This is a genomic window from Streptomyces sp. NPDC033136 (assembly GCF_055578235.1).
Genome location: NZ_JBVIPD010000013.1, coordinates 1 through 54,802, shown reverse-complemented (window position 1 = coordinate 54,802; position 54,802 = coordinate 1). Strand labels below are relative to the sequence as shown.

Annotated in this window: 50 protein-coding genes and 7 pseudogenes (1 of these 57 cut by a window edge); 25 read left to right on the top strand and 32 right to left on the bottom strand. The window is 71.1% G+C overall.

Features of this window, described 5'->3' with window-relative positions; all coding sequences use genetic code 11:
- A protein-coding gene (gene sodN / locus ACZ5TL_RS23595; RefSeq protein ID WP_010040396.1) for a superoxide dismutase, Ni crosses the window boundary here: on the bottom strand, positions 1–321 show its 5' portion. 75 nt of this gene lie to the left of the window's left edge; only the first 321 of its 396 coding nucleotides appear in the window; it begins with the start codon at positions 319–321; its stop codon lies off the left edge, out of view.
- A 146-nt stretch (positions 322–467) separates the two neighbouring features.
- Here sodN and sodX point away from each other — a divergent pair.
- Positions 468–719, top strand: a pseudogene (sodX, locus tag ACZ5TL_RS23590) (nickel-type superoxide dismutase maturation protease); the annotation flags it as partial.
- Positions 720–784: 65 nt separating this feature from the next.
- On the opposite strand, the gene ACZ5TL_RS23585 reads toward sodX, so the two are convergent.
- The gene (locus ACZ5TL_RS23585) at positions 785–1,444 is read right to left on the bottom strand and encodes a CGNR zinc finger domain-containing protein (protein ID WP_468592156.1); all 660 of its coding nucleotides are present in this window, start codon (positions 1,442–1,444) and stop codon (positions 785–787) included.
- 89 nt (positions 1,445–1,533) lie between these two features.
- On the opposite strand from ACZ5TL_RS23585, the pseudogene ACZ5TL_RS23580 reads away from it, so the two are divergent.
- Positions 1,534–2,335: pseudogene (locus tag ACZ5TL_RS23580) on the top strand (class I SAM-dependent methyltransferase).
- A gap of 56 nt (positions 2,336–2,391) precedes the next feature.
- Here ACZ5TL_RS23580 and ACZ5TL_RS23575 read toward each other — a convergent pair.
- The 3 genes from ACZ5TL_RS23575 to ACZ5TL_RS23565 are packed head-to-tail and all read right to left on the bottom strand — an operon-like array spanning position 2,392 to position 5,077.
- Positions 2,392–3,153 (bottom strand): amino acid ABC transporter ATP-binding protein, encoded by a 762-nt coding sequence (locus tag ACZ5TL_RS23575; protein WP_468592155.1) that lies wholly within the window; start codon positions 3,151–3,153, stop codon positions 2,392–2,394.
- On the bottom strand, positions 3,150–4,091 hold the full coding sequence (locus tag ACZ5TL_RS23570) for an amino acid ABC transporter permease (RefSeq protein WP_468592154.1): 942 nt from the start codon (positions 4,089–4,091) through the stop codon (positions 3,150–3,152). The genes ACZ5TL_RS23575 and ACZ5TL_RS23570 overlap by 4 nt, the downstream gene beginning before the upstream one ends.
- Before the next feature lie 32 nt (positions 4,092–4,123).
- Positions 4,124–5,077, bottom strand: coding sequence for an ABC transporter substrate-binding protein (locus tag ACZ5TL_RS23565; RefSeq protein ID WP_468592153.1), 954 nt, complete (start codon positions 5,075–5,077; stop codon positions 4,124–4,126).
- A gap of 625 nt (positions 5,078–5,702) precedes the next feature.
- Between ACZ5TL_RS23565 and ACZ5TL_RS23560 the strand changes: the two genes are divergently transcribed.
- From ACZ5TL_RS23560 to ACZ5TL_RS23545, 4 genes are all read left to right on the top strand, one after another.
- Positions 5,703–6,935 (top strand): NAD(P)-dependent malic enzyme, encoded by a 1,233-nt coding sequence (locus ACZ5TL_RS23560; RefSeq protein WP_468592152.1) that lies wholly within the window; start codon positions 5,703–5,705, stop codon positions 6,933–6,935.
- 630 nt (positions 6,936–7,565) lie between these two features.
- Entirely contained in the window at positions 7,566–8,531 is a 966-nt protein-coding gene (locus tag ACZ5TL_RS23555; RefSeq protein ID WP_468592151.1) for a zinc-binding dehydrogenase, read from the top strand.
- Between the two features lie 100 nt (positions 8,532–8,631).
- Complete coding sequence (locus ACZ5TL_RS23550; RefSeq protein WP_468592150.1) at positions 8,632–8,841, top strand: HTH domain-containing protein; 210 nt, start codon at positions 8,632–8,634, stop codon at positions 8,839–8,841.
- Positions 8,841–9,419: a Clp protease N-terminal domain-containing protein gene (locus ACZ5TL_RS23545; RefSeq protein WP_468592148.1), complete on the top strand. Its 579-nt coding sequence runs from the start codon at positions 8,841–8,843 to the stop codon at positions 9,417–9,419. The genes ACZ5TL_RS23550 and ACZ5TL_RS23545 overlap by 1 nt, the downstream gene beginning before the upstream one ends.
- Positions 9,420–9,427: 8 nt before the next feature.
- Here the strand turns inward: ACZ5TL_RS23545 and ACZ5TL_RS23540 are convergent, their stop codons facing one another.
- Together ACZ5TL_RS23540 and ACZ5TL_RS23535 are read right to left on the bottom strand one after the other, a co-directional pair.
- The gene (locus ACZ5TL_RS23540) at positions 9,428–10,486 is read right to left on the bottom strand and encodes a helix-turn-helix transcriptional regulator (protein ID WP_468592147.1); all 1,059 of its coding nucleotides are present in this window, start codon (positions 10,484–10,486) and stop codon (positions 9,428–9,430) included.
- Position 10,487: 1 nt separating this feature from the next.
- Positions 10,488–11,483: a DUF4097 family beta strand repeat-containing protein gene (locus ACZ5TL_RS23535; RefSeq protein WP_468592145.1), complete on the bottom strand. Its 996-nt coding sequence runs from the start codon at positions 11,481–11,483 to the stop codon at positions 10,488–10,490.
- A 250-nt stretch (positions 11,484–11,733) separates the two neighbouring features.
- Here ACZ5TL_RS23535 and ACZ5TL_RS23530 point away from each other — a divergent pair, with 250 nt between their 5' ends.
- Positions 11,734–12,459 carry a hypothetical protein gene (locus ACZ5TL_RS23530; RefSeq protein WP_468592144.1) on the top strand — a complete coding sequence of 242 codons (726 nt, stop codon included), beginning with the start codon at positions 11,734–11,736 and terminating at the stop codon, positions 12,457–12,459.
- A 64-nt stretch (positions 12,460–12,523) separates the two neighbouring features.
- On the opposite strand, the gene ACZ5TL_RS23525 is transcribed toward ACZ5TL_RS23530, so the two are convergent.
- Positions 12,524–12,703: a DUF6104 family protein gene (locus ACZ5TL_RS23525; protein WP_003992906.1), complete on the bottom strand. Its 180-nt coding sequence runs from the start codon at positions 12,701–12,703 to the stop codon at positions 12,524–12,526.
- A gap of 319 nt (positions 12,704–13,022) precedes the next feature.
- Between ACZ5TL_RS23525 and ACZ5TL_RS23520 the strand changes: the two are divergent.
- A pseudogene (locus tag ACZ5TL_RS23520) lies at positions 13,023–13,079 on the top strand (hypothetical protein); the annotation flags it as partial.
- Entirely contained in the window at positions 13,080–13,442 is a 363-nt protein-coding gene (locus tag ACZ5TL_RS23515; protein ID WP_468592303.1) for a tetratricopeptide repeat protein, read from the top strand.
- Between the two features lie 297 nt (positions 13,443–13,739).
- Here the strand turns inward: ACZ5TL_RS23515 and ACZ5TL_RS23510 are convergent, their stop codons facing one another.
- The 4 genes from ACZ5TL_RS23510 to ACZ5TL_RS23495 all read right to left on the bottom strand — a co-directional run bounded on the left by ACZ5TL_RS23510 (position 13,740) and on the right by ACZ5TL_RS23495 (position 20,520).
- A complete protein-coding gene (locus ACZ5TL_RS23510; protein WP_468592142.1) occupies positions 13,740–17,576 on the bottom strand; it encodes a multifunctional oxoglutarate decarboxylase/oxoglutarate dehydrogenase thiamine pyrophosphate-binding subunit/dihydrolipoyllysine-residue succinyltransferase subunit in 3,837 nt (1,278 codons plus the stop codon).
- Between the two features lie 281 nt (positions 17,577–17,857).
- A complete protein-coding gene (locus ACZ5TL_RS23505) occupies positions 17,858–18,970 on the bottom strand; it encodes a sensor histidine kinase (protein ID WP_468592141.1) in 1,113 nt (370 codons plus the stop codon).
- Positions 18,967–19,707, bottom strand: a complete 741-nt coding sequence (locus tag ACZ5TL_RS23500) for a response regulator transcription factor (RefSeq protein ID WP_356436261.1) — start codon at positions 19,705–19,707, stop codon at positions 18,967–18,969. Before ACZ5TL_RS23500 ends, ACZ5TL_RS23505 begins: the two co-directional genes overlap by 4 nt.
- 135 nt (positions 19,708–19,842) lie before the next feature.
- Entirely contained in the window at positions 19,843–20,520 is a 678-nt protein-coding gene (locus tag ACZ5TL_RS23495; RefSeq protein ID WP_468592139.1) for a spermidine synthase family protein, read from the bottom strand.
- Between the two features lie 167 nt (positions 20,521–20,687).
- Between ACZ5TL_RS23495 and ACZ5TL_RS23490 the strand changes: the two are divergent.
- A pseudogene (locus ACZ5TL_RS23490) lies at positions 20,688–20,957 on the top strand (rhomboid-like protein); the annotation flags it as partial.
- Positions 20,958–20,972: 15 nt separating this feature from the next.
- Here ACZ5TL_RS23490 and ACZ5TL_RS23485 read toward each other — a convergent pair.
- Entirely contained in the window at positions 20,973–21,656 is a 684-nt protein-coding gene (locus ACZ5TL_RS23485) for a GNAT family N-acetyltransferase (RefSeq protein WP_468592138.1), read from the bottom strand.
- Between the two features lie 176 nt (positions 21,657–21,832).
- On the opposite strand from ACZ5TL_RS23485, the gene lon reads away from it, so the two are divergent.
- A complete protein-coding gene (gene lon, locus ACZ5TL_RS23480; protein WP_468592137.1) occupies positions 21,833–24,346 on the top strand; it encodes an endopeptidase La in 2,514 nt (837 codons plus the stop codon).
- Positions 24,347–24,520: 174 nt separating this feature from the next.
- Complete coding sequence (locus tag ACZ5TL_RS23475; protein WP_468592302.1) at positions 24,521–25,015, top strand: MarR family winged helix-turn-helix transcriptional regulator; 495 nt, start codon at positions 24,521–24,523, stop codon at positions 25,013–25,015.
- A gap of 66 nt (positions 25,016–25,081) precedes the next feature.
- Here the strand turns inward: ACZ5TL_RS23475 and ACZ5TL_RS23470 are convergent, their stop codons facing one another.
- Positions 25,082–25,867 carry a protein phosphatase 2C domain-containing protein gene (locus ACZ5TL_RS23470; RefSeq protein WP_468592135.1) on the bottom strand — a complete coding sequence of 262 codons (786 nt, stop codon included), beginning with the start codon at positions 25,865–25,867 and terminating at the stop codon, positions 25,082–25,084.
- 356 nt (positions 25,868–26,223) lie between these two features.
- Between ACZ5TL_RS23470 and ACZ5TL_RS23465 the strand changes: the two genes are divergently transcribed.
- The 5 genes from ACZ5TL_RS23465 to ACZ5TL_RS23445 are packed head-to-tail and all read left to right on the top strand — an operon-like array spanning position 26,224 to position 31,973.
- Positions 26,224–29,130, top strand: coding sequence for a sensor histidine kinase (locus ACZ5TL_RS23465; protein WP_468592133.1), 2,907 nt, complete (start codon positions 26,224–26,226; stop codon positions 29,128–29,130).
- A complete protein-coding gene (locus ACZ5TL_RS23460; RefSeq protein WP_468592132.1) occupies positions 29,127–29,651 on the top strand; it encodes a roadblock/LC7 domain-containing protein in 525 nt (174 codons plus the stop codon). Before ACZ5TL_RS23465 ends, ACZ5TL_RS23460 begins: the two co-directional genes overlap by 4 nt.
- Positions 29,648–30,070, top strand: coding sequence for a DUF742 domain-containing protein (locus tag ACZ5TL_RS23455; RefSeq protein WP_468592131.1), 423 nt, complete (start codon positions 29,648–29,650; stop codon positions 30,068–30,070). The genes ACZ5TL_RS23460 and ACZ5TL_RS23455 overlap by 4 nt, the downstream gene beginning before the upstream one ends.
- A complete protein-coding gene (locus tag ACZ5TL_RS23450) occupies positions 30,051–30,698 on the top strand; it encodes a GTP-binding protein (protein WP_468592130.1) in 648 nt (215 codons plus the stop codon). The genes ACZ5TL_RS23455 and ACZ5TL_RS23450 overlap by 20 nt, the downstream gene beginning before the upstream one ends.
- A 12-nt stretch (positions 30,699–30,710) precedes the next feature.
- Positions 30,711–31,973 carry a styrene monooxygenase/indole monooxygenase family protein gene (locus tag ACZ5TL_RS23445; RefSeq protein WP_468592129.1) on the top strand — a complete coding sequence of 421 codons (1,263 nt, stop codon included), beginning with the start codon at positions 30,711–30,713 and terminating at the stop codon, positions 31,971–31,973.
- Here ACZ5TL_RS23445 and ACZ5TL_RS23440 read toward each other — a convergent pair.
- From ACZ5TL_RS23440 to ACZ5TL_RS23390, 11 genes and pseudogenes are all read right to left on the bottom strand, one after another.
- On the bottom strand, positions 31,937–33,115 hold the full coding sequence (locus tag ACZ5TL_RS23440) for a C40 family peptidase (RefSeq protein ID WP_468592128.1): 1,179 nt from the start codon (positions 33,113–33,115) through the stop codon (positions 31,937–31,939). The genes ACZ5TL_RS23445 and ACZ5TL_RS23440 overlap by 37 nt on opposite strands.
- A 207-nt stretch (positions 33,116–33,322) precedes the next feature.
- Positions 33,323–33,592 carry a hypothetical protein gene (locus ACZ5TL_RS23435; RefSeq protein WP_468592127.1) on the bottom strand — a complete coding sequence of 90 codons (270 nt, stop codon included), beginning with the start codon at positions 33,590–33,592 and terminating at the stop codon, positions 33,323–33,325.
- Between the two features lie 10 nt (positions 33,593–33,602).
- Positions 33,603–34,256 (bottom strand): TetR/AcrR family transcriptional regulator, encoded by a 654-nt coding sequence (locus ACZ5TL_RS23430; RefSeq protein ID WP_468592126.1) that lies wholly within the window; start codon positions 34,254–34,256, stop codon positions 33,603–33,605.
- Positions 34,257–34,454: 198 nt separating this feature from the next.
- Positions 34,455–35,393, bottom strand: a complete 939-nt coding sequence (locus ACZ5TL_RS23425) for an AurF N-oxygenase family protein (protein ID WP_468592125.1) — start codon at positions 35,391–35,393, stop codon at positions 34,455–34,457.
- A 229-nt stretch (positions 35,394–35,622) separates the two neighbouring features.
- Positions 35,623–35,811 (bottom strand): annotated as a pseudogene (locus tag ACZ5TL_RS23420) (DUF3291 domain-containing protein); the annotation flags it as partial.
- Positions 35,812–35,930: 119 nt separating this feature from the next.
- Positions 35,931–37,391, bottom strand: a complete 1,461-nt coding sequence (locus ACZ5TL_RS23415; RefSeq protein ID WP_468592123.1) for a penicillin-binding transpeptidase domain-containing protein — start codon at positions 37,389–37,391, stop codon at positions 35,931–35,933.
- The gene (locus ACZ5TL_RS23410) at positions 37,388–38,752 is read right to left on the bottom strand and encodes an FtsW/RodA/SpoVE family cell cycle protein (protein ID WP_468592122.1); all 1,365 of its coding nucleotides are present in this window, start codon (positions 38,750–38,752) and stop codon (positions 37,388–37,390) included. The genes ACZ5TL_RS23415 and ACZ5TL_RS23410 overlap by 4 nt, the downstream gene beginning before the upstream one ends.
- Before the next feature lie 52 nt (positions 38,753–38,804).
- Positions 38,805–39,272, bottom strand: a complete 468-nt coding sequence (locus ACZ5TL_RS23405; protein WP_468592121.1) for an SH3 domain-containing protein — start codon at positions 39,270–39,272, stop codon at positions 38,805–38,807.
- Between the two features lie 114 nt (positions 39,273–39,386).
- On the bottom strand, positions 39,387–40,688 hold the full coding sequence (locus tag ACZ5TL_RS23400; protein WP_468592120.1) for an ATP-binding protein: 1,302 nt from the start codon (positions 40,686–40,688) through the stop codon (positions 39,387–39,389).
- Positions 40,685–41,389: a hypothetical protein gene (locus ACZ5TL_RS23395; RefSeq protein WP_468592301.1), complete on the bottom strand. Its 705-nt coding sequence runs from the start codon at positions 41,387–41,389 to the stop codon at positions 40,685–40,687. The genes ACZ5TL_RS23400 and ACZ5TL_RS23395 overlap by 4 nt, the downstream gene beginning before the upstream one ends.
- Positions 41,390–41,709: 320 nt before the next feature.
- Entirely contained in the window at positions 41,710–42,213 is a 504-nt protein-coding gene (locus tag ACZ5TL_RS23390) for a protein-tyrosine phosphatase family protein (RefSeq protein WP_468592119.1), read from the bottom strand.
- 98 nt (positions 42,214–42,311) lie between these two features.
- Here ACZ5TL_RS23390 and ACZ5TL_RS23385 point away from each other — a divergent pair, with 98 nt between their 5' ends.
- Positions 42,312–43,115: a nuclease-related domain-containing protein gene (locus ACZ5TL_RS23385; RefSeq protein WP_468592118.1), complete on the top strand. Its 804-nt coding sequence runs from the start codon at positions 42,312–42,314 to the stop codon at positions 43,113–43,115.
- A gap of 116 nt (positions 43,116–43,231) precedes the next feature.
- Here ACZ5TL_RS23385 and ligD read toward each other — a convergent pair whose 3' ends face one another.
- Positions 43,232–44,113, bottom strand: coding sequence for a non-homologous end-joining DNA ligase (gene ligD, locus ACZ5TL_RS23380; RefSeq protein WP_468592117.1), 882 nt, complete (start codon positions 44,111–44,113; stop codon positions 43,232–43,234).
- A 63-nt stretch (positions 44,114–44,176) separates the two neighbouring features.
- Between ligD and ku the strand changes: the two genes are divergently transcribed.
- The gene (gene ku, locus ACZ5TL_RS23375; RefSeq protein WP_468592115.1) at positions 44,177–45,205 is read left to right on the top strand and encodes a non-homologous end joining protein Ku; all 1,029 of its coding nucleotides are present in this window, start codon (positions 44,177–44,179) and stop codon (positions 45,203–45,205) included.
- A 183-nt stretch (positions 45,206–45,388) separates the two neighbouring features.
- Here ku and ACZ5TL_RS23370 read toward each other — a convergent pair whose 3' ends face one another.
- The 3 genes from ACZ5TL_RS23370 to ACZ5TL_RS23360 form a co-directional block, all read right to left on the bottom strand.
- Complete coding sequence (locus ACZ5TL_RS23370; protein ID WP_468592114.1) at positions 45,389–45,871, bottom strand: Asp23/Gls24 family envelope stress response protein; 483 nt, start codon at positions 45,869–45,871, stop codon at positions 45,389–45,391.
- A 245-nt stretch (positions 45,872–46,116) separates the two neighbouring features.
- Positions 46,117–46,863, bottom strand: a complete 747-nt coding sequence (locus tag ACZ5TL_RS23365) for a polyamine aminopropyltransferase (RefSeq protein WP_468592112.1) — start codon at positions 46,861–46,863, stop codon at positions 46,117–46,119.
- Between the two features lie 173 nt (positions 46,864–47,036).
- Positions 47,037–47,678: an antibiotic biosynthesis monooxygenase family protein gene (locus ACZ5TL_RS23360; protein ID WP_468592110.1), complete on the bottom strand. Its 642-nt coding sequence runs from the start codon at positions 47,676–47,678 to the stop codon at positions 47,037–47,039.
- A gap of 283 nt (positions 47,679–47,961) precedes the next feature.
- Between ACZ5TL_RS23360 and ACZ5TL_RS23355 the strand changes: the two genes are divergently transcribed.
- From ACZ5TL_RS23355 to ACZ5TL_RS23345, 3 genes are read left to right on the top strand one after another with little or no spacing between them, the layout of a single operon-like run.
- Entirely contained in the window at positions 47,962–48,417 is a 456-nt protein-coding gene (locus ACZ5TL_RS23355; RefSeq protein ID WP_468592109.1) for a MerR family transcriptional regulator, read from the top strand.
- Positions 48,414–49,055 carry a GTP-binding protein gene (locus ACZ5TL_RS23350; RefSeq protein WP_468592108.1) on the top strand — a complete coding sequence of 214 codons (642 nt, stop codon included), beginning with the start codon at positions 48,414–48,416 and terminating at the stop codon, positions 49,053–49,055. The genes ACZ5TL_RS23355 and ACZ5TL_RS23350 overlap by 4 nt, the downstream gene beginning before the upstream one ends.
- On the top strand, positions 48,991–50,016 hold the full coding sequence (locus ACZ5TL_RS23345) for a peptide chain release factor 3 (protein ID WP_468592106.1): 1,026 nt from the start codon (positions 48,991–48,993) through the stop codon (positions 50,014–50,016). Before ACZ5TL_RS23350 ends, ACZ5TL_RS23345 begins: the two co-directional genes overlap by 65 nt.
- Before the next feature lie 438 nt (positions 50,017–50,454).
- On the opposite strand, the gene ACZ5TL_RS23340 is transcribed toward ACZ5TL_RS23345, so the two are convergent.
- Positions 50,455–50,871, bottom strand: a complete 417-nt coding sequence (locus ACZ5TL_RS23340; protein ID WP_468592104.1) for a MerR family transcriptional regulator — start codon at positions 50,869–50,871, stop codon at positions 50,455–50,457.
- Between the two features lie 430 nt (positions 50,872–51,301).
- Here ACZ5TL_RS23340 and ACZ5TL_RS23335 point away from each other — a divergent pair, with 430 nt between their 5' ends.
- Positions 51,302–52,801: a SulP family inorganic anion transporter gene (locus ACZ5TL_RS23335; protein WP_468592102.1), complete on the top strand. Its 1,500-nt coding sequence runs from the start codon at positions 51,302–51,304 to the stop codon at positions 52,799–52,801.
- 113 nt (positions 52,802–52,914) lie between these two features.
- Here ACZ5TL_RS23335 and ACZ5TL_RS23330 read toward each other — a convergent pair whose 3' ends face one another.
- Together ACZ5TL_RS23330 and ACZ5TL_RS23325 are read right to left on the bottom strand one after the other, a co-directional pair.
- Entirely contained in the window at positions 52,915–53,328 is a 414-nt protein-coding gene (locus tag ACZ5TL_RS23330; protein WP_468592100.1) for a DNA-binding protein, read from the bottom strand.
- Positions 53,325–53,588 (bottom strand): CopG family transcriptional regulator, encoded by a 264-nt coding sequence (locus tag ACZ5TL_RS23325; RefSeq protein WP_468592099.1) that lies wholly within the window; start codon positions 53,586–53,588, stop codon positions 53,325–53,327. Before ACZ5TL_RS23325 ends, ACZ5TL_RS23330 begins: the two co-directional genes overlap by 4 nt.
- Before the next feature lie 763 nt (positions 53,589–54,351).
- On the opposite strand from ACZ5TL_RS23325, the pseudogene ACZ5TL_RS23320 reads away from it, so the two are divergent.
- Together ACZ5TL_RS23320 and ACZ5TL_RS23315 are read left to right on the top strand one after the other, a co-directional pair.
- Positions 54,352–54,594 (top strand): annotated as a pseudogene (locus ACZ5TL_RS23320) (IS1380 family transposase); the annotation flags it as partial.
- 48 nt (positions 54,595–54,642) lie between these two features.
- Positions 54,643–54,802: pseudogene (locus ACZ5TL_RS23315) on the top strand (transposase family protein); the annotation flags it as partial.

Sequence of the window (54,802 nt, the reverse complement as noted above, 5' to 3'; positions counted from 1 at the left end):
GTCGGTCGAACCCTTGGCGGCCGAGAGGGCCTTCAGGGTGTCGTTGACCAGCTGGTGCAGCTCCGGGTACTTCTCGAAGTGCGGGGGCTTGAAGTAGTCGCTCCAGAGCACCGAGACGTGGTGCTTCGCGAGTTCGGCGCGCTGCTCCTTGATGGTGGTGGCGCGGGCCTGGAAGTGCGGGTCGTCATTGCCGGCCATCTTCTCCTGGATGGCCTTGACCGACTCCGCCTCGATGCGGGCCTGGGCGGGGTCGTACACACCGCAGGGAAGGTCGCAGTGCGCACTGACCTTGACCTTGGGGGCAAACAGGCGGGAAAGCATGGAGCATTCCTTCCTCGTGATCGTCTTCTCACAGGGGACACTACTCCGTGACGGAGGGGTTTTCGCGAGTGCCCCCATGGGCTTAGGACAAAAGTCCGGGGTGAGACTGAGACTGGCGGAGGAAAGAACCGGGGAGGTGCCGGGTGATGCCGGAGCTGTCGCAGGAGTCCGAGCGCGGGGGGCCCTCCGCGCCCTTCGGGGTGGCCGAGGTGACCGGGCCGTCCATGGTGCCCACGCTGTATCACGGGGACCGGCTCCTGGTGCACTACGGGGCCCGGATCAGGCCCGGTGACGTCATCGTGCTGCGGCATCCGTTCCAGCAGGACCTGCTCGTGGTGAAGCGGGCCGCCCAGCGGCGCGAGAGCGGCTGGTGGGTGCTCGGGGACAACACCTACGCCGGCGGCGACAGCACCGACTACGGCGTCGTGCCCGACGACCTGGTGCTGGGACGCGTCCGGTTCCGCTACCGGCCGCTCAGGCCCGGCCGGCGCTCGCCCTGGGCGCTGCTCGGCTGGGTGCTCTCGGCCGCCAGGCCCGTCTTCTCGGGCACCTCGGGCCGGGCCGCCTCCAGGCGCTTGCGGGCCCGGTAGGCCGCCACGTTGGCGCGGGTCGCGCAGCGGTCGGAGCAGTAGCGCCGGGAGCGGTTGGTGGAGGTGTCCAGGTAGGCGTTGCGGCACGGCGCGGCCTCGCACAGGCCGAGCCGGTCCACTCCGTACTCGGTGAGGTGGAACGCCAGGCCCATCGCCGCGATCGCCGCGTAGCCCGCCGTCGCGTTGGACGGGTGATCCGCCAGGTGCATGTGCCACAGGGGGCGGCCGTCGTCGTCGCGGAAGTCGTGCCCGGAGATCTGCGGGCTCACAGGGAACTCCAGCAGCAGCGAGTTCAGCAGGTCCACGGCGAGCTGCTCGTCACCGCTGTCGGCCGCCTCGAAGACCGCGCGCAGCCGGGCCCGCACCGAGCGGAAGCGGGTCACGTCCGCGTCCGTGGCGCGGCGGGCTGCCGACTGCTGGCCGCCGAACAGGTCGCGAACGGCCTCGACCGACGTCAGCGTGTCCTTGCCCCGGGCCGGTTCCTCGGTGTTGACGAGGCGCACTGCGTAGTCCGAGTAATAGGCCAGTTCCACTTGTAGTCCTTACAGAGGGGCTTTATGGTCGTGAGCGCGCACTGGTAACAGCTGATGGCGCTTCCAGGGTATTACGAGGGAGGGGCCCGATGACGGACGCGGACATCACCTCGGCCACCGCCGACTGGCAGGCCTGGCAGAAGAGCTGGGACCGGCAGCAGGGGTGGTACCTGCCCGACCGTGAGGAGCGGTTCCGGATCATGCTGGATGGGGGTCCCTCCATGCCTTTCGGGCTATGGGGGAGGTCGAGGCCCTTGTGGGCACGGCACCGCGCGTCCTCGACCTCGCCTGCGGCACGGGCAGTATCACCGCCGGCTCCTCGCCCGGTTCCCGGACGCCACCAGCACCGGCGTCGACCTCGACCCGGCGCTCCTGGCCATCGCCGACGGCACCTTCGCGCGCGACGACCGGGTCAGCCTCGTGACCGCCGACCTCAAGGACCCCGGCTGGCCGACGAGGCTGCCGCACGAGTCGTACGACGCCGTCCTGACCGCGACGGCTCTGCACTGGCTGCACCGGGAACCCCTCGCGGACCTCTACGGCCAGGTCGCGGGACTCGTCCGCGCCGACGGTGTCTTCATGAACGCGGACCACATGATCGACGAGACGACGCCCCGGATCAACGCCGCCGACCGCGCGCAGCGCCACACCCGCATGGAACAGGCCAGGGAATCCGGCGTCCTCGGCTGGACCGAGTGGTGGCAGCTCGCCGCCCAGGACCCGGTCCTCGCCGAGCCCACCGCCCGGCGCTACGAGATCTACGGCGACCACGCGGACGGCGACATGCCGTCGGTGCAGTGGCACGCGCGCGTGCTGCGCGAGAAGGGATTCGGCGAGGCCAGGCCGGTGTGGTGCTCGCCCTCGGACACCCTGCTGCTCGCCGTGAAGTAGACCGCGCGCAGGGGGCGGTACGGAGTTCCCGTACCGCCCCCTCGCCGTGCGTACCGTCAGAGCACCTTGGACAGGAACGACTTCGTCCGCTCGTGCTGCGGGTTCGTCAGCACCTCGCGCGGGTGACCGGATTCGACCACCACACCGCCGTCCATGAAGACCAGGCTGTCGCCCACCTCGCGGGCGAAGCCCATCTCGTGGGTGACGACGATCATCGTCATGCCGGACTCGGCGAGGTCCCGCATGACGTCCAGGACGTCACCGACCAGCTCCGGGTCGAGCGCCGACGTCGGCTCGTCGAACAGCATCAGCTTTGGCTCCATGGCGAGGGCCCGCGCGATGGCGACGCGCTGCTGCTGGCCGCCGGAGAGCTGCGAGGGGTAGCTGCCCGCCTTGTCGGCCAGGCCGACCCGGTCCAGCAGTTCCAGCGCGCGCTGCCGGGCCTGGCCCCTGTTCACGCCCTTGACCTGGATCGGCGCCTCCATGATGTTGTCGACGGCCGTCATGTGCGGGAACAGGTTGAAGCGCTGGAAGACCATGCCGATGTCCCGGCGCTTCAGGGCGACCTCCCGGTCCTTCAGCTCGTAGAGCTTGTCGCCCTTCTGGCGGTAGCCGACCAGCTCGCCGTCGACGTACAGGCGGCCGGCGTTGATCTTCTCCAGGTGGTTGATGCACCTGAGGAAGGTCGACTTGCCCGAGCCGGAGGGGCCGATGAGGCAGAACACCTCGCCGGACTTCACCTCCAGATCGATGCCCTTGAGGACCTCGACGGGGCCGAAACTCTTGTGGACGCCCTCGGCCTTGACCATGGCGGTCATGCGGTGCCTCCCGTCGACGCCGAGCGGTTGGACAGGGACAGCACGTTCGCCTTGATCTTCTGGAACGGGGTGGCCGGGAGCGACCGGCTCGAACCACGCGCGTAGTACCGCTCCAGGTAGTACTGGCCGATGCTGAAGACCGAGGTCAGCAGCAGGTACCAGGACGCCGCCAGGAACAGCATCTCGGCGGGGGCGCCGGAGGTCTGGCCGATGTCCTGGGCGGCGCGGAGCAGCTCGGGATACTGGACCACCGACACCAGCGAGGTCGTCTTCAGCATGTTGATGACCTCGTTGCCCGTCGGCGGCACGATCACGCGCATCGCCTGCGGGATGACGATCCGGCGCAGCGTCCTGGCGTGGCTCATGCCCAGCGCGTGCGACGCCTCGGTCTGGCCCTCGTCGACGGAGAGCAGACCGGCCCGGCAGATCTCCGCCATGTACGCGGCCTCGTTGAGGCCGAGGCCCAGCAGCGCCGTCAGGAACGGGGTCATGAAGTCCGACCACTCGTCCTTGTAGACCGGCCCGAGGTTGATGTACTCGAAGACCAGGCCCAGGTTGAACCAGACGATCAGCTGCACCAGGACCGGGGTGCCGCGGAAGAACCAGATGTAGAACCACGCGATCGACGAGGTCACCGGGTTCTTCGACAGGCGCATCACGGCGAGCAGGACGCCGCCGACGATGCCGATCAGCATGGACAGCACGGTCAGCAGGAGCGTCTTGCCCACGCCGTTGAGGATGCGGTCGTCGAAGAAGTAGTCCGGGATCGCATCCCAGTTGATCTTGCCCTGGGAGAACGCGTAGACGATGCCGCCCAGCAGGGCGAGCGTGACGACGGCCGAGACGTACCGCCCGTAGTGCCGGACCGGAATGGCCTTGATGGCCTCCGGTCCGGCCGGGGGCGTGTCGCCCGTCGTCTTGTCGATGTCAACAGTCACGGGTGTTGCCTTTCAGTGCCGCTGTGTCGCGGTCACTTGCCGCCGTTGATGGTGGCTTCCTCGATGGCGCCGTCCGTGACGCCCCACTTCTTCATGATCTTCTCGTACTCGCCGTTCGCGATGACGGCGTCCAGCGCGGCCTTGAGGGCGTCCCGCAGCTCCGTCTGGTTCTTGGCGACCGCGATGCCGTACGGAGCGGCCTCGACCTGCTCGCCGACCAGCTCGAAGTCCTTGCCGCCGCCGGAGGTCTTCACGGCGTACGCGGCGACCGGGAAGTCGGACGAGCCGGCGTCGGCACCGCCCGCACGCAGGCGGGTCTGGGCCTGCTGGTCGTTGTCGAAGGGCTCGATGGCGATCTTCTTGCCCTTCGGGCACTTCTTCGACTCGGCCTTGGCCAGGTCCTCGGAGACCGTGCCGCGCTGCAGCACGATCTTCTTGCCGCACAGGTCGGACCAGGTCTTGATGCCCTGGTCGTCGCCCTTCTTGGTGTAGATCGAGACACCGGCGGTGAAGTAGTCCACGAAGTCGACGCCCTCACCGACCTTCTTGCCGGTGTTGGAGTCGATGCCCTCCTGGCGGGCCTTGGTGTCGGTCATCGCGGACATGGCGATGTCGTACCGCTTGGAGCGCAGACCCGTGATCAGCGTGTCGAAGGTGCCGTTCTCGAACTGGAAGTCGACCCCGAGCTGCTTGCCCATGGCGGCGGCGAGGTCCGGGTCGATGCCGACCACCTTGCCGGAGCTGTCCTTGAACTCGACCGGGGCGTAGGCGATGTCGGAACCGACCTTGATGACCCCCTTGTCGCGGATGGCCTTCGGCAGCTTGTCGGCGAGCGGGGCCGAGGTGGTGGTGTCGCTCTCCGAGCCGCTGTCCTTGGTCTGGTCACCGCATCCGGTGAGCATCAGCGCGCCTGCGACCGCGATCGCACCGACCGCTGCTAGCCGGGAACGAGCGGCGGTCGTACGACGGGTGGAGCTTGCGGTCATGGTGGGTTCCTCCGGCGGATGGGTGGAGTTGCCGATGGGGCGATGCGCTGCCGATGGGGTTCGGCAGTGCCGTGGACCGCCGACGGTGCCGGCTGGTCCGTGGGTCGACGAGAGCACACGTCTTCGAGTGCCGCGACCTTGTGTGATGACGGCATCTTGCCATTCGGACTGCGCCGTTCTGGGCGCCAGTCATGTCAAAATCGGATAACGGGCGACCCCCGAACCGCATCACTCCGGTACATCACGGCCGGACCTTCTATGGGAATCGTCCCTTCCAGCCGGAAGATCTTCGGTTTATCCCGGGATTCCGACACGAGGCCGCGTGCTTCGCCGGCGCTTGAGGGGTTGTCGCTGGTTTGTCCAGCCCTTGTCCCGATTTTTGACGAAGAGTCGAGGCCCCGTCATGTGACCTTCGCGTTATGGACTCGTCGTCGGTGCCGTCCGTCCGGTAAGAAGGGTCTTTACACCCCTCATCCGGGGCTCAGGGCGCGTGTGCGGCGCGCCCGTCGCGTACGCGCCCGTACGTATCACGTACACAGCACGACCACGGCCGTACGCGGTCCCGCCCACACCTCACCAGGAGTGGCCACCCTCAGACCAATGAAGATTTAAGGGGTAAAACGAAGTGGCAGCGGAGATCGTCAATCCTCGCAGCGAGAGCAAGACCGGCGATACGGACCCCGAGGGCAGTGCGGAGCCCCTCGACTCCTTCGATCCGGCGTTCGCATTGCACCGCGGCGGCAAGATGGCCGTGCAGGCCACGGTGCCGGTCCGCGACAAGGACGACCTGTCCCTGGCGTACACGCCCGGCGTCGCGAAGGTGTGCAGCGCGATCGCGGAGCAGCCGGAGCTGGTGCACGACTACACGTGGAAGTCGTCGGTCGTCGCCGTCGTAACGGACGGTACGGCCGTGCTGGGCCTCGGTGACATCGGGCCCGAGGCCTCCCTTCCGGTGATGGAGGGCAAGGCGATCCTGTTCAAGCAGTTCGGCGGTGTGGACGCGGTTCCGATCGCGCTGAACTGCACGGACGTGGACGAGATCGTCGAGACGGTGGTGCGGCTCGCGCCGTCGTTCGGCGGGGTCAACCTGGAGGACATCTCGGCGCCGCGGTGCTTCGAGGTCGAGCGGAAGCTGCAGGAGCGGCTGGACATCCCGGTCTTCCACGACGACCAGCACGGCACGGCGGTGGTGACGCTGGCCGCCCTGCGGAACGCCGCGCGGCTGAGCGGACGCGCGGTGGGAGACCTGCGGGCCGTCATCTCCGGGGCCGGCGCGGCGGGAGTCGCCATCGCGAGGATGCTGGTCGAGGCCGGGATCGGGGACGTCGCGGTGGCCGACCGCAAGGGTGTCGTGTCGGCCGACCGGGACGATCTCACGCCGGTGAAGCGGGAGCTGGCCGGTTTCACGAACAAGGCCGGGATCACCGGGTCGCTGGAGGCGGCGCTGGACGGCGCCGATGTGTTCATCGGTGTGTCCGGTGGGACGGTGCCGGAGTCCGCGGTGGCGACGATGGCCAAGGGCGCGTTCGTTTTCGCCATGGCGAATCCGAATCCCGAGGTGCACCCCGAGGTCGCGCACAAGTACGCGGCGGTCGTCGCCACCGGGCGGTCGGACTTCCCCAACCAGATCAACAACGTGCTGGCGTTTCCGGGGATCTTCGCGGGGGCGCTGCAGGTGCGGGCGTCGCGGATCACCGAGGGGATGAAGCTGGCTGCCGCCGAGGCGCTGGCGGCCGTGGTCGGGGACGACCTCGCGGCCGACTACGTCATCCCGTCGCCGTTCGACGAGCGGGTCGCGCCGGCCGTGACGGCGGCCGTGGCGGCGGCTGCGCGGGCCGAGGGTGTGGCTCGGCGCTGACGTCGGTGCCGGTTGTTTGAGCCGGTTGTTTGCGCCGGTTTGTCGGTACCGGTTGTCGGTGTCGGTTGTTTTGTGGGGTGACCCCGTCCGGGTTCGGGCGGGGTCATTTCTTTGCTGTGGGGTGCCGCTGTTCGGGGCGGGAGCGGGTGCCTGCGGCGGGCTGTGCGGGTGGGGTGGGGGTGCCTGCGGCGGTGGGGGCGGGGTGCCTGCGGTGGCCTGTGGCTGCTTCGGTGGGGGTGCGGTTAGCGCCTGACGCCGGGTGGTGGGTCGGGGCCGCGCCGGGGGGTGTCCGTCCTCGGAACGGTGCGATGGGGTCGGACGCCGACTGACTGTTCGTTGACGCGTCAACCGCTGCGGGCGGACACCCCCCCGACACGTCCCCTTCTCGCCGTACGCGAGTGCGGGTGCGTCGTCGTCCCGCCCCGGCTGTGGACGACGCTCCTTGCGTCGTCCGGCGTGTGGGGGCAGTCGTGCCGCTGGGGCGATGAGGGGCCCTCCCTGCTCGAGCGAAGCTGAGAGCTCGGGGGAGGGGTGGGAGCACGGCACCAACGGGCTGTGCCTGGCAAGAGGGCGTGTCTCACAGGGGGCGGTGGTTCCGCAAGGTCGGTCCGGGAACCTATCGTCAAGGTCATGTTCGCTGTCTACGCCGCCCGAATCGACCGCGACCAGCCGCTCTCCGGTCTGGAGTTGGGAGAGCGCCCGGCTCCCGAGGCCCGCCCCGGCTGGAGTACCGTCACGGTCAAGGCCGCCTCCCTCAACCACCACGACCTCTGGTCCCTGCGCGGCGTAGGCCTCGCGGAGGACAAGCTGCCGATGATCCTCGGCTGTGACGCCGCCGGCGTCGACGAGGACGGCAACGAGGTCGTCCTGCACTCCGTGATCGGACAGAGCGGGCACGGGGTCGGCCCGAAGGAACCCCGTTCCATCCTCACCGAGCGCTACCAGGGCACCTTTGCCGAGCAGGTCGCCGTGCCCACCTGGAACATCCTGCCCAAGCCCAAGGAGCTCTCCTTCGAGGAGGCCGCCTGTCTGCCGACGGCGTGGCTGACGGCGTACCGGATGCTGTTCACCAACGCGGGTGTGCGTCCCGGCGACTCCGTGCTCGTGCAGGGAGCCGGCGGTGGTGTCGCCACGGCCGCCATCGTGCTGGGGAAGGCCGCCGGTCTCCGGGTCTTCGCCACCAGCCGGGACGAGGCCAGGCGGAAGCGGGCCCTGGAGCTCGGGGCCGTGGAGGCGCTGGAGTCCGGGGCGCGGCTGCCGCAGCGGGTCGACGCCGTGATCGAGACCGTCGGGGCCGCCACGTGGTCGCACTCGGTGAAGTCGCTGAAGCCGGGCGGGACCCTCGTCATCTCCGGTGCGACCAGTGGCGACCGGCCCTCGCACGCCGAGCTGACCCGGATCTTCTTCCTGGAGCTCAAGGTCGTCGGGTCCACGATGGGGACCAAGGACGAGCTGGAGGATCTCCTCGCCTTCTGCGCCGCCACGGGTGTGCGGCCCGTCATCGACGAGGTCCTGCCCATGGACCGCGCGCGTGAGGGCTTCGAGCGGCTGGCGTCGGGTGAGCAGTTCGGGAAGGTCGTGCTGACCAATCCCTGAGGGGGGTGCGGGGTGCCAGACGGCCGGTCCGGGAACGGGCCGGCCGTTGTGCGCGTCAACGGTGATTGACGCGCACGGGGTGTCAATGTAGGTTGACGTCATGACCGAAGCAACCGATCTCGCCGAGCGTGCGGGTGACCGTGATCCACGGGTCGGCCTGCGGGCCGTCTCCGCGCTGCGTCGGCTGCTGGAGCAGTTGGAAGCCGTGCAGGTGCGCAACGCGCGCAATCAGGGCTGGTCGTGGCAGGAGATCGCCACCGAACTCGGTGTGAGCAGGCAGGCCGTGCACAAGAAGTACGGGAGGCGTTGATGTTCGAGCGGTTCACGAAAGACGCCCGGGACGTGGTGAAGAACGCGTTCGCGTATGTGGAGGGGGCTGGGGGAGGCGGGCGGTGCGTGGAGCCGGAGCATCTGCTGCTCGGCCTCCTCGACCGTGAGGGGAGTCGTGGGTCCTTCGCCCTCGCCGCTCTGGGGTTCCGTCCCGCTGAGGGGCGGGAGTCCGTGCGGGAGGCACTGCGTGCGGCGCGGAGGCGGGCCGGGCTGTCCCGGGCCGAGAGTGACGCGCTCGCCGGACTGGGGATCGATGTGGCGGAGATCGTCGCCCGGGTGGAGGAGGTGCACGGAGTCGGCGCCATGTCCGGCGACCGCAAGGACAAGCGGTGGTGGTCGGGACGTGCCTCCTTCGGCCGGGAGGCCAAGGGGGTGCTGGAGGGCTCCCTGCGGGTCGCTCTCGCCCAGGGCGACCGGCACATCGGGGACGAGCACATCCTGCTCGCCCTGACCATGCGCCCCGGTGTGCCGGCCGAGGTGCTCGCCGATCACGGGGTGACGTACGCGTCCCTGGCGCGGGTGCTGTACGGGAGCGGTGGCGAGGCCAAGGCCGGGTGAGCGGCGGCTTACGGCTCCTTCGGGGTGCGCAGGAGAGCCCCTATGTGGGCCGCCGTCGTCGACAGGTGGCGGCGGGCGTCGCGGAGCTGGTCGGGGGTGACGCCGTGGTCGCGGGCCGCGTCGCGGATGTCGTCCCGGAAGCGGTCGAGGAGGCGGTCCAGGTCGCGGGCGGGGTCGCCGGTGGAGTCTGCGGCGTCCTCGTGGGCCCAGGCCGGTTCGTAGGCGGCCGGGAAGCCCTCCGCGGGCTGTGAACGGGCCGGCTCAGGCGTCGGCTTGCCCGTGCCGGTCCAGTCGAAGCCGAAGTCCTTGCCGTAGTCCTTTCCGAACTCGCCCACCTCCTTGACCAGTTCGCTCAGGCCCTCGCGCAGGCCCGTGGGCCAGTCGCCGCGGGCGAAGTGGTCCTGGACCTGCTCCTGGACGCGGCGGGTGATCCGCTGCACCTGCTCCTGAGCCTGGGTCCGGGCCTGCTCCTGGGCCTCCTTCGCCTGGCGGCGGGCGCGCTGGGCGTCCTCGCGGGCACGGCGGCTCTCGTCCTTGGCGCGCCTGGCCTGTTCCTTCCACTCCTGCCGGGCGCGCCGCATCTCCTCCTTGGCGATGCGCCACGCCTCCTTGTCGCCGTACTGCGAGAAGTCGCCGTAGGGGGCGCCTTCCGTGCCGTCGGTCCCCGCGCCGGTGCCCCGGCGGGCCTCGGTCGCCGCGGCGCGCATCTCGCGGCGCAGGTCGCCGGCGGCTCCGCGCACGTCGGCCCGGATCTCGGCGGCCAGTTCCGCGACCGATTCGCGGATCTCCAGCTCCAGGTCGGCCAGCTCGCCGCTGCGGTCGGCCAGTTCGGCGCGGCCCGCGTCGGTGATCGAGTAGACCTTGCGGCCGCCCTCGGTGGTGTGCGTGACCAGCCCCTCGGCCTCCAGCTTGGCCAGGCGCGGGTAGACCGTGCCCGCCGATGGTGCGTACAGCCCCTGGAAGCGCTCCTCGAGGAGGCGGATCACCTCGTAGCCGTGGCGGGGGGCCTCGTCCAGCAGCTTCAGCAGGTAGAGGCGGAGGCGGCCGTGGGCGAAGACGGGAGGCATGTCAGAGCACCTTCTTGTCGGTCGTGCCGTCGGCCGGGGCGCTGGTGGCGTCGGCGCCCTGGCCGGAGACGGAATTGTCTCCCGAGCCGTCCCGCAGGTCGTCCCTCGGGTCGTCCCTCGGGTCGTCCTTCGGGTCGGCCGGAGGGCTTCCCGCGCCGGGGCCGGCGTCCCACGGCAGGTCGTCCTCGTCCTCCCCGGCCGGGCGGCGCAGCAGGGCGATCGAGCCGGAGACGGTGGTGGCCCGCAGTCTGCCGGTGCCCGCGCCGAGGCGGCCCGTGATCTTGTGTGCGCCCCACTGGCCGTGCACCCGCAGGCCGTCGAAGGCGTTGGAGACGGCACCGCTCGCCGTGTTCGCCTCGACCTCCGCGTCCGCCGGGTAGGGCAGCCGGATCGCGATCTCGCCCGAGACGCTGGTCAGCCGCACGTCGGTGGGGCCCTCCGGGTCGAGGTCGACGATCATCGAACCGCTGACCGAGTCGGCCCGCACGGAGGGGCCGGAGCCCTCGACCACGGTGAGGTCGCCGGAGACGGACTGGAACCGGAGGTCGCCGGTGACGTCCTGGGCCTCCAGGCTGCCGGAGACGGTGTCGGCGCGGACCGGGCCGGAGAGGCCCACGAGGGTCGTGTCACCCGTGACGCCCTTCACCACCGACGGGCCCTGGATGCCGGAGATCACGGCTGCCGCGCCGACCACTCCCACCTCCACGCGGGTGCCGGCCGGGACGGCCAGGGAGACCACCGCGCTGCGGCGCCAGCCCTCGCGGTCCAGCCACTTGAGGAAGCCCTTCCAGGGCAGGTCCTCGTAGGCCACGGTCAGGACGCCGTCCTCTTGGCTCACCACCAGGGGTGGCCCCTCGATCTCGGAGACCTGCAGGCGGGCGGAACCCTCCTCGGTGCCCACCACGTTCACCGTGCCGTTGACGAGACGCACGTGAAGATCGCTCACGGGCTCGTCGAAGGTGAGCTTCCCCGGCTCCGTGACGGACCACTCGGACATGGCAGACCTCCCCGTCTTGACGCGCCATATCGCGTCCCTATCGCATTCACGATATATCGCGGTCAGGGAAAGTCAAGACACCCGTTCTGGGGATGACGGGCGAACATAAGTGCCCAAACTGGGCTGATTCGCCCTAGCGTGTGACCATGCCGATAGAAGCTGCCCGCACCGGTCCCGCCTCCGGGCGCTGCTGTTGTGTCGGGCGGTACCCGGGGACGTCGCCCCCGTCGCCCACCTGCTGCGCGCACCCATGCGGCTCACGCGCGCGGGCGACGAGTGGAGTGTGCTCGTCCCGGAGGGCGGGCCCTGGCGGGACGGCGGCGAACCCGTCGACCGCGTGGTCACCGGATGGGCCACCGCCCTCGCCGTGAGCGCGCCCTGGCCCGTTCTCGCCCTGTGGTGGGACGCCGACCACGCGGGCTTCACGCTCGCGTCCGGCTTCCGCCGGCCCGTCGGCTTCGTCTGGCTCGCGAGCGGCGTCCCGGTGGGGGAGGACGAGGCGATGCGCACCTTCGCCGCACGCCTGGGCCTCGACCCCGTCCTGGACGTCCAGTCCCTCGACCGGCTGACGAAACCCGACTCCGCCGCCGACGCCCGCACCCGCCTGCGCGGCCTGCTGGCGGTCCTCGCGCGCGTGGGCGTCTCGATGCCCTCCGAGCTCGCCCCCGGCAGCCCCGCCGACCGGCTCCGCGAAGCCGTCGCCCTCCGGCCGGGCAGCCTGCCCGTCGAGTGGCCGGGCCGGAGGGAGGCGGTCATGGAACGCGACACCGCCGACCACAGCCGCCTCAACCCCTGGATGCCCTGGACCAGCGACCCCAGAGCCCGCGCCCTGGCCCTCGCCCAGACGGCCGCGGGCGTACCACTCCTGGCCTGGGGGCTGCGCAGGCGCAGCGGCGGCTGGATCACGGCCGGAGCGCTGCTCCTGGCTCATGGCGTCCTGGAACTGGCGTACGCCCTCACGCACCCACGCGACTGACGCCCCCGGGCGGCGAAGGCGCCGAGGCGGCCACCCCGCGGGGGAGGCGACCGGGGACGCCTCCCTACTCGTCGTCCTCGTCGTCCAGCCGCGCCAGCCAGGTCGCCAGCCGCTCCACCGGCACCTCGAAGTCGGGGTTGAGATCGACGAACGTCCGCAACTGCTCGGCGAGCCACTCGAAGGTGACTTCCTCCTCGCCGCGCCGCTTCTCCAGTTCCTCGATGCCACGGTCGGTGAAGTACAACTCTCGCTCCTGATCCGGACGGGGCAAGCCCTCTTGCCTGCCTTCCAGGGTATGCCGTGCGGCACCCCGGGATCCTGGCCGGTAACGGGTGGGGCCATGGGCTGCCGACATGGGTGTGACCTTCGTCTGGTGCACGTGGGCCCGGCCGTGCGCGATCGGTCCGGCGGGGGACTCGACGGGGGACGAGATGAGCCACATCCAGGGACGTCCAGCTGCCGGACGGCCGCCCACGCCCCCCGGCACGGCGGCGGACCGGTGACCACGGCCGGGGACAACTGGATCGACCCGCAGGACGTTCGTCGCCGTCCACCGGCTCGGCACCATGCTGCGCGGACTCGGCCGCTACACCGAGGCGGAGCAGGCGGGCCAGGAGAACCTGCGGCGGCTCCGCGACGCCGACGGGGTCCGCCCCATCGAGCTCATCCGCGCCAAGGACGGTCTCGCCGGCACGCTGATGGCGCTCGGCCGCTACACGGAGGCCCGCACCCTGTTCGAGGAGGCGGCCGAGAGCGCGGCACGGGAACTCGGCGGAGAGAACGTACCGCGGACCCTCCAGCGTCCGAGCAACCTCGCCGTCGCCATCGGCTGCGGGGCGACTACACCGAGGCGCTCGCCCTGCACCGCAGCGTCTTCGAGGCCCGGGTCCAGCTCCTCGGCGGCAAGGACGTCGCCACCCTCAACTCGGCGCTGCGCAGCCCCTGGACGCTGCGGCTGCTCGGCCGGTACCGGGAGGCGATGACGATCCAGGGCCACAACTCCCGCGTACCCAGCCAGGTCCTCGTCCGCAACCACAGCCAGACCCCACCGGCCGAACACAACCTCGCGCTGTGCGCCCGAAGCCGGGGCAGCAAGTCGCCGCCCGGCTCACCGCCCTCCCCTGCCCGGACCACCCGCACACGCAGTACATCCTCGAACGGCACCCCCCTACCGGACTTCCGAACCGCAGCCGATCTGACACCGGGACGGCGAAGGGCCCGGCCCCGGGACATGTCCTCCCGGGGCCGGGCCCTGCTGCGAGCCGATGCTCAGCGGCGTGTCACGCCTCGAACACCTCACGCACCAGCTGCTCCTGCTCGGCCTGGTGCCGCTTCGCGGAACCGACGGCCGGGGACGAGCCGTGCGGGCGCGAGATGCGGCGCAGGCGCTCGCCGTGCGGGACGTCGGCGCCGACCGCCAGGTCCAGGTGGTCGATCAGATTGAGCGCGATGAACGGCCACGCACCCTGGTTCGCCGGCTCCTCCTGGGCCCACAGGTACTTCTCGGCGTTCGGGTACTTCTTGATCTCCGCCTGGAGCTCGGTACCCGGCAGCGGGTACAGGCGCTCGATGCGGACGATCGCCGTGTCCGTGGAGCCGCGCTTCTGGCGCTCGGCCTCCAGGTCGTAGTAGACCTTGCCGGCGCAGAAGACGACCTTCTTGACCGCGGCCGGGTCGACCGACGCGTCACCGATGACCGGCTGGAACTGACCCGTCGTGAACTCCTCCGCCTTGGCCGCCGCCGCCTTCAGGCGCAGCATCGACTTCGGCGTGAAGACCACCAGCGGCTTGTGGTGCGGGTTGTGCACCTGCCACCGCAGGAGGTGGAAGTAGTTCGACGGAGACGTCGGCATGGCGACCGTCATGTTGTTCTGGGCGCACATCTGGAGGAAGCGCTCCGGACGCGCCGAGGAGTGGTCCGGGCCCTGGCCCTCGTAGCCGTGCGGCAGGAGCAGGACGACGCCGGAGGTCTGGGCCCACTTCTGCTCGGCCGACGAGATGAACTCGTCCACGACCGTCTGCGCGCCGTTGACGAAGTCGCCGAACTGCGCCTCCCACATCACGAGCGCCTCGGGGCGGGCCAGCGAGTAGCCGTACTCGAAGCCCATCGCGGCGTACTCGGACAGGAGGGAGTTGTAGACGTTGAGTCGCGCCTGGTCCTCCGAGAGGTACTGCAGCGGCGTGTACTCCTCGCCGGTGCTGCGGTCGATGATGACCGCGTGGCGCTGGCCGAACGTACCGCGCTGCGAGTCCTGGCCCGCCAGGCGGACCGGCACGCCCTCCAGCAGGAGGGAGCCGATCGCGAGGGTCTCGCCCATGCCCCAGTCGATCGTGCCGTCCTCGACCATCGACGCCCGGCGCTGCAGCTGCGGCAGCAGACGCGGGTGAACGGTGATGTGGTCGGGGACGGTGACCTGGGACTCGGCGATCCGCTTGACGACCTCCGTGGTCACCGCGGTGTTCACGGCGACCGGGAACTCGGCCTGCGGGTCGGAGGGCTCCACGGCGGCCGGCTGCGAGGTGGCCTCGCGGACCTCCGTGAAGACCTTCTCCAGCTGGCCCTGGTAGTCCTGCAGCGCCTGCTCGGCCTCTTCCAGGGTGATGTCGCCGCGACCGATGAGGGACTCGGTGTAGAGCTTGCGCACCGAGCGCTTCTTGTCGATCAGGTCGTACATCAGCGGCTGGGTGAAGGCCGGGTTGTCCGACTCGTTGTGCCCGCGGCGGCGGTAGCAGATGAGGTCGATCACCACGTCCTTGTTGAACGCCTGGCGGAACTCGAAGGCGAGCCGCGCGACGCGGACCACGGCCTCCGGGTCGTCGCCGTTCACGTGGAAGATCGGGGCCTCGATCATGCGCGCCACGTCCGTCGCGTACATGGAGGAACGCGAGGACTCCGGCGCGGCCGTGAAGCCCACCTGGTTGTTGATGACGATGTGGACCGTGCCACCGGTGCGGTAGCCGCGCAGCTGCGACATGTTCAGGGTCTCGGCGACCACGCCCTGGCCCGCGAAGGCCGCGTCGCCGTGGATCGCCACCGGCAGGACCGTGAAGTCCGTGCCGCCCTTGTTGATGATGTCCTGCTTGGCGCGGGAGACGCCCTCCAGGACCGGGTCCACCGCCTCCAGATGCGAGGGGTTCGCGACCAGGGAGACCTTGATCTGCTCGCCGTCGAGGCCCGTGAAGGTGCCCTCGGCGCCCAGGTGGTACTTCACGTCACCGGAGCCGTGCATCGACTTCGGGTCGAGGTTGCCCTCGAACTCGCGGAAGATCTGGGCGTACGACTTGCCGACGATGTTGGCGAGGACGTTCAGGCGGCCGCGGTGGGCCATGCCGACGACGACCTCGTCCAGGCGGGACTCCGCGGCGCTGTCCAGGACCGCGTCCAGCAGCGGGATGACGGACTCGCCGCCCTCCAGGGAGAAGCGCTTCTGACCGACGTACTTGGTCTGCAGGAAGGTTTCGAAGGCCTCCGCCGCGTTCAGGCGGCGCAGGATGCGCAGCTGCTCCTCGCGCTCCGGCTTGGAGTGCGGGCGCTCGACCCGGTCCTGGATCCACTTGCGCTGCTTGGGGTCCTGGATGTGCATGAACTCGATGCCGGTGGTGCGGCAGTACGAGTCGCGCAGGACGCCGAGGATGTCGCGCAGCTTCATCATCGACTTGCCGGCGAAGCCGCCGACGGCGAACTCGCGCTCCAGGTCCCAGAGCGTGAGGCCGTGCTCGGTGATGTCCAGGTCGGGGTGCTTGCGCTGCTGGTACTCCAGTGGGTCGGTGTCGGCCATGACGTGGCCGCGGACCCGGTAGGAGTGGATCAGCTCGAAGACGCGGGCGGCCTTCGTGACGTCGTCGTCGTGGCTGGCGTCGATGTCCTTGAGCCAGCGGACCGGCTCGTAGGGGATGCGCAGCGCCTCGAAGATGTCGTCGTAGAAGCCGTTCTCGCCGAGGAGGAGGTTCGCGACCTGGCGGAGGAACTCGCCGGAGGCGGCGCCCTGGATCACCCGGTGGTCGTAGGTCGACGTCAGCGTCATGACCTTCGAGATGCCGAGCTTGTTCAGGGTGTCCTGGCTGGTGCCCTGGAACTCCGCCGGGTAGTCCATGGAGCCGACGCCCATGATCACGGACTGGCCGGGCATCAGACGCGGCACCGAGTGGACCGTGCCGAGGCCGCCGGGGTTGGTCAGGGAGACCGTGACCCCGGAGAAGTCGTCCATCGTCAGCTTGCCGTCGCGGGCGCGGCGGACGATGTCCTCGTAGGCCTGCCAGAACTCGAAGAAGTTCAGCGTCTCGGCCTTCTTGATCGCCGCGACGACCAGCTGGCGGTCGCCGTTCGGCTTGACCAGGTCGATGGCGAGACCGAGGTTGACGTGCTCCGGCTTGACCAGGGTCGGCTTGCCGTCCACCTTCGCGAACGAGTTGTTCATCGCCGGCATCGCCTTGATGGCCTGGACCATCGCGTAGCCGATGAGGTGCGTGAAGGAGATCTTCCCGCCACGCGCCCGCTTGAGGTGGTTGTTGATGACGATGCGGTTGTCGAACAGCAGCTTCACCGGGACGGCGCGCACGGACGTGGCCGTGGGCAGCTCCAGGGAGGCGTCCATGTTCTTCGCGACCGCGGCGGCGGGGCCGCGGAGCACCACCTGCTCGGGGCCCGCGGGGGCCTCGCCGGCGGGCTCGGCCTTCTTCGCGGGAGCGGCCGGCCTGGCGGCGGCCGGCTTCGCGGCCGGAGCGGCCTTCGACGGAGCGGCGGCCGGAGCCTGCGCGGCCGGCTTCGCCTCGGCCGGAGCCTGCGCGGCGGGCTTCGCCTCGGCGGGAGCCTGCGCGGCGGCGGGCTTCTGGGCCGCCGGGGCGGGGGCAGCGGCCGGGGCGGCCTGGGCCGACGGCTGAGCGGTGGTGCTCCCCGCGGCCGCGGTACCCGCCGGAGCCGAGGCGGCAGCGGCGCCCGGCTTGTAGTCGGCGAAGAAGTCCCACCAGGCTCGGTCTACCGAGTTCGGGTCCTGGAGGTACTGCTGATAGATCTCGTCGACGAGCCACTCGTTGGCACCGAACGACGCGGCGGCGTTCTTGCCCGCTTGGTCGGTGTCGGTCGAGATGCTCGAGTTACTGGGGGACTGTGGCGACACGGCGGCAACCGCCCTCTTCCGCTTCACAAGATGATGGACAGCGGGAATCAAGGCTACGCCCCCGGGACCGGGAAGGTCAGGTCGGGCCCGTGCAACGTCGTGTAAGTCACATCTCAGAGCGTGTTTCGGGGCTTGAAATGGCGGGAAACAAGCGTGGTTCCGCTTAAGAAGGGAAGGGCTGAGCAGGGCCTGTCGCGCCATCGGCGCGGGCCTGTGCCTGATCACACGTGTCCGTCAGCGCGGACGCCGGTGGATCTTGTGGCTCTGCTTCGAACTTTACGTCAACTTTGCGCGGATGGAAGTCCCGGAAGAGTGACAAGAATCCGGCAACCGCGCTCGGATTCGGCCACTGCGATGCGGCCGCCGTGCAGATCGACCGCCCAACGGGCGATCGCCAGGCCGAGCCCCGTGCCGCCGTCGCTGCCCGGGCCGTGCTGCCGCTTGGCGTTGCCGCGGTTGAACCGCTCGAAGACGCGGTGCCACTCGGACTTCGGAATGCCGGGGCCCTCGTCCAGAACCTCCAGCTCCAGCGACTCCGGCAGCGCGCCGCGCCGCGCCTTGACCGTCACCCGGCCGTGCGGCGGGCTGTGCTTGACCGCGTTGTCGATGAGGTTGGCGACGACCTGGTGGATGCGCTCCGGATCCGCGTGCGCGGTCAACTCCGGCGGGTGGACGTCGAGGTGCAGATGGACGTCCGTACGCGTGTGACTGCCCGAGCCGGTGGCGATGCCCGCGCGCACGGAGGCGACCATGTTGGCCTCCTTCAGCACGCCGGACAGATAGGGCCACACCTCGAACCGCCGCTGTCTCAGCGGTACGACGCCGTTGTCCAGCCGGGACAGGTCCAGCAGTGTCTCCACCAGCCGGCCGAGCCGCTCGGTCTGCTTCAGGGCCGTGCGCATGGTCTCCGGGTCGGCCTGTGTGACACCGTCGACGATGTTCTCCAGCACCGCGCGCAGACCCGCGATGGGCGTGCGCAGCTCGTGCGAGACGTTCGCCACCAGTTCCTTGCGCTGGGTGTCCTGGGCCTCCAGCTCGTCGGCCATGGCGTTGATCGTCACGGCCAGGTCGCCCAGCTCGTCACGGCGGTTCTCCCGCACCCGGCGGGTGTAGTCGCCCTGCGAGATGGAGCGGGCCACGGCGGTCATCTCGTCCAGCGGCGCGGTGAGCGAATGGGCCACGAACTGCGTGATGAGCAGGGTGGCGATCATGGAGAAGACCGTGATGAAGCGCAGCTCCGTCTTGGTGTGCACCGCGATCACCGACAGGCCCGTGGTGATCAGCACCGAGATGACGACCAGCGCGCCCAGCTTGGTCTTGATCGAGAACGGGCTCACCCGTCCCCAGGGTTCCGGCTCCCCGGGGGTGCTCCGTGCGGCCGGCCCGCCGCTCATGGCGTCGGGGTCTCCAGGGCGTAACCCACGCCGTGCACCGTACGGATCCGTTCGGCGCCGATCTTCCGGCGCAGCGCCTTGATGTGGCTGTCGACCGTGCGGGTGCCGGAGGCGTCCGCCCAGTCCCAGACCTCGGCGAGCAGTTGCTCGCGCGAGAGCACCGCGCGCGGGGTGTTCGCCAGGCACACCAGCAGGTCGAACTCGGTGGGCGTGAGGTGGACGTCCTCGCTGCGCACGCGGACGCGGCGCTGTGCGTGGTCGATCTCCAGCTCGCCGAGACGCAGAATGCCGGAGCGGGGGGTGGCCGCGGCGATCGCGGCCCGCTCCACCCGGCGCAGCAGTACGTGCACGCGCGCCGCCAACTCCCGCATGGAGAACGGCTTGGTCATGTAGTCGTCGGCCCCGACGCCGAGCCCGACCAGCATGTCGGTCTCGTCGTCGCGCGCGGTGAGCATCAGCACCGGCACCGGGCGGGCGGCCTGCACGCGCCGGCAGACCTCCAGACCGTCGAAGCCGGGCAGCATGATGTCGAGGATCAGCAGGTCGGGCTGCCAGGCTTCGGCCGTGTCGACCGCGGCCGGACCGTCACCGGCGGTTTGCACGAGGAATCCCTCGGCTCGCAGGCGGGTCGCGATGGCGTCCACGATCGTCGCGTCGTCCTCGACCACCAGGACCCGGCGCTGTGCGCCCGGAGTAGCCGTCGCCGAACCGTTGTGGGAGGTCTGTGTCTGCTCCATCGCCCGCCCCTGGGGTGTGCTTTCCGGAATCAGTGGGGTGATTCCTTCTGACTGGCTATGCCTGCGCATGGTTGCGATTGACGCTTGAATGATCGGCGTCCGGGGAGCAGCGTACGGGGAGTCAGCACACCTTTGCTATCCAGGGCTGATGCCGAGGTGCACGACGTCCGGAACGCCCCGGGCAACCGGGAGCTCTTCGGTACGCACGTGCTGGAACCCGGCATTCCGCAAGGTTTCCTCGAATTCCGGCGATGGCTGGGCGGACCAGACGGCGAGAACTCCGCCGGGTCTCAACACCCGTGCGCAGCTGTCCAGTCCGGCTTTCGCGTAGAGATCGCCGTTGCCCTCCGTGACGGTCCAGCCGGGGCCGTTGTCGATGTCGAGGCACAGGGCGTCGTACGTGTCGGACGTCTCATTGACGTACGCCACGAGATCGTCTTCGACGAGGTGCGTGCGGGGATCGGCGAGGGCCTCGGCGGAGATCGCCGCGAGCGGGCCGTCGAGATGCCAATCGACGATCGCGTGCTCGCGTTCCACCACGGCGATCCGTCCCCAGCGCGGGTCCGCCGCGGCGTGCGCGAGGGAGAAGCCGACGCCGAGTCCGCCGATCAGCACGTCGGGGCGGTCCCGGCCGGGCAGGGCGTCCAGGGCCGCGTCGACCAGCCGCCGCTCCGAGCGGCCGTCGGAGGTGTCCATCAGGAAACAGCCGTTCGCGATGATCTCCAGCCGGTCACCGTGCCGCCGCAGCACGACCTCGCCGTACGGGCCCTCGCGACGGTCCAGCACATCGGGAATGTCGTACGAGGTAGGCATGGGGGCATCCTGGCAGGTCCAGGGCGCAGGACGCCGGGAATTACCGGGGGACGCGACGAGCGGCCATGAGATGCCGTGCATCGGCTCTCGCGTGGCACAGGTCACAGGCAGCGGGGCCGGGGCGGGCGAAGGCTGGGGCATGACCGAAGGGGCGCCCCCTGTGGAGGCGGCTTCCCGGGAGTTCCCTGCACCGCCTCGGCTACGGCGTCAGCTTCGGCGTCGCGGCCTGCACCGGCGCCGTCGCCTGCCTGCTGTGGCTGTGGCTGTGGCTGCGCGTGCCGCTGCTGGCCGGCTTCGGCGGCGTGCTCGTGCAGGACCTGCTCGCCTTCACCGACCCGATGGCCGACCGGGGGCATGTGATCGCCCTGGCCATCGGGGTCGCGACCTGGCCGCTGGTCAGGCGGTGGCGGGGGAGGCGGGGCGGTGCGCCCGGACCGGCCGCGGCTGTTCGTTCAGGAAGGAGAGGCCGTCCGGGGAGGAGAGGCCGTTTCCGTCAGCGGGCAGTGCTTCGCGCTGGTGAGCAGGGCCACCACCTCCCAGCCCAGAGCCTCGTAGAGCCCGCGCCCCGCGGGGGTCCCGGCGAGGACACCGGTCCGGGCCCCCTGCCGGACGGCGGCGCTCTGCAGCGTCCGCATGACGAGGCTGCCGAGTCCCTTGCGGCGGTGCTCCGCGGCCGTCTCGATCTGGTCGGCCACGGCGGTGGTGCCCGTCGGGGCGACCTGCCCGCGCGCCGCCAGGGAACCGTCCGGCGCGGCGATCAGCACCCGCGTCACCCCGCCGCGCGACCAGGTGCGCAGCCGGTAGCCGTCGGGCACGTCCGGAGCGTCCCCCGGGGCCAGCGGAGCCGTCATGAGGTAGCCGGGCTCGGGATCGATCCACCAGGCGCCGTCCAGCCAGCCGGCGACCACCGACGGGTCCCGGAACGCCTTCAGCCAGATGCCGGCCCCGGTCACCGCGCCCGCCACCTTCCGCACGGTCGTCTCGTCGAGGTCGTCGCCGGTCGCGCCGAACACATGACGTGTGACGTGGCCCTTCACCCCCACGTCGATCGTGCGGCCCCACGGCTCGGTCACGGGTGGAGCCGCCCCGCGCGACACGACCCATCCGTCGACCCACGCCTGCACGGTGCCGTCCACGTCATCCCCCTGTAATGGGCAGGTAACCCTTTGAGTCATTACCTATAGGGAGCATACGCGCCCCTTCGCCCCCGGCGTCTCAGGTGATCGCTGACAGCGAACGCCGGGCGGGGAACATCCGGCCGCTCCCGAGCATTGAGTCGGCATAGCTCAACTTGACTGCCGAAGGGGAGATCATGGCTTCGACGTCCACACCGCTCACCCTGCCCGTGCTGCCGCTCGACGACGAGGTCGTCCTGCCCGGGATGGTGGTCCCGCTGGACCTGAGTGACTCCGAGGTCCGCGCCGCGGTGGAGGCCGCCCAGGCCGCTGCCCGGTCAACGCCCGGAAAGCCCCGGGTACTCCTGGTGCCGCGCATCGACGGGACGTACGCGAGCACCGGTGTGCTCGGCACCGTCGAGCAGGTCGGCCGGCTGGCCGACGGTGACCCGGGCGCGCTGATCCGCGGCCGGGGGCGGGTGCGCATCGGTGCGGGGACCACGGGCCCCGGCGCGGCCCTCTGGGTCGAGGGCACCAGCGTCGACGAGACCGTGCCGGAGCCTTCCCCAAGTTCTCAACCTCGTTCGAACAGGGGAGCCCCCTATCTCGGGCAGGTCGCCGAACTGGTCAAGGAGTACAAGGCCCTCGCCACCGCCTGGCTGCGCAAGCGCGGTGCCTGGCAGGTCGTCGACCGGGTCCAGGCCATCGACGACGTCTCGGCGCTCGCCGACAACTCCGGCTACTCGCCGTTCCTGACCACCGACCAGAAGGTCGAACTCCTGGAGACCGCCGACCCGGTGGCCCGGCTCAAGCTCGCCACCCAGCAGCTGCGCGACCACCTCGCCGAGCAGGACGTGGCCGAGTCCATCGCCAAGGACGTCCAGGAGGGCGTCGACAAGCAGCAGCGCGAGTTCCTGCTGCGGCGTCAGCTGGAAGCGGTCCGCAAGGAGCTGCGCGAGCTGAACGGCGAGGCAGGCAAGGACTCCGCCGAGGAGTCCGAGGACTACCGCGCCCGCGTGGAGGCCGCCGACCTGCCCGAGAAGGTCCGCGAGGCCGCGCTCAAGGAGGTCGACAAGCTGGAGCGCTCCTCCGACCAGTCGCCCGAGGGCTCGTGGATCCGCACCTGGCTCGACACGGTCCTGGAGATGCCGTGGAACGAGCGCACCGAGGACGCGTACGACATCCAGGGCGCCAAGGCGGTCCTGGACGCCGAGCACTCCGGTCTGGAGGACGTCAAGGAGCGGATCACCGAGTACCTGGCGGTGCGCAAGCGGCGCGACGACCGGGGGCTGGGTGTCGTCGGCGGGCGGCTCGAGGGTGCGGCGCGAAGCGCCTCGGCTGAGGGTGGCGGTGGGCGAGGTGGGGGCGGTGCCGTGCTCGCGCTGGTCGGGCCGCCCGGCGTCGGCAAGACCAGCCTGGGGGAGTCCGTCGCCCACGCGATGGGCCGGAAGTTCGTGCGCGTCGCCCTCGGCGGGGTGCGCGACGAGGCCGAGATCCGCGGGCACCGGCGCACCTACGTCGGCGCGCTGCCGGGCCGGGTCGTCCGGGCAGTCAAGGAGGCCGGGTCGATGAACCCGGTCGTGCTGCTCGACGAGATCGACAAGGTGGGCTCCGACTTCCGGGGCGACCCGGCCGCCGCCCTGCTCGAAGTGCTCGATCCCGCGCAGAATCACACCTTCCGGGACCACTACCTGGAGGTCGAGCTGGACCTGTCGGACGTCGTCTTCCTCGCCACCGCCAACGTCCTGGAGGCGATCCCGGAGGCCCTGGCCGACCGGATGGAGATCGTCCGCCTGGACGGCTACACCGAGGACGAGAAGGTCGTCATCGCCCGCGACCACCTGCTGCCGCGCCAGCTGGAGCGGGCCGGGTTCGACAAGGACGAGGTGACCATCGACGAGAGCGTCCTGCGCAAGCTCGCCGGTGAGTACACGCGCGAGGCGGGCGTCCGCAGCCTGGAGCGGTCCGTCGCCCGGCTGCTGCGCAAGGTCGCCGCCCAGCACGAACTGGGCGAGCGGAAGCTGCCGTTCACCGTCCGGGACGAGGACCTGCGCGATCTCATCGGCCGGCCGCACCACGTGCCCGAGTCGGCCCAGGACCCCGCCGAGCGGCGGACGTCCGTACCGGGCGTGGCGACCGGGCTCGCGGTGACCGGCGCGGGCGGCGACGTGCTGTTCGTCGAGGCGTCGCTGGCCGACCCGGAGACGGGCGCGGCCGGGCTGACCCTGACCGGTCAGCTGGGAGACGTGATGAAGGAGTCCGCGCAGATCGCGCTGAGCTTCCTGCGCTCCCGCGGCGCCGAGCTCGAACTGCCGGTGGCCGATCTGAAGGACCGGGGCGTGCACATCCACTTCCCGGCCGGCGCGGTCCCGAAGGACGGCCCGAGCGCGGGCATCACGATGACCACCGCCCTCGTGTCCCTGCTGTCCGGGCGGCTGGTCCGCACGGACGTGGCGATGACCGGCGAGGTCTCGCTGACCGGGCGGGTGCTGCCGATCGGCGGAGTGAAGCAGAAGCTGCTCGCGGCGCACCGGGCGGGCGTCACCACCGTGATCATCCCCAAGCGCAACGAGCCCGACCTGGACGACGTCCCGGCGGAGGTGCTGGACAGGCTCGACGTCCACGCCGTCACCGACGTCCGCCAGGTGCTGGAGCTGGCGCTCGCGCCCGCGACCGCGGGGGCGGCGCCGGAGGTTCCGGTGGCCGCGTGACGGAGGCCATCGGATGAGGGAGGCCCGGGTTCTCGTGAGGGAGGCCCGGGCCTTCACCGCGTGGTGACCCTGTGCACGCGCACGCCGTGACCTGCGGAATACTTGCCGAACTGCGGCGATGACGGCAGGTGACGGAGAATCTCAGTACGGGTGACGACCGAGGCAGGGGCTGACGTGCGGGACAACGGCAACGGCGACGGACCGGCAGGCGAGCCCGGCCTGGCCGCGAGCGGAGTGGATCAGCCCGCCTTCCTGGCGCTGGAGCGCGAACTGACCGTGCTGTTGAGGCGCGCCCGGGCCAGCCAGGGCGAGATGGCCCGCGAGGTCCATCCCGACCTGGAGTCCTCCGCGTACGGGCTGCTCGTCCGGCTGGGCGAGTGCGGCAAGCAGCGGGGCACCGAGCTCGCCGCCTACATCGGCGTCGGCAAGGCGACGATGTCCCGCCAGCTGCGCGCCCTGGAGGAACTCGGCCTGGTCGCGCGCGAGCCCGACCCGGCCGACGGCCGCGCCTGGCTGGTCGCCCTCACCCAGGAGGGCCACGACCGAGTCCGCCGGGTCCGGGAGGCCCGCCGCGCTCGTTACGCCGGCCGCCTGGCCGACTGGGACACCCGCGAGGTCACGGAACTGGCCCGGCTGCTGCACCAGCTCAACCGCGGCATGGAGAAGTAGAGCCCCGCCCGGCGCCCGGCAGCCGCTCGCACCGTCGAGTGCCCGGGGCCACTTGCGCAACCGGCCCTAGAACTCGGCGTACACCACCGTCGCGTCGTCGTGCGTCTTGCTCCGGCCCAGGGACGTCCTGTCCGAATCCGCCCGTTCCAGCGCCCGCACGCGGTCCACCAGCGCCTGCGGTCCCTCCTTGCGCAGGAGGTGGAAGCACTCCGCCCAGTCGCCCTCACCGAACCGCTCCACCCAGCGGCCGGCACCGTCCGTCAGGGCGGCCAGGGCGCGGACCTCGCCGCGGGGGAGGGTGCCGGTCACCGCTCGGCGGGCCACCGAGGGATCGGCCGCCGCCGTGAAGAAGCCGCCCTCCTTGTTGCGGACCGTCGCGTCCACCAGCGCGTCCGTGGCCAGGGCCGAGCGGGGCAGGAGGGACAGCCGGTCGTCCAGGACGGGTGTCACCACGCCGTCCGGGGACTCCACGAGGAGGGCCGAGTCCGACAGCACCAGGTACTCCACCGTGTCCGGGTTCCAGCGGGCCAGGACCACCGTGGCCTGCGGCGTGCGGGGGTGAGAAAGGTCACAGGTTGCGGCGTGTGCTTCGGCGGTACGCGCGATGGCCCGGGACAGGGCGTCGACCAGGGGAACATCCGGGAGTGAAACGGTCAGTTCGGTCAGTGCCCCACCGAGACGTGCGGTGAACCAGGGAACGGAATGCAGACAGCCCGTCCCCGTCCTCGGCGGTGTGACCCCGTCCAGGACGACGACCGAACCGCCCTGTCCGGAGGCCGGAAGTCCGACAGCGGCGAAGTCCTCGTTGGGGCGGTCGGCGTCTCCCGGCTCCGAGGCGAGTTCAGTACGCATCCGGCCAGTCTGCACGAGCCCTTCACGAGGTTCGCAAAAGGCTGGCAATGGTGGCCCGACCGGCACGGCCGCGCAGGTCAGCTGCCTGGTTTGGGCTGGAATGATTTATTCCGGGAAGGCGTGGTGGCGAATACTGCCACCGCCCGCCCCCGTCGTCCAACCGGCGTGCCGCGCAAGGCCGCTGCAAAGGCCTGCGGAACTTGCCCCTCAACTCCCCTCCGGGGTTCACTCCTTCGGGTGGCGGGTCAGGTGATGCGCGTGCGCTGCCCACCGGCGCTGGGAGGGTCGGGAAGTGTACCGGGAGTACGCACCAGTTGACGGAGCGTCATCCGGGCCCAAGGGTTCACGAGTCAGGAATGCGAGCACCGGTGCAGAAGACGCGGCCTCGTCGCACAGGCAAGCAGACGGCCCCCGATCAGGGCGCTGAGCCGACGCCCCCCACCGGCAAGGGCCGCCCCACGCACGTACGCAACCGGCTGATCGTCGCCGTCGCCGTGGTCGCCGCGGCCATCGCCGGTGCCGGCACCCCGTCCGTGCTCGCCGCCTCCGGGCAACTCCACGACGCGCAGGAGCTGGTGACGCTCGCGGAGCAGACCCAGGACGCGCTCGGCCTCGCGCACGCGCTCGCCGACGAGCGCGACGACGTCACCTCCTACATCGCGGCCGGCCGCCCCAAGGCCAAGGCTCCCTCCGAGCAGCACAGCGAGCGCGTGGACCGGCAGGTCGAGGAGTTGCGGTCCGACACCGACACGCCCGCCTCGCTCCGCTCGGACCTCGACGCCATAGCGGCCGTGCGCAGGGCGGCGCTCACCGGCAGGAGCAGCGCGCTCGAAGCGCACCAGGCCTACTCCACCACCATCACCGAGCTCCACCGGCTCGCCGAGCAGCTGGCTCAGCAGACGCCGCCCCGGGCGGGCTCCGGCGGCCAGGCGCTGGCCGAACTGGACTCCGCCGTCCAGCAGGCCGCCGCGGCCCGCGGGCTGCTGCTCGCCGCGCTCAGCGTGCCGCGCAGCACCGAGACGGTCATCGACCCCGTCACCGGCCTGCCGACCCAGGCCTCCACCTCCTCGGACGCCGACGCCCGGCAGCGCGACCTCCTGAGCGCCGCGGCCCAGCAGGCCCGGCTGCGCTCCGACGCGGCCCTGGCCGACTTCCGCGACACCGCGCCCAAGGCGGCCCGCACCTCGTTCGACCACACGGTCACCGGCGCCGAGGTCAACTCCGCCGAGAAGTACCTCGCCACCCTCACCGACCAGCCGACGCTCACCGGCGGCGAACTCTCCACCAGCGGCAAGAAGCTGGACGCGGCCCTCTCCGCCCGCGTCGACCTGATGCGCGGCGTGGAGTCCGCCCTCTACGACCGCCGCACCAAGGACCTCGAGGCGCTGCGCGACGACGACGTCACCGCGTTGGAGATCCGCATCGCCGTGCTCGGCGCCCTGATGCTGCTCGCGGTCGGTGTCGCCACCGGCATGGCCCGCAGCCTCACCCGCCCCCTCGCGGTCCTGCGCCTGGGCTCCAAGCGCCTCGCCGAGGCGGAGGACCCGGCGGCCGAGGAACCGGTGAAGTTCACCGGCCGCAACGACGAGTTTGCCCAGGTGGTGCGTTCCGTCAACGCCCTGCACGCGCACGCTGCCGCCCTCACCGAGCGGATCACCACGCTGGAGGCCGACCGCAAGCACCTCGTCGGCCAGCGCCAGAAGATGGCCGACGCCCGGGAGGAACTGCGCGGCGAACTCGCCGAGTCCGCCGCCCAGCTGGAGCGGCTGCGCACGGCCATCGGCGGTACGTTCGTCAGCCTCGCGCTGCGCACCCTCGGCCTGGTCGAGCGGCAACTGGCCGTCATCGAGAACCTGGAGGAGCGCGAGCAGGACCCGGACCGGCTGGCCACGCTGTTCAAGCTCGACCACTTCGCGACGGTCATGCGCCGGCACAGCGAGAACCTCCTGGTCCTCGCCGGCACCGAGCACGTCCAGCACGCCGCCGGGCCCGTGCCGCTCGTGGACGTCGTCCGCGCCGCGGTCAGCGAGATCGAGCGCTACGAGCGGGTCCGGATCGCCGCCCTGCCGCCGCACGCGCACATCGCCGGGTTCGCCGCGGACGACCTCTCCCACCTGCTGGCCGAACTCATGGAGAACGCCACCTCTTTCTCCCCGCCCGACCTGCCCGTGGAGATCTCCGGCTGGCTGCTGGAGAGCGGCGAGGTCATGCTCTCGGTCCAGGACGAGGGCATCGGCATGACCGAGGACCGGCTGGACCGGCTCAACTCCCGCCTGGCCGACTTCGACCCGGAGGCGCCGTACGAGCAGGAGGGCGAGGACGGTCTCGGCCTCGGCCTGTACGTCGTGGCCCGCCTCGCCCACCGCCACGGTGCGCGCGTGCAGTTGCGCGAGCAGAAGCAGGGCGGTGTCGCGGCGGTCGTCGTCCTGCCCCGCACGCTGCTGGCGGCGGCTCCGCCCGTGGCCGTCCCGGCCTCGGGCCCGCCCACCGGCACCACGCACTCCTTCTCCCTCCCCGGCGCCGACGCCGAGGCCAACTCCAACGTCCTGCACGGCCGCACGGCCGGCGAGGACCCGCTGGTGGCCATGGCGGAGAAGGCGGTCCGGCGGAAGGAGGCCGGGGAGCACCCGCAACCGGCCGAAGCGGCGGAACCGGACGGGCCAGCGGTACCGGCCGAAGCGGCCGAGTCGGCCGCACTCGCGGCAGAGGCCACGACGCCGGACGGGCCCCCTGCCGAGACCCAGGCAGAGATCCCTGCCGAGACCCCTGCCGAGACCACGATGGAGCTGCTGGCCCCGATCCCGCAGGGCGAGCCGGCCCCGGCGGAGCACGGACCCGCGCCCACCGACGGTGAGTACGCCCTGCAGGGGCCGCCCGCGGCCGACGACGCGACCCGCACGGGGGACGAGTTCGGGAACGACGGCGCGACCCGCACAGGGGACGAGTTCGGGAACGACGGCGCGGAACACGAACGCGCACCCGACGAGGAGGAGGACCGCGTCACCGACAAGGGCCTCCCCAAGCGCACACCGAAGATCACCGCTCCGGCCACCGCCCCGCGCCAGCGCAGCGGCTCGGTCGACGCCGACGCGCTCCGCCGCCGCCTCGGCGGCTTCCGGCAGGGCGCCCAGGCCGGCTACCGGGACGTGGAGGCGGAGATCGCCGAGCGGACGGCCTCGCACCAGCGGCCGGCCACCGGCACATCTGGACCAGCTGGATCCGAAGAAGCCACGGGGGGCACAGTCGAGGAGGCAAGCAGTTGACCGCGCCCAGTACCTTCGGACTGATCGGACTGAGTAGTGAGGCCCGCAACCTGCACTGGCTGCTGACCAACCTCGTCGAGGAGGTACCCGGCATCCTCTCGGTCGCGGTCGTCTCGTCCGACGGACTGCTCCTGCTGTCCTCCGACGACCACCGAAACAAGGAGGCCCGGGAGGCCCTGCAGGCCCGCGGGACCGGGCGGACCGGCCCGCGCGGCTCCGCCGCCGACCTGGCCACCATCGTCTCCGGCATCGGCAGCCTCACCATCGGCGCCGCCAAGCTGATGGACTTCGGCGGGGTCCGGCACACGATGGTCGCCATGGACGAGGGCAGCCTGTTCGTGATGTCGATCAGCGACGGTTCGCTGCTCGGCGTCCACGGCTCCGCGGACTGCGACATGAGCGTGGTGGCGTACCACATGGCCCTGTTCGTCGGCCGCGCCGGTCACGTCCTGACGCCCGAACTCCGCAGCGAGCTCCGACAATCCCTGGAGGAGTCCCAGACGACGGGGAGTGCCCGATGAGCAGTACGCCCAAGCATCAGCTCCCGGTCCGCGGCGGTGACCGCAAACCCGCTCGGGTCCGCCCCTACTCGCTCACCGGCGGCCGGACCCGCTTCGGACACGTCCTCCTCGTGGAGACGTTCGTGGCGAGCACGGCCGCGCTGGGCGCCCCGGAGGAGCGCAGGGAACTGACGAACGGCTCCCTGTCCACCCGGGTGATGCCGGAACTGCGGGCCATCGTCGAACTGTGCCGCCGGATGCGTACGGTGGCCGAGATCGCCGCGCTGCTGAAGATGCCGCTCGGCGTGGTCCGCGTGCTCCTCAGCGACCTCGCGGACCAGGGAAAGATCCGTGTGTACGGGACGGGCACCGGCCACGGCACAGGCCGCCCGGACCGAGCTCTGCTGGAAAGGGTGCTGAGTGGACTCCGTCGTCTCTGACGCCGCTCACGGCGTCGCTGGTTCCTCCCCGTCCGTCCAGCCGGACGACGACATGCATGCCTGGCAGACGGACCGCACCCGTGCCCCCATCGCCACGAAGATCGTGGTGGCGGGCGGCTTCGGCGTGGGCAAGACCACGCTGGTCACCGCCGTCTCGGAGATCACGCCCCTGCAGACCGAGGCGCTGATGACCGAGGCGAGCGAGGCCACCGACGACCTCACCGCCACGCCGGGCAAGACCACCACCACCGTCGCCATGGACTTCGGGCGCATCACGCTCGACGACGACCTGGTGCTCTACCTGTTCGGCACACCGGGCCAGCAGCGGTTCTGGTTCATGTGGGACGACATCGTGCGCGGCGCGATCGGCGCCGTCGTCATGGCCGACACACGCCGTCTGAAGGACTGCTTCCCGGTCCTGGACTACTTCGAGAGTTCCGGACTGCCCTACGTGGTCGCGGTCAACCACTTCGACGGCAGCGAGCTGTTCGAGCCGGAGGACGTGCGGGAGGCCCTGACCATCCCGCGGCACATACCTGTCATGATCATGGACGCGCGTCGCCGGATCTCCGTGATCGAGACCCTCCTGGCCCTCGTGGGCCACGCGCTCGACGAAACCCCCGAGTAGAGGACAGCCCGCATGCGGAAGATACTCGTCGTCGGAGCCGGTCAGTCCGGGCTCCAGATCGCTCTCGGCCTCCAGTCGCAGGGGTACGAGGTCACCCTGATGTCCAACCGGACGGCGGACGAGATCCGCACCGGCCGGGTCATGTCCACGCAGTGCATGTTCCACACGGCGCTGCAGCACGAGCGCGATCTCCAGCTGAACTTCTGGGAGTCCCAGGCCCCGAAGATCGAAGGACTCGGCGTCTCGGTCGCCGCCCCCGGCTCCTGGGCCGAGGGCCCCGCGGCACGTGCGATCGACTGGCTGGGCACGCTCGACGGGTACGCCCAGTCGATCGACCAGCGCGTGAAGATGGCCGGCTGGATGGAGACGTTCGCCCAGCGTGGCGGACAGCTCGTCATCCACGGCGCGGCCGTCGGCGACCTCGACTACTTCGCCCGCACGTACGACCTGGTGCTGGTCGCGGCCGGCAAGGGCGAGCTGGTGCAGATGTTCGCCCGCGACCCGGAGCGTTCCCCCTACAGCGAGCCGCAGCGCGCGCTGGCCGTGTCGTACGTCCACGGCCTCGGCCCGCGCCCCGAGCACCCCGGAACCGAAGGGGTCCGCTGCAACCTCGTGCCGGGCGTCGGTGAACTGTTCGTCATGCCCTGCCTGACCACCTCCGGCCGCGCCGACATCCTGTTCTGGGAGGGCATACCCGGCGGTCCGCTCGACGTGTTCAACGGCGTCAAGGACCCCGCGGAGCACCTCTCCCTGACCCTGGAACTCATGGAGCGGTACGTCCCCTGGGAGTACGCGCGGGCCACCAACGTCGAACTGACCGACGCGGGCGGCACGCTGGCCGGGCGCTACGCCCCCACCGTCCGCAACCCCGTCGGCAGCCTCCCCGGCGGCGGGCTGGTCCTCGGCGTCGCCGACGTGGTCGTCGCCAACGACCCGATCACCGGGCAGGGCTCCAACTCGGCGTCCAAGTGCGCCGCCGCCTACCTCGCCTCGATCGTCGAGCACGGCGACAAGCCGTTCGACGAGGAGTGGATGCGGGCCACCTTCGACCGCTACTGGAACACCGCCCAGCACGTCACCAAGTGGACCAACACGATGCTCGCGCCGCCGCCGGAGCACGTCCTGAACCTCATCGGCGCCGCCGGGGAACTCCAGCCGGTCGCCGACCGCTTCGCCAACGGCTTCAACGACCCGTCCGACTTCGAGAACTTCTTCTACGACCCGGACAAGTCCCAGGCCTACCTGGCAGAGGTGTCGGGCGCGGGCGCCGCGTAGCCCCCGAAGCCCTCGTCCGACCCGTCCGCGGCGCCTTCGGGGAGCTCCGGCGGCTCGTACCGCCGCACGGGCTCCCCGTCCGGGTCCGGGCGTACGGCGCCCAGGACCGGGTTGGCCGCGATCGGTGACACCTTCACCTTCGCACCCGGCCGGGGCGCGTGGACGACCATGCCGTCGCCGAGGTACAGCGCGACGTGCGTGGCCTCGGGGAAGTACACGACCAGGTCGCCGGGGCGCAGCTCCTCCAGCGGGATCCGCTCCAGCTGCTTCCACTGCTCCTGGCTGGTCCGCGGGATGGGCGTCCCGGCCTTGGCCCAGGCCTGCGAGGTCAGCCCCGAGCAGTCGTACGACCTCGGTCCCTCCGCGCCCCACTCGTACGGCTTGCCGAGCTGCCGTACGGCGTACCGGACGGCCCGGCCGCCCTCGGCCGTCGGCTTGCGGACGCTGCTCCTGCTGCCAGGGCTGCCGGGGCTGCCGCTGAGCGCGCCCGAGGCCAGGAACTTCTTCTGTGCCCTCGCCGTGCCGTCCTTCTCCAACTCGGCGAGGGCGGTGAGCTGGTCGGAACGGAGGGAGGCGAGGAGTTCCTCCACGTCCTTCAGGCGTGCGCGGACCTCGTCCCGCTCCCTCTTGCGCCGCTCGGTGAGGGCGAGCTGCCTGTCCAGGGCCTTGCGGGACTTGTGGGCCAGGTCGTGGGCCTTGCGCTCGTCGCCGGTGAGCCGGCCGATGGTGCCCGCCCGCTCCCGGGCGAGCCGGCCGATCACATGGCCCTGCTCGATCGCGTGCTGGGGGTCGCGGGCCAGGAGCAGGCGTACGTACGGGGAGATGCCGGTGCTGCTCTGGTACTGCTGCCGGGCGAGCCGGCCGGCAGCGCCCCGGCTGTCGTGCAGGGAGAGCCGGGCGCGAACGAGGGCGCGGTCCAGACGGTCGGTCTCCGCGCGCTGCCTCCTCAGGTTCTCCTCGGTCGTGTTGTAGGCCTCGGTGGCCCCTTCCGCCTTTCGGTACAGCTCCTGAAGATCCGTCAGAAGATCGGCGACGGGGACGTCCTCGGCGGTGCCGGGGGCCGGGGCGGCTGTGGCGGGGGTGGGCGCGAGGACCGTCGCCGTCGCAGCGACGCAGACCAGACGCACGAGCCTTGCTGACATGCCATCACCTCCGATGCGGGGGTGGCCCTTCGGCCACCGGACATTCGTGAGGATCAGGCGTGTGCGCGGGGTGCGCGCGGTGGGTGTGCGCGGTTCGGCGCAACGAGGTCACCCGTCGGCGTCGTCCGGCTTGCCGGGCGGCGTGGCGTCTGGCTCGTGGGGCGGCGCCTGATCGGGCTCGGCGGAGGGTGTGGGGCCTCCACCTGATCAGGAACGGTTCGGCTTCGACCAGGGCCAGTTCAGGCGGCGGGCCGGGGCGCCCTCCGGGGCGTACGCGTACTTCCAGCGGTTGGTGAGGCCGACCTTGCCCTGTCCCCGGGGTACGCGGCGGTAGACCAGGACGGTGGGCGGGCCGCCGTCGGGGGCCGGGACGGGGATGCGGTACGTCTTGGGCGGGTGGCCGGTGATGCCGAGCAGGACGGGCAGGACCCTGCCGTCCATGGGGCCGCCCTCGAAGGGGGTGTCTTCACTCTTCACGTGATCAGTGTCAGACATCCTCGGCGAGGGCCCGGACCAGGGCGTCGGTCTGCGGGTCGCGGCGGGCGGTCACCGTCAGCATGGCGACGAACTGCTCGACGAGCCAGTCGCGGAGCTCCTCGGCCGGGGGCTGCTTGTCCTCGTCGAGCCAGATGAGCGACGACGCCTCCACGGCGGTGATCCACATGCGGATGGTCATGCGCAGACGGGGCCCCGGTTCCGTGACCCGCAGGTGGCTGACGATGTGCTCGGCGGCGGCGCGGCGGACGCCGTCGACTATGGCGGTGGTACGGGAGGTCTCGACGACGCTGCCGCCCTGGAGGAGGGCGCTGAAGCCCGCGTCGTGCTGGTCGACGAAGGCGAGGTAGCGGTCGAGGGCGCGGGACAGACGGGGGAGGAGCGGCCCCTCGCGGGGTTCGTCGAAGCAGTGCCGGAGCTCGTCGGCGGCGGAGCGCAGGGCGGCCTCGTAGAGCTGCTGCTTGCCGCCGGGGAAGTACCGGTACACCAGGGGCCGCGAGACCCCGGCCGCCTCCGCCACGTCGTCCAGGGAGACGTCCTCCGGTGCGCGGTGGGCGAAGAGGCCCAGCGCCGAGGTGAGGAGCTGACTGCGGCGTTCCTCGACGCTGAGTCGCCGGTAGGCGGGGGTGGGGGCGGCTCGTGTCATGCCTCGCAGGGTAATTGGGGGGCCGGGGCGCTGCGTAGCGGGTGCCTCCGGCGGGCTGTGCGGGGGAGCGGGGTGCCTGCGGTGGCCTGTGGCTGCTTCGGTGGGGGTGGGGCGCTGAGCCGGCCTGACCGCCGCACGCGGTCAGTCACCCTGCTTGGACGTGACCTGACCGGGTTCGCTTTCGCGACCCGGTGACCCCTAGGCCAGCAACCCCGACGACCTCCACAGCCGTCGCCCGGCCCCTCGCAACACTCCGATGTCGTCGAGGAAGTCCGTCAGCCGCTTGGACCCGTTCTGCATGACCTCGCGGCGGTGCCCGCTCGCCCGTACCTGCGCGAGGGCCTCCCGCTTGTCCAGGCCCACGTTCGTGTAGACCTCGGGGTTCACGAACGCGACCGAGAACACCCGGGCGAACTCCCCGGAGGTGATGCGGGTGAACTCCTGGGACCACTTGGGGGCCGTCACCATCTGGCGGCGGAGTTCCTCGCGGGCGTAGCGGACGTGGCGGGCCTCCTCCACCACGTGGATGCGGGTGACGCCCCGGATCAGGGTCTGGACGCGCTCGTCCGGGAACGTCAGACGCTGCATCCAGTCGAGGACCTCCTCACCGAGCAGGGTCGCCGTGAAGGAGCCCGGGGTGGTCGAGATGGTCTTGAACAGGCGCCCCAGGTGCTGGTGCAGGCGGCTGACCGGGTAGTAGGGCGTGCCGCCGCGCGTGATCAGCCGGGCGAACATCTTGGAGTGCCGGCACTCGTCCTCGATCTCGGTGAGCGCGTAGCGGACGTGCGCGCTCGTCGCCGCCTTGTCGTAGATGTGCCGGACCAGCAGTTGCATCAGGATGATCTCGAACCAGATGCCGAGAGAGGCCAGCGCCGCCGCCTCGTGCTGGGAGAGCAGGATCCGCTGCTCCTCGCTCATCCGCTTCCATAGCGGCGTGCCGTAGAGCGACACCAGCTCCGGCGGCCAGAACCACTTGCCCTCCTCGAAGGGCGCGTCCCAGTCCAGCTCCTTGTCCGGGTCGAAGGAGTGCTTGGCGGAGGAGTCGAGTAGCCGTTGGGCCACCTGCTCCCGGTCCTTCAGCAGGCCGAGGGCATCGCGCAGGCCGTCGAGCGCGTCGGCTTCCGTCAGGGTCGTCATGGCTGCCCACCTCGTTGTGCACACGTCACGGTTGCTCTTATGAGACTGCCTGTCAGCAAGCTCGTCAATCCCCTGCGCGTCACTTGTTGACCCGGTGTCTGCCTCGGGTGAGCCCGCGGGCGTGCCGGCCGTCGACGACCATCAAGCTGAACAGGCGCGGACGCCCGGAGCCCGGCGTACCGGTGCCCGTGCTTCGGCGTCGGCCCCGCGCCGTCAGTCGCCGCCAGGCCGAGCAGCCCAGCTCCTCCGGTACGTCGCCGATCAGCGGTGCGGCTCCCTGGGGCGGGTGCGCCGTCCGCAGGGTGAAGGCGTACGGGGTCGGGCCGTGGGGGCGGATGTGGAGGAGGCGGGACTCCGCCTCGGCCACCGTGGGGCGGTGGCCCGCCGGGACCCACCACAGGGCGACCATGGCCTCTTGCCTTGAGCGGGCGATGTTGACCTCGGCGAGTTCGTACACGGTGGCAGGCTGCGTCATGTGCCGAACGTTAGGTAGGGAGCTTTCCGCCGGGGTGACCCGTCTCATCAACCGGGCAGCCATCAGCGGGACTTGAGTACCGCCTCCATCACCGCCCGGGCGATCGGCGCCGCGTCGCCGCCCCCGCTGATGTCCCGGCGCTCCGTCTCCCCCTCCTCCACGACCACCGCGACCGCCACCCGCGGCGCCGGGTCACGGTCGCCCTGCGCCCAGGAGATGAACCAGGCGTACGGCATGCCGGAGTTGCGGCGGCCGTGCTGGGCGGTGCCCGTCTTGCCGCCCACCTTGGCACCGCGGATCGCGGCCCGGCGGCCGGTGCCCTTCTCGACCACCTCCCGCATCAGCGCGCGCAGCCGGACCGCGGTCGAGGGGTACATCGCCTGCCGGACCGCGCGCGAGCCGGCCGTCGCGAGGGTGCTGCCGCCCGGCCGGGTCGTGCGTTCCACCAGGTACGGCTCCCGCACCTGGCCGCCGTTGGCCACGGCCGCCGCGACCATCGCCATCTGCAGGGGAGTGGCACGGGTGTTGTACTGGCCGATCGCCGACAGGGCGAGCTGCGCCTGGTCGAGCGAGGTGTCGAAGGTGGACCGGGCGACCGGGAACGGAACCCGCAGTCGAGGATTGTTGAAGCCGAAGGCGTGGGCCGTGGCCGTCATGTCCGTCACGCCCACCTCCACGCCGAGTTTGCCGAACACCGTGTTGCAGGAGAGGGTGAAGGCCTCGCGCACGGAGGCGTCCCGGCAGCCCCGGGCGGCGTTCGTCAGGCGGGTCCGCGTCCCGGGCAGGGTGTATGGGTCGGGGGAGTCCGTCGGCGCGTTGAGGTCCGTGACCACGCCGGCGTCCAGCGCGGCGGCCGCGGTGACGACCTTGAAGGTTGAGCCCGGCGGATACGTGTGCCGTGCCGCCCGGTTGAGCATCGGCCGGTCCTTGTCCGAGTTCAGCCGTGTCCAGGACCGGGCCGCCGCCGAGCCGTTCCCGGACAGCGGCTGGGGGTCGTAGGACGGGCGGGACACCAGGGCCAGGATCCGGCCGGTCGACGGTTCCAGCGCCGCGACCGCGCCCTTGAGCCCGGCCAGTCCCTTGAACGCCGCCCGCTGCGCGGCCGGGTCGAGGGTCGTGACGACGTCCCCGCCGGAGTTCCGTGCCCGCGTGAAGTCGTTCCACAGCGGGAAGGGCGCGAGCATCGGGTCCGAGCCGGACAGGATGCCGTCCTCGGTCCTCTCCAGGAGTGTCGTGCCGTACAGCTGAGAGGCGAAGCCGGTGACCGGGGCGTACAACGGGCCGTCAGTGTAGGTGCGTTCGTAGCGGAGGTGCTCGCGGGTGTCCTTCGAGCCGGTGACCGGCCGGCCGCCGACCAGGATGTCGCCGCGCGGCTCCTCGTAACGGACGATGTCGGGGCGGCGGTTGGCGGGGTTGCGGTCGTACTCGGGGGCCTGGACGATCTGGACGCGGGCGGCGTTCAGCAGCAGCGCCACCAGCAGCAGCGCGCAGAAGAGGCCGGCGTGCCGGATGTGCCGCGTCACCGGGAGCCCTGCCCGTCGCCCTGCCGCCGGGCCGAGTCGCTCACCCGGGCCAGCAGCGCCACGATCGCCCAGTTGGTGACCACGGACGAGCCGCCCTGCGCCAGGAACGGCATCGCCATGCCGGTCAGCGGGATCAGTCCGGTCACCCCGCCCGCGATCACGAACACCTGCAGCGCCACCAGCGAGGAGAGGCCGACCGCGAGCAACCGGCCGAAGGGCTCGCGAAGCGCGAGGCCGGCCCGGTAGCCGCGCTCCACCAGCAGCCCGTAGAGGAGGAAGATCGCGGACAGCCCTGCCAGGCCGAGTTCCTCGCCCGCCGTGGCCAGGATGAAGTCCGACTTCACGGCGAAGCCGATGAGTACGGAGTGGCCGAGGCCCAGGCCCGTGCCGAGGAGGCCGCCCTCCGCGAAGGCGAACAGGGACTGGGCGAGCTGGTTCGCGCCCTCGCCCGCCTCGATGGAGGCGAAGGGATGCAGCCAGGTCTCGATCCTGCTGTGCACGTGCGGCTCCATCCGGCCCACGGCGAACGCACCCACCGCCGCCAGCAGCAGGCCCACGGCGATCCAGCCGGTGCGGCCGGTGGCGACGTAGAGCAGGACGACGAACAGGCCGAAGAACAGCAGCGACGTGCCGAGGTCGCGCTCCAGGACCAGCACGCCCACACTGACCAGCCAGACGGCGACGATCGGCCCGAGGACGCGGCCGGTGGGGAGCTGCAGCTTCCAGATGCGGCGGCCGGTGCAGGCGAGGGCGTTGCGGTTCGCGGCCAGGTACGCGGCGAAGAACACCGCCAGCAGCACCTTCGCGAACTCGCCCGGCTGGATGGAGAACCCGGCGATCCGGATCCAGATGCGGGCCCCGTTCACCGCCGGGAACAGGATCGGCAGCGTGAGCAGCACCAGCGCGGCGACGACACAGACGTAGGTGTAGCGCTGGAGCACCCGGTGGTCGCGCAGGAGCAGCATGACCAGAATGAACAGCGCCACGCCCAGCGTTGACCACACCAGCTGGGCCGGCGCCGCCCGGTCGCCCGGGGTCTCCAGGTCGAGCCGGTAGATGAGCACCAGGCCCAGCCCGTTGAGCAGCACGCCGATCGGCAGGAGGAGGGGGTCGGCGTGCGGAGCCCGCAGGCGTACCGCCAGATGGGCCAGCAGCGCGAGCACGCCCAGTCCGGCGCCATAGCCGGCGGATCCGGGCGGCAGTGCTCCGTGCTGGGCGAGGCCCACGGCGCAGTAGCCGTACACGGACAGCAGTACGGCCAGGACGATGAGGGCGAGTTCGATGCCCCGGCGCCGGGGGAGGCGGCGGACGGCGGGCGCGGGCGGGTCCGCCGTCGCCACGGTGATTCCGGCCTTGCTCATGTCCGGAACCTACCCAAACGGGACGTCTTGTGCGCCTTTGGGTGACAGAATGTCAGCACCAGCGTGGCGCGGGGCCGATGTTGTCGATGTAGCGGGCCGCGCCCCAGGCCCAGGTGCCGTCCGTGAGCAGGTACCAGAGGGGATTGCCCTGCACGGTCTCACCTCCGGTCTTGCAGAAGATCTTGACGATGTCGCCCTTGTGGGCATACCGGATGATCTGGGAGCCGCGGTTCGGGGCGCTGCGCAGCGCCAGCGTGTTCGCCGTGACGACGCCCTTGTAGAGGCGCTGGTCGTGGTTACCGTTGCCGCCGATCGGGTCGTCGTTGCCGTTGCCGTTGCCGCCGATCGGGTCGTGGTGGCCGTTGCCGTTGCCGTTGCCGCCGATCGGGTTGTGGTGGCCGTTGCCGTTGCCGCCGCTCGGGTCCCAGCCGTCGTGCGTGGCGGCGGCAGGAGTGACGGCGGCCGCGGCGGCGAGGAGACCGGCGGCGGCGACTATGGAGAGGCGGGAGCGCAGGGACATGGGGAGTACCTCCATGTGGGGGCGAAATTGCCGAAGCTGACTTATCGCTACATTAGGAGCGCCCCGCGGGCCCCGCCCCTCACGCTGGGCCATAGGAGGACACGCCCCGGACTCTCACTCCGCAGGCAGTTCCAGGGTCGCCACGGCCCCGCCGTCCGGGGCGTTGCCGAACACCAGCCGCGCCCCCAGCACCTCCGCCTGCCCCGACGCGATGGTCAGCCCGAGCCCGTGCCCCCGCGCGCCCCCCTCCGTGCGGAAGCGCTGCGGCCCGTGCGCCACCAGGTACTCCGGGAACCCGTCCCCATGGTCCCGAACGGTCACCACCGGACCGTCGACGGTCACTACCACCGGCCCCCGCCCGTGCTTGTGCGCGTTCGCCACCAGGTTCCCCAGCACCCGCTCCAGCCGCCGCCGGTCCGTCTCCACGGACACGTTCCGCACGACCCTGACCTCCGCGTCGCTCCCCGCCGCCCGCACCGCCCGCTCGGCCAGCGGCCCCAACTGCTCGGTGTCCAGCTCCAGCCGCTCGCGACCCGTGTCCAGCCGCGAGATCTCCAGCAGGTCCTCGGTGAGCGTGCGCAGTGCCGCCACCCGGTCCCGCACCAGCTCCGTCGGTCGGCCCGGCGGCAGCAGTTCGGCCGCCGCGTGCAGCCCGGTCAGCGGCGTACGCAGCTCGTGCGCGACATCCGCCGTGAACCGCTGCTCCGCGAGCAGCTTGCCCTGCAGCGACGACGCCATCGAGTCCAGCGCGGCGGCGACCGCGGCCACCTCGTCCTGCGGACGCGCCGGATGCCTCGTCCGCGGGTCCGGCCGCGGGTCCGGCCGCGAGTCCGGCCGCGAGTCCGTACGGGGGATCGTACGGGGGTCGTTCACGCGCGCGTCCAGATCGCCCGCGCTGATCCGCCGGGCCACCCGTGCCGTGGTGTGCAGCCGCCGTGTCACCCGCGTCACCGCGAACGCGCCGACCAGCAGTGTCGCGCCGATCGCCAGTCCCGAGGACCATAGGATCGCCCGGTCCAGGCCCGCGATCGTACGGGCCTGCTGCGCGTAGTCGACCGCCACCGCCAGGGCCCGGCCGCCGTCGGCGGGTCCCGCCGCCCACATCGTGGGACGCCCGTCCCGGTCCGCGACCATCGTGCCGCGCTCCCCGGACACCGCCAGGTCCCGCAGCTCCCGGGGCAGCCCCGGGGGATCCACCGCGGCGCCCCGCCGGAGCGTGTCCCCGGCCTCGTACCGATCCGTCACCTGCGTCAGCCGCTGCAGCGCCCGCTCGCGGGCCTGGCCGACGGTCTGGTTCGTCACCTGCACGTGCACCAGGACACCGAGCAGGGCGGCCAGCGCGCAGCACATCACCGTGATGAAGGCGGCGGCCTTGGCGGCGAGCGTCCCGGACCACTGGGGGAGGGCGGGTCTCATCCTGTGTCCGCCGAGGAGGAGGCGGAGGAGGACGGGGCGGCGGGGGAGGCCGACGGGTGCCGGGAGTGCTTGCGCGGGCCGGTGCGCAGCATCTCGTCGTGGGTGAGGAGCATGGCCCGCTGATCCCGGTCCCAGGTCCACTGGAGGCGGTACTCGTACCCCGCGACCTCGGAGGGCGAGCGGATGACGAGGGAGCGCCCGGCCAGTTCGACGCGGCTCAGCGCGTCCTCCCAGGCCATCACCTGCATGAGCCGGTGCTTGTCGACGGTGTAGACGCGGACCGCGGTGGTCTTGCCGGGCAGCAGGGAGAAGCCCAGCGTCAGGTCGTCGCGCCCGTCGCCGGTCAGATCCCGGTAGTACGGCTCGAGGACCGGGCATGTCCCGCGCTCCGGGCCCTCGGCGCAGCCGGCCATCCGGGCCTCGGTGCCGTGGTGGGGTGCCTGGTCGCCGTCGTAGTCGTCCGGGTGCGCGGCGATCTCGGCCCGGACGATGGCGACCGGGTTCACCCGGCGGATGTCGTCGCCGGGGACCTTGATCCCCTTGACCACCTCGGTGTTCACCTCGCCGATCTCGAAGGCCGGACTGGACGCCGGTGTCAGCCCAGGCCACAGCCGGGCCGGGCCGACCGCCGTCCGGGTCGGCCCCGCGCCCTCCAGCCGGCCGGCGTCCCCGCAGCCCACCACGGCGGCGGCCAGCAGCAGGGCGGCGACGGCGGCACGGCGGACGGCACGGCCACGACGGCTCCATGGCCGGCCGGGACGGCCCTCGGAGCGGCCGGGGCGGCCGACGGGACGGCCGAGCCGGGTTCCGAGCCGGATTCGGAGCCGGATTCCGTGGCGGGTTCCGAGCCGGATTCGGAGCCGGATTCCGTGGCGGGCTCCGTGGCGGGCTCCGGGGCGGCTGAGGGGCACTGCACTCCTGCGGTTCGTGGGTGATCACGTGGCTCGGACGCAACCGCCGACCGGGTACACCCTATTCGCGAGGAAGTCCCATTTGCGCGAGAGGGCAGCCGTATGCCGCGCTACTCGGCGAGCTCCTCCAGCAGCCGGGCGGTGGCGAGCCCGGCCCGCAGGTACGCGACGAACAGGTCGTTGTGCAGCGCCCAGGGCGAGCGGCGGTCCCGGATCAGCCGGATCGCCGCCTCGGCGGAGCGGCCCTGGCGTATCAGCGCCTGCGCGACGACCAGGCCGGAGCGGTTGTAGCCGTGGTAACAGCGGACGAGGACGCTGCGGCCCTCGTCCAGCGCCTCGCACGCTGCCTCGGCCAGCCGGATCACCCCCGCCAGCTGCGTTCCGTCGAGCGGCCCGTCGGGGATCGGCCACACATGGTGCCGGACGCCCGGACCGGGCCCGTGCCCCGGCAGCCGCAGCAGCGTCTGCACCAGGTCGAACTCGTCCCGTACGACGACGAACTCCGGATGGCCCGAGGCGCCGGCGTACTCGTGGCCGCCCATCCACAGGCCGGGGACGACCTCGCTCCAGGGGCTCTCCGGAGCCGGGACATCGGGATTCCTGCGGGTACGCAACGGCGCCTCCCCACATCACCGCCCAGCTCCTCTCAAAGGTAACCGGGTTCTTGCCCCCGCAGCACCCCGCCTGTTCCCATGGTCAGGGGTGATGGTGCATGGACCGACTGCGCGTCATACCGACCTGGCGGCACGGCCGGGAGCGCCTCTACGTCTGCCTCCCGGACGGCCGGAACATCGCCTGGTACGACCGTGAGGCGGCCCGGGTCAACCTGCTCGGCCAGGACCGCGAGGACGATGTCCTGCGGGTCCTCGGGCCCTTCGTCACCGGCCCCGTGACGGTCGGACCGCCCCCGGTGCCCACGCCCGCCGAACTGGCCCGCCTCACCCTCCATCCCGACGACGACCTGGCCCCCAACCGCCCCGGCGAGGCCCTCATCGTCGACCTCGACCGCGCCCCCGGCCCGGCCCATCGGCTGCGGCCCGACCCGCGCCGCCGCGCCCTGGCCGCCGAGCAGGCCGTCGGGGACGTCCTGGACAGGCTGGACGGCGCGGGCTGGCACGCCCTGCACTCGGTGCCGCTGCCCGGCGGCGACCGCATCCACCACCTGCTGATCGGCCCCGGTGGCCTGTTCGCCCTGCACGCGCTGTACGCCCGCAAGCAGCGCGTGCGGATCTCCGACCCGATGGTCAGCCTGGGCCGTCGCGACCCGTACCCCCTGCTGCGCCGCGTCCGCTCCGACGCCGACCGCGCCTCCTACGCCCTCACGGCGGAGGTCCGTCCGGTCCTCGCCCTGGTGGCCCCGGCGGAGGTGTCGGTCCCGGCCGCTCCCCGCGAGGTCCGCGTCCTGCCGGACGTGGAGCTGGAGGCCCTGGCCCGCCAGGGCGGGGTCCTGAAACCGGCGGATGTGGAGGGCCTGCACGCGATCGCCCGGGACCGGAACACCTGGGCGCGGGTGTGAGGGTGGGCCGGACAGCTGGGCGCGGGTGTGAGGGAGGACCGGCCAGCTGGGCGCGGATGTGTGGCAGGGCCGGAACGCCAGGGCGCGAGTGTGAGGGCGGGTCGACAGGTCCGTGGTCACGGCAGTGATCCGGCCCGGTCCGGATCCAGCAGCGGCGCCAGCAGATCCCCGTGGTCCCGCACCCGCGGCGCGATGTCCCCCGCCCGGAAGTCCAGCCGGCCCGGCGCGCCGCACTCCTCGATCTCCTCCCAGGTCACCGGCGCCGAGACGGTCGGCTCCGCGCGGGCCCGGAGCGTGTAGGGCGTCGCCGTCGTCTTGCGGGCGGCGTTCTGGCTCCAGTCGACGAAGACCTTGCCGGGCCGCAGGCTCCGGGTCATCCGGTGCAGGGCGAGCCGCGGCATGGCCTTCTCCGCCTCGACGGCCAGCGCCCTGGCGTACTCGGACACGCGCTCGGAGGACGCCCCGCGTACCGCGGCGAGCAGGTGCAGTCCCTTGGAGCCGGAGGTCTTGGCGCAGGTCTCGATGCCGTCCTCCGCGAGCCGTTCCCGCAGCCACAGCGCGACCTCGCAGCACTGCATGATGCTCGCGGGCGCCCCCGGATCGAGGTCGAAGACGATCCGGTCGGCCTCCTCCGGCGTGCCGACGAGCCACTGGTGGGTGTGGAACTCCGTCACGAGGTTGGCCGCCCACATCAGGCTCGGCAGGTCCTGCACCAGCACCATCCGCGACGGCCCCTCGACCCGCGGCACCTCGGCGGTGGTGACCCACTCGGGCGTACCCGGCGGCACGTTCTTCGCGAAGAACACCTGCCCGTCCGGACCGTCCGGGTAGCGCAGGAAGGACACCGCCCGGTCACGCAGATGGGGCAGCAGGACCTCGGCGACGGTCGCGTAGTAGTGCAGCACCTCGCCCTTGGTGAAGCCGGTGGCGGGATACAGCACCTTCTCCAGATTGCTGAGCGCGAGCCGTCGCCCCTCCACGACTGTGATAGGCGCCATACGATAAGAATCCCACGCAAACCATGACGAACACTCCCGAGCGTGACCGGAAGGGTGCTGCACGTGAGATCCATATGGAACGGCGCCATCTCGTTCGGCCTGGTCAGCATTCCGATCAAGCTGGTGAACGCCACGGAGAGCCACTCGATCTCGTTCCGCCAGATCCACACCGAGGACGGCGGCCGCATCCGCTACCGCAAGTTCTGCGAACTGGAGGACCGAGAGGTCACCCAGGGGGAGATCGGCAAGGGCTACGAGGACGCGGACGGCTCGATCATCCCCATCACCGACGAGGACCTGTCCCAGCTTCCCCTCCCCACGGCCAAGACGATCGAGATCGTCGCCTTCGTCCCGGCCGACCGGATCGACCCGCTCCAGATGGATGCCGCCTACTACCTCCAGGCGAGCGGCGCCCCGGCGGCGAAGCCGTACACCCTGCTGCGGGAGGCACTCAAGCGCAGCAACAAGGTGGCGATCGCGAAGTTCGCCCTGCGCGGCCGGGAACGCCTGGGCATGCTCCGGGTCGTCGGCGAGGCCATCGCGATGCACGGCCTGCTGTGGCCGGACGAGGTCCGTGCCCCCGAGGACCTGGCCCCCGACACGGACGTCACGGTCCGCGACCAGGAACTGGACCTGGCCGACGCGCTGATGAACACCCTCGGCGAGGTCGACCTGGAGGACCTGCACGACGAGTACCGCGAGGCAGTGGAGGAGGTCATCGCCGCCAAGGCCGCCGGCGAGGCCCCGCCCCAGGCCCCGGAGCCCGCGGCCGGCGGCAAGGTCCTCGACCTGATGGCGGCCCTGGAGAACAGTGTCCGCGCGGCCCGCGAGTCCCGTGGCGAGGAGGCCGACGACCACGCCGGGGTCGCGTCGCTCCCGCCGCGCAAGACGGCCCGCGCGGCCCCCAAGCAGACCGGCGGCAAGAAGTCGACGTCCACCGCGAAGAAGCCCGCGGCCAAGAAGACAACGGCCGCGGCCAAGAAGTCGACGGCCAAGTCGGCCCAGGGCACGAAGAAGACGGCGTCGGCGTCCAAGGGCACCGCGAAGAAGACCCAGGCGAAGAAGTCGACGCCTCGCAAGCGCTCCGCCTGACGGCGCGCTTCAGGGCACGCACGCGATGCCCTGCCCCGGCGCTCACTCCCCCAGGGGTGCTCAGCCCCCAGGGGGAGCCCGGGGCCTCAGGGGAGACTGGAGAGCCCCAGGGAGGCGGTGGGCGAGCCCGCCCCAGGGAGGAGGCGGGAGAGGGCCATGCCGAGGGAGCGGGCACCGCTCGCCTCAGGCCACGCGCCGCTCCTCCTGCTCGGGCTCCTCGTCCTCCTCGTCCGGCAGATGGACGTCGCCGACCGAGATGTTGACCTCCACGACCTCCAGACCGGTCATCCGCTCCACGGCGTTGATGACGTTGGTCCGGATGTCCGCGGCGGTGTCGGCGATGGCGGCGCCGTATTCGACGACCACGTCCAGGTCGACAGCGGCCTGACGCTCACCGACCTCCACCTTCACGCCCTGCGTGACGCCGGAGCCCGTGCCGGGCACGCGCTGCCGCACGGCACCGAGGGCCCTGGTCACCGAGCCGCCGAGATTGTGGACCTCGGGAACCTCCCGGGCCGCCATGCCTGCGATCTTGGCCACGACCGGGTCCGCGATCGAGGTGCTGCCACGGGCCTCCGGGGGCGTGCTCGCCCCGGTGCGGCCCTGTTGTGCCGTGGCCCCGCCCTGCCTGCCTTCTGTGGTGCTGCGCTGAGTGGTATCCGTCATGACCGCCACCTCGATGATCGGTGAGGGGATGTGCAGCGTCGCTCCTATCCACCGTAGAGCAATGGTGCGTATGGGGCGAAAGTGGATGAAATTCCGAGGTTGTGACTGAGGGCGGGCAGTCGTGCGTGTGCGACACCAGACCGGCCGGCGCCGCCAGGGTGGCGCGGTTCGTCTCGCGTACGTCCGTACCGCCGACGAGGACCTGTTCCTCACTCACGTCGAACAGCCGCAGGTGCAGCCCCGGATCAGGTGGGGCCCTCGTCCTGCGGTGTGTCCGGTGCCGTGCCGGCCAGGTAGACGGTGTTGGCCGAGGTGCCGCCTTGCAGGGGGTTGTCGAAGTCGACGACGTGGGCCACTGCTTGTGCGAAGGCCTCCGTGAGCGCGGAGGTGAACTGTTCGTCGGGCGGGTCGTTCGACCACAGGGCGAACACCCCGCCGGGGTGGAGTTGAGCGGCGAGAGCGCGAAGCCCGGCAGGCTGGTAGAGCGCCGCATGGCGCGGGTGGAGCACATGACGCGGTGAGTGGTCGACGTCCAGCAGGATGGCGTGGAAGCGGCGGCCCGGCGCACTGAGGTCCAGACCGCGTGGGTCGGCGGCCAGCGCGAAGAAGTCGCCGTGCACCAGGCGGCAGCGGGCGTCCGACGTGAGCCGGGCCCCGAGGGGCACCAGGTGCCGCTCGTGCCAGTCGATGACTTCGGCGAGCGCTTCGATCACGGTCACCGAGCGCACCCGTGGGTCGTCCAGGGCCGCCTGGGTCGTGTAGCCGAGTCCGAGTCCGCCGACGGCTACGTCGAGTTCGGTGGCCGGCAGTTTCGCCAGGGCGAGCTCCGTGAGCGCGATCTCGCCCGTGGTGAAGAGACTGGACATCAGGAACTCGTCGCCTAGCTTCACCTCGTACACGTCGTCGCCCGACTCCGGGTGGCGGCGCCGGCGCAGACTGATTTCGCCGATGGGGGTCGGTTTCCAGTCGATCTCCTCGAAGCGCAGGCTCATCCGTTCACCTTTCTGACGGTCGGGGACACACGGTTACCGGCCGGTGCCGGCCCGGCGACGCATGCTCCGCCCCCGGCCGTGGCCCGGTCAGGTGTCGATGATGACGGGGATGACCAGTGGCCTGCGGCGGTGGGTGCGGAAGGCCCAGTTGGCCACGGCGCGGCGCGCCTCGGTCACGGCGGGGGGAGGGGCAGGGCCAGGGAGCGGTGGAGACGGTAGCGCCCGCCGTGGGTGAGGCGCACCCCGGGCGTACCGGAGAAGATCTCGTGCCCCTGGTCGTGATCACCGGCCTCGGCTGCCTCCTGGTGCGCCTCGACGCTGGTCCACTCCGTGTACAGCAGGACGCGGCTGCCGTCGGCGCTGTGCAGGAAGTGGGCCGAGATCGCGCCGGGGTGCCCGCTCTCCTTCGGCTGGGCGGCGATCACGGCGTCGGTGAAGAAGCGCTGGCGCTCGGGCCCGTCCACGTCGAAAGCGGCCGTGATCAGGCAGCCCGGGACGCGGGTCCCGTGCTCCTCGGCCATGCTGCGGTACAGCCGGTAGCGGGGCGGACCGGCCAAGGGAGCGGCGTAGCCACCGCCTTGCAGGTACGCGTCGTACGCCCCGGCGCTCTCCCACTGCGCGAGCGACAGCACCGTCTCGCCGTCCGTGCTCGCGAACCAGCTCACAGCGGACAGGCCGCGGGGCGGGGAAGCGCTCTGCAGCGCATGCACCTCGTCATCCATGACCAGCCGCTGCCGGTCGGGTCCGCCGACGTACCGTGCGCCGATCGCGGCGGTGCCGGTGCGGGCGATGTCCGGGAAGCGGTCGGTGGTCAACGCGGTCTCCCTGAAAGGTGAAGGGCGGACTGGTCCCGACGATGATGCGGGGGTGGAGGCACGGGCGGGCAACTGCTTTACCGAGCCGCAGGGCAGGGCGTCGGGCGCGCGGGCGGGAACTTCACGTCAACACCACGCGTCCGGCCTCGTAGAACCGCTCTCGCGGAACGCTCAGCCCGTCCGTGGCTGCCCCCGGTTCCACCCTCTTGCAAACCTACCGTAACGAGAGGGTAGGTTTGTGGTCCGGCGAGGGCGCCGGCACACGGGGCGAGGCGGTGAAGCCGTGGGCGAGAAGCTGATCCAGATCGGCGAGGTGTCCGAACGCACGGGGCTGTCGCTGCGGACGATCCGCCATTACGAGGACGTCGGCGTGGTCGCCCCCAGCGAGCGCAGCATGGGTGGCTTCCGCCTCTACACCGAGGCCGAGGTGCGCCGACTGGCGCTGGTGCGGCGGATGCGGCCGCTGGGCTTCTGCCTCGACGACATCCGCGCCCTGCTGGGCGTACTGGACCAACTCCCCGGCGACGGCGGACCGTTGCCGGAGAACGACGAGCACGACGAGCACGCACACGAGGAACTGGTGGAACGGTTGCGTACGTACGCGGTGAAGGCCGACACGCGGTGCGAGGACCTGCGGCGGCAGCTGGGCCGTGCGGAGGACTTCGCCCGCTCCCTGCACGGCCACCTGGCCCGGCTCGTGGACGCCACGGCCGCGGCGGACCCGGAGGCGGTGCGATGAGCTCCACCGGTGAATGGGCGGCCTCCGAGGCGGCTCGCCGGCGCACGTTCGCCGTGATCAGCCACCCCGACGCGGGCAAGTCCACCCTGACCGAGGCCCTCGCCCTGCACGCACACGCCATCACCGAGGCGGGCTCGGTACACGGTAAGGCGGGGCGGCGAGGGGTGGCCTCGGACTGGATGGAGATGGAGAAGGCCCGTGGTATCTCGGTCACCTCCGCGGTGCTGCAGTTCGCCCACCGGGGATGTGTGCTGAACCTGCTGGACACCCCCGGCCACGCCGACTTCTCCGAGGACACCTACCGTGTGCTGGCCGCGGTGGACTGCGCGGTGATGCTCATCGACGCCGCCAAGGGCCTGGAGGAGCAGACCCGCAAGCTCTTCGACGTCTGCCGGCACCGCGGCATCCCGGTCATCACGTTCGTCAACAAGTGGGACCGGCCCGGCCGTGAGGCGCTGGAGCTGCTGGACGAGATCGAGCGCGAGTTCCGCCTCAAGCCCACCCCCGTCGCCTGGCCGGTCGGTGACCGCCGGATACCTGCGGGGACTGATCGACGTACGGAGTCCGGGGCAGATGCTGCGCTACGCCCGCACCCCCGGCGGTGCCCACGAAGCCATCGAGGAACCCGTCCCGGCTGATCGGGCCGCTCTGGAGGACGGCGCGGACTGGGGGAAGGCGGCTGAGGAGCTTGATCTCCTCCAGGCCGACGGTGCCGTACACGATCGGGAGGCGTTCCTGGCGTGCCGGACCACGCCGGTCTTCTTCGGTGCCGCGATCTCCAACATAGGAGTGCGGCTGCTGCTCGACGCGATGGTCGACCTCGCCCCGCCGCCCGGCCCGCGCGAGGTGGCGAGCGGAGGCGTACGGCCGGTGGACGCCCCCTTCTCGGGGCTGGTGTTCAAGGTGCAGGCCAACATGGACCCCGCCCACCGGGACCGGATCGCCTTCATGCGCGTGTGCTCGGGGATCTTCGAGCGCGGCATGACGGTCACCCGTGCAGCCTCCGGCAAGCCGTTCGCCACCAAGTACGCGCACAGCGTCTTCGGCCAGGACCGTTCCATGGTCGACATCGCCTATCCCGGCGACGTGGTCGGCTTGGTCAACGCCACCGCCCTGCGCGTCGGCGACACCCTCTACGCCGGCCAGTCGACGGTGTTCCCGCCGATGCCCACCTTCGCGCCCGAGCACTTCGCCGTGGCCCGCCCGGTCGACCTCGGCCGGTCCAAACAGTTCCGGCGCGGTATCGCGCAGCTGGACGAGGAGGGTGTCGTCCAAGTCCTGGTCTCCGACCTGCGCGGGGACCAGGCGCCGGTGCTGGCCGCGGTCGGCCCGATGCAGTTCGACGTCGTGAGCGCCCGCATGGCGGGGGAGTTCTCCTCCCCGGTGAAGCTGGAGACGCTGCCCTACCGCGTGGCCCGCGCCACCGACCCGGCCGGCGCGGAAGCTCTCAACCGTTCACGGATCGTCCAGGGTGAGGCCCTCACCCGCATCCGCGACAAGGCGCAGCTCGCCCTGTTCCCCGATCGCTGGCAGGCGGGCTCCTTCGAGCGGGAGTTCCCCGCCGCCCGGCTGGACCACCTCATCGCCGCCCACGAGTAGGACGGCCGCCGAGGAGCGGGGAGCAGGCCGATGTCTCCCCCGAGGGGAGAGTATGTGCCCGATCCCGCCGGTCGTCGCTCGGTTGATCAGCACTTCCGTAAACGTTCGGCCCGGAGTGCCATTGGGGCGAGCCGGTGGCATGTGGGATCCCGCCGCGGGCGCCCCGGACGACTGCTACGACATCACCGACCAACTGCCCGACGCCACCACACGGTTGCGGGCTGAGGCGGAGGGGGAGCCGAGGGGCCGGCGAAGTCTGTCGACGCCCGGGGCCATCACTGGCCCGTACGGCAGTGATCCGGGCTCACCGTCGCACGGCGTCACCGAAGAGGTGACGGGCAGCCGCAGGCGGCTGATCGACAAGCGGCCGGATGGCATCGAGGTGCCCGGACCGTCATGGCCGTGCCCCTCGTCCGGCACTGCGACCGCCGACGCGGCTCAGGCGCCCGCGCGGGCGTCGGCCTGCAGGCGGCGGCGGAGTGTGGTGGCGAAGTCCTCGGCCATCTCCAGGCGGGCCCGCAGGGTCTCGCAGCGGGCGTCGGCCACCTTGCGGTAGGAGTCCAGCCGCTCCCGCAGCCGCTCGCGCTCCTCGCCGGCGGGCGGGTCGTCGGTGGCGGCGAGGCGGTCGGTGATGTCCAGCAGGTCGCGCATCTCCTCCAGGGAGAAGTCCAACGGCTTCATCCGGCGGATCACCATCAGGCGCTCGACGTCGGACTCCGTATACAGCCGGAAGCCGCCCTTGCTGCGGGCCGAGGGGATCACCAGGCCCACTTCCTCGTAGTGCCGGATGGTGCGCAGAGACAAACCGGTCCGCTCGGCCACCTCGCCGATCTGCATCTGCCGCTGATCCGTCATCGCTCCATGATCCCCTTCGTTGTTTCTTCGATTTTCGAATCCGTAAAGCAACCCACCTTACGTGACATGAATCACAGGATCTTGGCGGGCGTTTACCTGCGTTTCACAAGCCGCACGTCGCACTCTGCCCTCACGTCAGGGTAGAGTCTCGACGTGTTCACCGCCGCCGTCGAGAGTGACGGCAGGAGTGAACGCCATAGCGTGGGCCTGACCGGGCCCCGATGGCATCCGAAGACTTCCGGGCCATGATGCCCGACCGGCAGCCGGACGGCTGCCTTGCAGACCGGCTGGGCCCCGTTGAAGTGGCCGGGCCGCCGAGGATTCCGCCCCATTCGTGCGCGGAGTCGTGTGTGCCTTACGGCATTACTTCGTAGACGACGTGGAAGCGTCCGCCAGTTGCTGGCGCATCCGCCTGAACAGAAACGGTTGCATGTCACTGCTGCCCGCAGCCCCGAAGTTCCGCCTCTCCAAGCCGGACTGGCTCGACTCCCCGAAGGTCTTCCGTACCGAGGTGCTGGCCGGCCTGGTCGTTGCCCTGGCGCTCATCCCCGAGGCGATCTCCTTCTCCATCATCGCCGGGGTCGACCCGGCGGTCGGCCTGTTCGCCTCCTTCACCATGGCCGTCGTCATCTCGGTCGTGGGCGGCCGCAAGGCCATGATCTCCGCCGCGACCGGCGCGATCGCCCTGGTCATCGCCCCGCTCAACCACGAACACGGCCTTGGCTATCTGATCGCGGCCGTCATCCTCGCCGGCGTCTTCCAGGTGATCCTCGGCGCGCTCGGCGTGGCCAAGCTCATGCGGTTCGTGCCGCGCAGCGTCATGGTCGGTTTCGTCAACGCGCTCGCCGTCCTGATCTTCATGGCGCAGGTGCCGGAGCTGCACGACGTGCCGTGGGCCGTGTATCCGCTCGTCATCGGCGGTCTCGCTCTGATGGTGCTCTTCCCCAAGGTCACGAAGGTGATCCCGGCCCCGCTGGTCTCCATCATCGTTTTGACCGTGATCACCGTGGCGGCCGCGATCGCGGTGCCGACCGTCGGCGACAAGGGCGCGCTGCCCTCCTCGCTGCCCGTGCCGGGCTTGCCCGACGTGCCCTTCACGATGGACACGCTGACCACCATCGCCCCGTACGCGTTCGCCATGGCCCTGGTGGGCCTCATGGAGTCGCTGATGACGGCCAAGCTGGTCGACGACATCACCGACACCCACTCGGGCAAGACCCGCGAGTCGATCGGCCAGGGCGTCGCCAACATCGTCACGGGCTTCTTCGGCGGCATGGGTGGCTGCGCGATGATCGGCCAGACGATGATCAACGTGAAGGTGTCCGGCGCGCGCACCCGCCTGTCGACCTTCCTGGCGGGCTCCTTCCTGATGGTGCTGTGCATCGTCTTCGGCCCGGTCGTCTCCGACATTCCCATGGCCGCCCTGGTCGCCGTCATGATCATGGTGTCGTTCGCGACCTTCGACTGGCACTCCATCGCCCCGAAGACCGTCAAGCGGATGCCGCTCGGCGAGATGACCGTCATGGTCGTCACCGTCGCGTGCGTGGTCGCCACCCACAATCTGGCCATCGGCGTCGTGGTCGGCTGCATCACCGCGATGGTCGTCTTCGCCAAGCGCGTCGCGCACCTGGTCAACGTCTCCGGTGTCGTCGACCCCGACGGCAACCAGGTCGTCTACGCGGTCACAGGCGAGCTGTTCTTCGCCTCCTCCAACGACCTCGTCTACCAGTTCAACTACAAGGACGACCCGGACGACGTCGTCATCGACCTCTCCGCCGCCCACATCTGGGACGCCTCCTCCGTCGCCGCCCTGGACGCCGTGGAGACGAAGTACGCCCAGCGAGGCAAGAAGGTGACCATCATCGGCCTGAACAAGCCCAGCGCCGACATGCACGAGCGCCTCGCCGGCCAGCTGACCGGCAGCCACTGACCGTGACCGGACCGGCCGCCCTTCCCCGACCACGGACGTAGGTGGGGGAGGGCGGTCTTTCCGTGTGAGTGCCGGGACCCGGAGAGCGCCCCGTTTCCTTCCGAGTTTGGGCGTCAGACCTTGATGACGGTGGCGCGCGTTCCGCATAGGGCCGTGACATCTTCCGGGTCGGAGGTGAGCACGGTGACGGGCCCAGGGGCGGCAAGGGCGGTCGCGCTGAGCATGGCCTCGATGGCGTACTTGTGGCCGTGCAAGCCGCCATCGGTGAGCAGGGCGGCGGCGTGGCGTGCGACTGCGTCGGTGACCGGCTCCACGATGAGGCGGGAGAGTGTCCACTCCAGGGCCGGGCGGTTGATACGTGGGTGGACGACTTCCACCAGAGTGGCCGCTGACGTGATCACACGCAGGTCATCGACGCGTGCCAGGGCGAGCCAGGCGGTGACTGTCCGGTCGCGCAGCACGGCCTTGGCCAGCCCTCCGCTGTCGAGTACCAGCGTGCCGCCCGGGGCGGCAGGGGAGCGTGTCACGCCGCGCTCGCCTCATCGCCGACCTGCTGTGCGCGTGCCTGGTGGAGCTGGTCGCGCAGGGCCTGCACCTCATCATCAGTGATGGGGCCGTGCTGTGCCTCGGCGACCTGGATGAGTTCGTTGAGGTTGTCGCGCTCGATCTGGCGGGCGACGGCGGCGGCGACGTAGGCGGACAGGCCGGAGGGGCCACTACGGGCGCGGGCGGCTTCGGCGATGTCCCGGGGCATGGTGATCGAGTACTTCTGGGTAGGCTCGCTCATGCTCTTCATGCTACTGCGGATGCTACCGCCGTGATTCGAGTCGACCGCCGCTCACCTTGGCCAGATCGGTGGTGGTCAGCGCTGGGCTGCCCTGGTGGTGCGGATCAAGATCCAGGCAGTGCGGTCATAGCGGGGGAACGTGGAGGTTCTCCGCCAAGCATTGTCGAACGAGTCGCCGACCGAGCCCATGGACGCCTGGATATCAGCCCTGACTAGGCGCGTTGTGAGCCTCACGGACGTGTACTGCTTGAGTTCAAGGAGTCGTCGCAACACTTTTGTTTTGTGTCGACACCAAGTGGCTGCCGAGAGTCTCGGAGGGTGTTCTCCAGCCAAGAGATCCGCGATGGAGGCGGAGGCGGGGAACCGGCGGACACCCCGTTGTCCGGTTTCATGGCCATGGTTTCGTACGGTGGTCGCTGAACCACGCGTCGTCTCACTGTTAGCCTCGCGCTTTCACGCGGCAGGGCGTCCGGTAGGTGATCAGAAACGCGGAGAGTGCTCCTGACCTGCAACGATGGGACTTGTCTAGGGTCCAGGCCGGCGCATGAAAGAAGCACTCTCCAGGTGAAGAAGCGTATCGGGTTCTACCCGCGTGTCCGTACCGAAGGCGGTGGTCGCGGGGTGGTTTCCCAGGCCGGCGGGGTGCTGCTGGTGGAGACGGTCCGCAAGACCGGTCTGGATCAGGCGATATCGGCGGCGCTGGCGCCGTGGCGCAAGCCACGGGCGATCCATGATCACCGATGCCATCCACCACGCGGTCCTGAAGGTCCCGGCACCGGCCTGGACGCCGGCCGTCGAGCCCGACGGCGAAGTCCGCGACGGCGCCTGGGTGGCCGAGATCGAGGGCGACTGCCTCAAGGGCTGGCCCAAGGGGATGCGGCTGATCGTTCGGAGGGAACGGCCGCACCCCGGCGCCCAGTTGCGTCTCACCGACGCCGACGGCATGCGCCTGACCTGCTTCGCCACCAACACCAAGAACACCCCGATCGCCGAACTGGAGCTGCGGAGCACGTCAGTTGGGCTGACAGACAGATGAAGCCCCTGGTAGATGGGTCTTCGCAGCGGCCATCCGTACGCCCAGCTCGCAGCCGGTTTCGGCATCGGGACCACGACGGCCTTCCGGTACATCGCCGAGGCCGTCGAGCTCCTGGCCGCGCTCGCCCCGACTCTCGCGGAAGCGGCCCGGACGGCGTCGACGAAGGCGTTCGTGCTTC

Excerpts from the sequence above, each read along its gene's own strand:
- ACZ5TL_RS23575 (WP_468592155.1), bottom strand. The coding sequence starts at position 3,153 with ATGACCGCCATGGTCAAGGCCGAGGGCGTCCACAAGAGTTTCGGCCCC.
- ACZ5TL_RS23565 (WP_468592153.1), bottom strand. The coding sequence starts at position 5,077 with ATGACCGCAAGCTCCACCCGTCGTACGACCGCCGCTCGTTCCCGGCTA.
- ACZ5TL_RS23555 (WP_468592151.1), top strand. The coding sequence starts at position 7,566 with ATGTTCGCTGTCTACGCCGCCCGAATCGACCGCGACCAGCCGCTCTCC.
- ACZ5TL_RS23550 (WP_468592150.1), top strand. The coding sequence starts at position 8,632 with ATGACCGAAGCAACCGATCTCGCCGAGCGTGCGGGTGACCGTGATCCA.
- ACZ5TL_RS23545 (WP_468592148.1), top strand. The coding sequence starts at position 8,841 with ATGTTCGAGCGGTTCACGAAAGACGCCCGGGACGTGGTGAAGAACGCG.
- ACZ5TL_RS23540 (WP_468592147.1), bottom strand. The coding sequence starts at position 10,486 with ATGCCTCCCGTCTTCGCCCACGGCCGCCTCCGCCTCTACCTGCTGAAG.
- ACZ5TL_RS23535 (WP_468592145.1), bottom strand. The coding sequence starts at position 11,483 with ATGTCCGAGTGGTCCGTCACGGAGCCGGGGAAGCTCACCTTCGACGAG.
- ACZ5TL_RS23530 (WP_468592144.1), top strand. The coding sequence starts at position 11,734 with ATGCGGCTCACGCGCGCGGGCGACGAGTGGAGTGTGCTCGTCCCGGAG.
- ACZ5TL_RS23505 (WP_468592141.1), bottom strand. The coding sequence starts at position 18,970 with ATGAGCGGCGGGCCGGCCGCACGGAGCACCCCCGGGGAGCCGGAACCC.
- ACZ5TL_RS23500 (WP_356436261.1), bottom strand. The coding sequence starts at position 19,707 with ATGGAGCAGACACAGACCTCCCACAACGGTTCGGCGACGGCTACTCCG.
- ACZ5TL_RS23495 (WP_468592139.1), bottom strand. The coding sequence starts at position 20,520 with ATGCCTACCTCGTACGACATTCCCGATGTGCTGGACCGTCGCGAGGGC.
- lon (WP_468592137.1), top strand. The coding sequence starts at position 21,833 with ATGGCTTCGACGTCCACACCGCTCACCCTGCCCGTGCTGCCGCTCGAC.
- ACZ5TL_RS23470 (WP_468592135.1), bottom strand. The coding sequence starts at position 25,867 with ATGCGTACTGAACTCGCCTCGGAGCCGGGAGACGCCGACCGCCCCAAC.
- ACZ5TL_RS23465 (WP_468592133.1), top strand. The coding sequence starts at position 26,224 with ATGCGAGCACCGGTGCAGAAGACGCGGCCTCGTCGCACAGGCAAGCAG.
- ACZ5TL_RS23455 (WP_468592131.1), top strand. The coding sequence starts at position 29,648 with ATGAGCAGTACGCCCAAGCATCAGCTCCCGGTCCGCGGCGGTGACCGC.
- ACZ5TL_RS23445 (WP_468592129.1), top strand. The coding sequence starts at position 30,711 with ATGCGGAAGATACTCGTCGTCGGAGCCGGTCAGTCCGGGCTCCAGATC.
- ACZ5TL_RS23440 (WP_468592128.1), bottom strand. The coding sequence starts at position 33,115 with ATGTCAGCAAGGCTCGTGCGTCTGGTCTGCGTCGCTGCGACGGCGACG.
- ACZ5TL_RS23430 (WP_468592126.1), bottom strand. The coding sequence starts at position 34,256 with ATGACACGAGCCGCCCCCACCCCCGCCTACCGGCGACTCAGCGTCGAG.
- ACZ5TL_RS23425 (WP_468592125.1), bottom strand. The coding sequence starts at position 35,393 with ATGACGACCCTGACGGAAGCCGACGCGCTCGACGGCCTGCGCGATGCC.
- ACZ5TL_RS23410 (WP_468592122.1), bottom strand. The coding sequence starts at position 38,752 with ATGAGCAAGGCCGGAATCACCGTGGCGACGGCGGACCCGCCCGCGCCC.
- ACZ5TL_RS23405 (WP_468592121.1), bottom strand. The coding sequence starts at position 39,272 with ATGTCCCTGCGCTCCCGCCTCTCCATAGTCGCCGCCGCCGGTCTCCTC.
- ACZ5TL_RS23400 (WP_468592120.1), bottom strand. The coding sequence starts at position 40,688 with ATGAGACCCGCCCTCCCCCAGTGGTCCGGGACGCTCGCCGCCAAGGCC.
- ACZ5TL_RS23385 (WP_468592118.1), top strand. The coding sequence starts at position 42,312 with ATGGACCGACTGCGCGTCATACCGACCTGGCGGCACGGCCGGGAGCGC.
- ligD (WP_468592117.1), bottom strand. The coding sequence starts at position 44,113 with ATGGCGCCTATCACAGTCGTGGAGGGGCGACGGCTCGCGCTCAGCAAT.
- ACZ5TL_RS23370 (WP_468592114.1), bottom strand. The coding sequence starts at position 45,871 with ATGACGGATACCACTCAGCGCAGCACCACAGAAGGCAGGCAGGGCGGG.
- ACZ5TL_RS23365 (WP_468592112.1), bottom strand. The coding sequence starts at position 46,863 with ATGAGCCTGCGCTTCGAGGAGATCGACTGGAAACCGACCCCCATCGGC.
- ACZ5TL_RS23350 (WP_468592108.1), top strand. The coding sequence starts at position 48,414 with ATGAGCTCCACCGGTGAATGGGCGGCCTCCGAGGCGGCTCGCCGGCGC.
- ACZ5TL_RS23345 (WP_468592106.1), top strand. The coding sequence starts at position 48,991 with ATGCTGCGCTACGCCCGCACCCCCGGCGGTGCCCACGAAGCCATCGAG.
- ACZ5TL_RS23340 (WP_468592104.1), bottom strand. The coding sequence starts at position 50,871 with ATGACGGATCAGCGGCAGATGCAGATCGGCGAGGTGGCCGAGCGGACC.
- ACZ5TL_RS23335 (WP_468592102.1), top strand. The coding sequence starts at position 51,302 with ATGTCACTGCTGCCCGCAGCCCCGAAGTTCCGCCTCTCCAAGCCGGAC.
- ACZ5TL_RS23325 (WP_468592099.1), bottom strand. The coding sequence starts at position 53,588 with ATGAGCGAGCCTACCCAGAAGTACTCGATCACCATGCCCCGGGACATC.